This is a genomic window from Mesorhizobium qingshengii (assembly GCF_900103325.1).
Taxonomy (GTDB): Bacteria; Pseudomonadota; Alphaproteobacteria; order Rhizobiales; family Rhizobiaceae; genus Mesorhizobium; species Mesorhizobium qingshengii.
Genome location: NZ_FMXM01000010.1, coordinates 56958 through 114628 on the forward strand (window position 1 = coordinate 56958; position 57671 = coordinate 114628).

Below are 57671 nucleotides of genomic sequence, written 5' to 3' on the forward strand. Positions count from 1 at the left end.
CCCGCGCCCGTTTCAATCTCTGCTGGCCGGCGCCACCGATTTCGGGCAGCACGATGTGGCGGGCATAGCGTTCGATCTCGTCGGCAGTCAGGGCGGAGCTGGTCATTGCAGGACCATATAGTGGCTGAAAAATCTTGTCAGGCCTTCATGCATGTCGCGAAAAAGTGCGGAGCGGTCTTGGGACAACGACATGCATGCAGCAAAAATCTAGAAGGTTGGCCCAACCGTACCGTGGTCGACGGTGAGGAACTGCGCGCGTCCCTTGAGACTGGAAAACAGCGCCGCGTCGGTGCCGGTCATGAACGCCTGACAATTCAGCTCTTCCAGAATGGAAAACAGCGCCGCGCGCCGGCCGCCATCGAGATGCGCTGCGATTTCGTCAAGCAGCAGGATCGGCGTCATGCCCGACATTTCGCCGGTCAGCCGGGCGTGCGACAGGACAATGCCGACCAGCAGCGCCTTCTGTTCGCCTGTCGAACAGAGTTCAGCCGGCATCGCCTTGGGACGGTGTCGAACCACGAGATCCGAACGGTGCGGGCCCTCGAGCGTGCGCCCGGCGGCGCGGTCGCGGTCGCGGCCCTCGACGAGCGTCCGGCGGAATCGCTCCTCGACATCGACCGCCGGCGCGGTGGTAACCGCGGCTTCCAGTTCGCCCGAAAGGCCGATGTCGGCCTGCGGAAACGGCCCTGTGTCGGGCAGCTTGTCGATCATCGCGGCCAGCAGGCGCACCATCTCGGCACGTGCGGCGGCGATCGCCACACCGGTCTCTGCCATCTGTGTCTCGATCGCGTCGAACCAGCGGTCGTCCCGGGAGCCTTCAGTAAGCAGACGGTTACGGCCGCGCATCGCTTTTTCGTAGTCGAGTGCACGCTGCCCGTGGCCGGGATCGATCGCCAGCACCAGCCGGTCGAGAAAGCGCCGGCGATCCGCGGCCGGTCCGGTAAACAACGCATCCATGGCCGGTGTCAGCCACACCACGCGCAGCCATTCCAGCATGTCCTCGGTCGAACGCGCCGCAGCCCCGTTGATACGCACCCGTCTGCCGCCCTCGCCGGCACTGTCCCCGCCTGAAATGCCCGTCCCGATCTCGATCTGGCCGTCGGGTCCATCGAGCCGGGCATGGAGGGCAAAGCCGCCGTCGCCGCCCTCGCGCGCGACGTCCGCGTAAGGAGCGCGGCGCAAGCCACGTCCCGGCGTCAGAAAGGAAATCGCTTCGAGAAGATTGGTCTTGCCGGCGCCGTTATCGCCGGAAAAAACCACGGCGCCGGGAGCGAGGTCGATTGCCAGCGCAGCGTAGTTGCGAAAATTAGTAAGTGTAAGCTTACTTATGTGAGTTTGTACCGGCAACCGCTATCCGCCTATAGAGCGGCTCATCGTTTCACGGAAACGCGGAACCGCCCTATCTCTTTGTCTTCACGCAATTCCCAAGGGAACGCACGCGCTTTTCCCGGGAAAACCGTTTCACACTTTTCCTGGAATTGCTCCAGAAGTCGCCGCAGCCATCGTTCGCGCTGCCGGTCTCATGACAGACCCGGAATTGATGACGCAGCGCCGGCTACACCCGCATCGGCATCAGCACATAAAGCGCGCTTTCGTCGGCCATGTCGTGGATCAGCGTCGGCGAACCGGCGTCGGCCAGCATGAACTTGGCCTCCGTGCCGGTCAACTGCGCGGCAACGTCAAGCAGGTACTTGGCGTTGAAGCCGATTTCGATCGGGTCGGATGAGTAGTCGGCGGCCAGTTCCTCGGTGGCGCTGCCGGAATCCGGATTGTTGACCGCCAGCGTCACTTGACCCTCGCTGATCGAAAGCTTCACCGCGCGGCCGCGTTCGGAGGAAATGGTCGAGACGCGATCGACCGCGGCAGCGAAACTCTGGCGGTCGATGATCAGTTTCTTGTCGTTGCCGGTCGGAATGACCCGCTGATAGTCCGGGAAGGTGCCGTCGATCAGCTTCGAGGTCAAAACGACGCTGCCGATGGTGAAGCGGATCTTGGTGTCCGACAGTTCCGTGGTCACGGCAACGTCCGGGTCATCGACCAGCTTTTGCAACTCGCTCACCGTCTTGCGCGGAATGATGATGCCCGGCATGCCCTCGGAGCCCGCCGGCGCGTCGATCTCGGCGCGCGCCAGACGGTGGCCGTCGGTCGCCACCGAGCGCAGCTTCAGCTTGCCGCCGACCTCATGCGTGTGCAGGTAGATGCCGTTCAAATAGTAGCGCGTCTCTTCGGTGGAGATGGCGAACTGGGTCTTCTCGATCAAGCCCTTCAGGGCAACCGAGTCGAGACGGAAGATATGCGAGAAGGATCCGGCCGAAAGCTCGGGGAAGTCGGATTGCGGCAGGCACTGGAGACGGAAGCTCGAGCGGCCGGACGTCACCGTCATGGCGTTGCCGTCCTCGTCTGTCTTGAGCATCACTTCGGCGCCGTCGGCGAGCTTGCGCACGATATCGTACAGCAGATGCGCCGGAACCGTCGTCGCCCCGCCGCGCTCAACCTTGGCGGGCGTTGCTTCCGTCACCTCCAGGTCGAGATCGGTCGCCTTCATTTCCAGGCTGGCGCCCTCGGCGCTGAGCAGCACGTTGGACAGGATCGGAATGGTGTTGCGCCGTTCGACCACGCGGTGGACGTGGTTGAGCGACTTCAGGAGATTTGACCGTTCCAGGATAACACGCATGAAGAAACAGGCTCGCTTGAATGAATGACGGGCTCCGGCAAGCGGCGTCCCGCGAAAGGTCTGAACAGGCTCAGAATCTCCGTAAACTGACAGGAAAAAACCGGCAAACGCAAGTCCGCGCCACCGGTTCGGGCCGGCTGCGCGGGCTTTCTGGGGATAAACGGCACGAAGTCCGTGAGCCGGTGTCGAAAATCCAGAATCCGGATCGCTTCCGGGCTGGCCAATGAGCCCATTTCGGGTTCAAGGCTGCACGGGTAAGCCATTGAATTCCGGTGCTGTTCCGCTTCGCGCTTCCCGGGCCAGTCAGGCCTGGTCGTTGATCAGCCTTCTCAACAGCTCGAGTTCCTGCGCCAGCGTGTTGTCGTTGCCAGAAAGGTCCTCGATCTTGCGCACGGCGTGCAGCACGGTGGTGTGATCGCGGCCGCCGAAGCGCCTTCCGATCTCGGGCAGCGAGCGCGGCGTCATCACCTTCGACAGGTACATGGCGACCTGCCGCGGCTTGACGATGGTGCGCGTGCGCCGGTTGGACAGCAATTCGGTTTTCGACACGTTGTAGTGGCGCGCGACGATGCGCTGGATATCCTCGATACGGACCCGCTTCGGCTCGCCCGTGCGATAGATATGGCCGAGTATCTCGTCGATACGGTCGATGGTGATCTGCGGTTCGAAGGATTGGCGGAACAGCAGCTGATTGAATGCGCCTTCCAACTCGCGTCCGCTGCCGGTCACGGTGCGGGCGACGTGATTGAGGATTTCCTCCGAGATGTCGAGCGACGCATCATCGATCCTGGCGGTCGCAAGGCGCAATTTGAGCATGCCAATGCGCATGGCGAAATCGGGCGCCGACATTTCAAGCGCGACGCCGCCATTGAGACGCGACCGGACCCGCGGTTCGAGCGATTCCAGTTCCGACGGCGGCCGGTCGGCGGCAACAACGACTTGCTTGGCGCTGTCCAGCAACATGTTGATCAGGTGGCAGAATTCATGCTGGATCGACTTGCCCTGCAAGAACTGCATGTCGTCGATGATGAGCAGGTCGATATCGCGCAGCTGCTCCTTGAGCGTCAGCGCATTGTTGTCGCGGATCGCGGTGGCGAAGCGCCACATGAAATACTCGGCCGTCAGATAGACGACCCGCGATTTTGGGTTCTGCTTCAACGATTCCGCGGCGATTGCCTGCAAAAGGTGGGTCTTGCCGAGCCCGACGGTTGCGTGAAGGAAAAGCGGATTGAAGCGCACCGCGCTTGACTGCGATTCCGCCACTGCCTTGGCCGCGGCGAAGGCCACCCGGTTCGACGGTCCCTCGATGAAAGAGCCGAATGTGTAGCGCGGATCAAGCGGCGAGCCGAGCACGTTGTGCCGGAACTCGCTCTCGACCGGTGTGCCCGGACGCGGAGCCGGTGCACGATCTGCCCTGCCGGGGCTGACAGTGCCGGCGGCGAGCGCCGTCTGCGTCTGCCGTGTCATCTTGCGTGCCGGGATCACCTCGGGCTCGGCCTGGCTGCGCCCCTGGCGAGTGGCCGTGCGCACCACGATTTCGATCTTGAGGATATCGGGATCCTCATGCTTCCACAGTTCGGAAATGAGGTCGAGATAGTGACCGTTGATCCACGAGCGCAGGAAGGCGGTTGGCACCGAGATGCGGACGATGCCCTTGGAAGCCTCCGCGACCTTCATGCGTCCGAACCAGCTCGAATAGACTTCGGTTCCCAGGCGCGCCTTCAACTGGGCCTTGACCCGGTCGAACTTCTGCTCCGCGTCGCTGGAAACAGCCATGTCGCTTGCTCCGATCAAAGTTCCTGGAAATGGGAGGTCGCCCGTAAGCTCCCTTTCGATGCCGCTCTGCATGATCCTTGCCTTTCTGTACCTGTTTTCCGCTGGGGATGCGCCTCCTGCATCCTTGTTCCAGCGACCTGCGTCTTCGCTACGATGCCCGTTGCCGCCGCCGGCAATGAACGTCGCCCACTATCCAGGGAAACCGGCGCCGGCCCATGGAAGCCAGTCCGCGTTTTGGGTATGTCAGGGCAATACAACACCGTCCGGCGAAATCGCGCCGGCGCGCTGTCTACCTGCCATGTCTCGTTACGCCAGTCCCCTTACCCACATCAAAAAAGACAAACCAACCCATCCACGGACTTGATCCGCGTTGCAAATCCCGCCAATTTAAGCTGGCCAGTTCAGGCTGGGTTGAGGGCCAAGGGCCCGTCCCTTTCGATATGTCGACATTACCGAAATCGCTGTGGATAGGGCAAGGCCACCACTAACCGATTTTTAAGGAATCTGGTTACCGCAGAGAGGTTCGAACGCGGTGCCGCAGCGGCATATTTTGACAAAGCCATTGTGATTCAAACCCTTTTCCGGCGAATATGAAAAAGCCGGCGCGATACGAAATTTTCTGAAATAATTTGCTTGACAGCCACTTGTCCCCCATCGCTCCGGCTCGATGTGAACAAGCTGTGGATGACCATCGGTAACTATCTGAATAATAAAGATTATTTCTGAGTGCCGACTTTATCTTAGCAGTCGCTTTTCAGGGATATCGGCCATTGACTTGCACGGCTGTGCCGGCAAAGCATTTCGAATGGCGGAATCCGCACCGGACGCCATTTTCGAGTATTCTTTTTAAGTGCTTGCCGGCAAACGAAAAAAACCCGGCACAATCGGCCGGGTTCGAAGAACGTCAGTCTAGGAAAGTAATGTCAGGCCGACAGTACTTTAACCCGCTGGGCCAGCCGCGAAACTTTGCGGGATGCCGTATTCTTGTGGATCACGCCCTTGGTTGCGGCGCGCATCAATTCGGGCTCCGCGATCTTGAAGGCCGCCTGTGCGGCGGCCTTGTCGCCGGAGGCAAGTGCCTCCTCGACCTGGCGCACATAGGTGCGGACGCGCGAACGGCGGTTCTTGTTGATCGCTGCGCGGCGTACGATCTTGCGCGTTGCTTTTTTGGCCGAGGATGTGTTGGCCATGATGCCTCTCTTCTGATCTGGTCGGCGCATGCGGCATGCCGCAGGGCGCAAAAAACAAACGGGCAGCCACGGGGCCGCCTCGGTTGGTGCGGCTTATAGTTCAGCTTTTCCGGCGCGTCAACGCTGCCCGGCCTTCTTTTTGGCGGCCATCGGGCAGGCGTCAGCGGTTGGTGAAATTCGGCTTCCGCTTCTCCGCAAAAGCCGCCATGCCTTCCTTCTGGTCTTCGAGCGCGAACAGCGAGTGAAACAGCCGTCGTTCGAACCGCAATCCCTCGGCAAGCGTCGTCTCGAAGGCGCGGTTGACGGCCTCCTTTGCCATCATCACCGATGGCAGCGAGAAATCGGCGATCCTGGCTGCCGCCTTGAGCGCCTCCTCGACGAGTTCGCCCGCGGGCACGACCCGCGACACCAGGCCCGAGCGTTCGGCTTCGGCTGCGTCCATCATCCGCCCGGTCAGGCACATGTCCATTGCCTTCGACTTGCCGACGAAGCGGGTCAGCCGCTGCGATCCGCCCATGCCTGGAATAACGCCGAGCGTTATCTCCGGCTGGCCAAACTTGGCGTTGTCGGCGGCAATGATGAAATCGCACATCATTGCCAGCTCGCAGCCGCCGCCGAGCGCATAGCCGGCCACCGCCGCGATGATCGGCTTTCGCGCCCGCGTAAATTCTTCCCAGCCGACGAAGAAGTCCTGGCTGTAGGCGTCCGCGTAGGAGATCGACTGCATCTCCTTGATGTCGGCGCCGGCGGCGAAGGCCTTTTCGGAACCGGTGATGACCATGGCGCCGATACCGGCATCGGCGCTGAACTCGTTCACGGCTGCCACCAGTTCGGCGAGGATCTGGGAATTCAGCGCGTTGAGCGCCTTGGGCCTGTTCAAGGTGATCAGCCCGACCTTGCCGCGCGTCTCGGTGATGATTGTCTCATAGGTCATGGCTGCATCTCCTCGCTCGACCCATCGTCTAACTCACCGCTGACACGTCCGGCAATAGAAGGTCGAGCGGCCGCTCTGCACGACGCGCTCGATGTGACCACCGCAGCCGGGCTTGGCGCAGGGTTCGCCTTCGCGGTCATAGACGGCGAAGGAATGCTGGAAGTATCCCAGCGATCCGTCGGTCCGCATGTAATCCCTGAGCGAGGATCCGCCGGCCGCGATCGCATCTGATATGACCGAGCGGATGGCTTCGGCAAGACGTTCGCTTTGAGCCTGGGCCTTCTTTCCCGGCTTGGCTATCGTGCCAGCCTCGCGCAGCGGCGACAGGCCGGCGCGCCACAGGGCCTCGGAGACATAGATATTGCCCAGCCCGGCGATCAATCTCTGATCGAGAAGTGCTGCCTTCAGTGGCGATCGTCGCCCTGTCATCAAAGATGCAAGCAGCGCACCGTCCAATGTATTGCCCGTAGGCTCGACACCCAGCCCGCTCAGCATCGGATGCGTGCCGGGCGGCCCTTCCGAAAACAGCATGAAGCCGAAGCGGCGCGGATCGTTGAAGATCACGCGGGACCTGGCGCCGGCCGGGGACGCCACATCGAACACCACATGGTCGTGTGCCGTGCTCTTCGAGCGCTCATGATGGAACACGCCAGGCATTTCACTGTCATTCGCTGTCTCGATGCGGAATGAGCCCGACATGCCGAGATGGCAGATCAGCGCCGGGCCGCCTTCGATATCCATCGTCAGATACTTGGCTCTGCGGCCAAGCGCGGTGATCGTCCTGCCGGTCAGCCGCTGCGAGAATTTTTCCGGAAATGGAAAGCGCAGATCCGGTCGGCGCGCCTCGATGCGGGTAATGGTGGCACCTTCCAGGACCGGCTGTAGCCCACGGCGGACCGTTTCAACCTCGGGCAATTCAGGCATGACCGCCAATCGCTTTATAGAAGGAATTGCCGTAGCGGCCGCGCGCCAGCCCAAGATGCTCGGCCACGGTTTCACCGATGTCGGCAAATGTTGTTCTCAGCCCGATGTCGCCGCCTTTGAAGCCTGGTCCCGTGCCAATCACCGGGATACGTTCACGCGTATGATCGGTGCCGCGCCAGGTCGGATCGTTGCCGTGATCGGCCGTCAGGATGAGAAGATCGCCCTGCTTCAGTCTTGCCAACGCCTCCGGCAGCCGCCGGTCGAAGGCCTCGAGCGCTGCGGCATAGCCGGCGACATCGCGGCGATGTCCGAATTCGGTGTCGAAGTCGACGAAATTGGCGAAGACCAGGTCGCCGTCGCCGGCGTCGTCCATTGCCCCCAGCGCCTCATCGAACATGGCCATGTTGCCGGCCGCCTTGCGCACTTCCGAGATTCCGCGATGGGCGAAGATGTCGCCGATCTTGCCGACGGCGATGACGCGGCTTCCACGCGCCGTCAGCCGGTCGAGCAGGGTCGGCTCCGGTGGCGGCACGGCGTAGTCATGGCGGTTGTAGGTTCGCTCGAAGGTGGCGGCGGTTTCCCCGATGAACGGCCGCGCGATCACCCGTCCGATCCTCAACGGGTCAACCAGCTTGCGCACCACCTTGCAGAATTCATAAAGCCGCTCCAGGCCGAAATGAACTTCATGCGCCGCGATTTGCAGGACGGAGTCGACCGACGTGTAGCAGATCGGCTTGCCGGTACGGATGTGCTCCTCGCCGAACCGCTCGATAATCTCGGTGCCCGGCGCGTGACAATTGCCGAGAATGCCCGGCACCTTGCCCGTGCGGATCATGGCCTCGGTCAGATCAGCCGGAAAGGCGGGAACCGTATCCGGGAAATAGCCCCAGTCGAAGCGCACCGGCAGGGCGGCGATCTCCCAGTGGCCCGACGGCGTGTCCTTGCCGCTCGAAACCTCCTGCGCCGCGCCGTGGAAGGCAGTCGCGAGCAGATCCGTCCCACCGGTATCGAAGCCTAGCCCCGTCGCGGTTTCGGCAGCCTTGCCAAGCCCGAGCGAGGCCATGTGCGGGACGAACAAAGGCCCGTTGCGGAGTCCCTCGCGATCGGCGCGGCCTTCCGCGCAGGCTTCCGCGATGTGCCCCAATGTGTTGGCGCCGGCGTCACCGTAGCGCTCGGCGTCGGCCGCGCCGCCGATGCCGAAGGAGTCCAGAACGAAGAGGAAAGCACGCGCCATTGGAGCCATTGTTGCCAGTTTGGACGACCAGACATAGGGTTCCCCGGCCGCATTGGCAATTCGGAAACCAAACGGCAACGGCTTGGCGCGATAGTCCAGTACATGTCGCCCAAAAGTGCCCAGCGGTTTTGGGACAACGACATGGACAAACTAAGAGTACATGTCGCCCAAAAGTGCCCAGCGGTCTTGGGACAACGACATGCACAATACAGAAGACTACAGTGTCGCGACTCGCCGGGCATGAGGCGACATGGATCGAAGAAGACAGAGGACCGTCTTGTCATGACAGACCACCGTCTTGTCATGACGGACGCCGTTTTGTCATGAAAGCAGTGCTGAAGGCGTGTGCTGCCCTCATCGTCGCGCACGGCGTGGTCTGGTCTGATCCGGCGCGGGCCGACTGGCGCGATGATATCGGCACGTTTCGCATAGGCATCGTCGCCGAACCCGGCGCTGGCAACACCGTTCCGGGGCTGGCGCTGTTGACCGATGCCTACACCAAGGCCTTGGGCATGAAGGTCGAGTTTGTCGTCGCCCGCGACTATGGCGCTCTGATCGAGGCGCAGGCCAATGCCCGCATCGATTATGCGATCTATTCGGCGACTGCCTACGCGACGGCCTCGCAGCGCTGCGGATGTGTCGAGCCACTTGTGGCTCCGGTTGATTCCGACGGCGCGATCGGCATCCGTTCCGTTCTGCTGACGCGGGACGGCAAGCTTCCTGATCTGGCGGCAATGGAGAACCATCGCATCGCCATGGCGCCTTCGAGCAGCGTCGGCGGTTCTCTCCTGCCACTGGCGGCGTTGGCCGCGGAAGGCCGCAAGGTTGCGGAAGATGCCCCCTTTCTGGTCCATGCCGATTCGGCCGCGGCAGCGGAAACGATGCTGGTCGACGGCAAGGCCGATGCCTTGTTCGGCTGGGTGACGGCCGCTGCCGACGGCCAGCCGGAAGCATCGGGCACACAGGCGAGGCTCGCAGCGGCGGGGCTTTCAGCAACGGCACTTCAGGTCTTATGGACGTCGGGCCTGTTGAGATACGGTCCCCATGCCGTCCGCAGCGATCTCGATCCGGAAGCGAAGCGCCGGCTTACCGTGTTCCTCACCAACCTCAAGTCGATGACGCCGGACGTCTACGATCTTCTGGAACCGGAGCATTCCGGTGGCTTCACCGTCGCGGCCGACAAGGACTACGAGATGGCGCAAGCTATCGTGCGTCTGGTCTCGGATAGCGGCTCGCGGCGATAAAGGCGGTCAGCAGTTGCCGCAAGGGATCGTCACGCTTCTGCGGGGACGCAGATAGTAGGTTTCGCGCATCGATATGGCATTGAAAGCCGAGGTCAACCCAAGCTGCTGTTGACCGCCCGCCGACCAGGTGATGACCGGCTTGTAGTCGAGATTGCTTTCAACGCGGATGAGGAAGGTGCCGGCGACCCTGAGCGTTGCCGGGACCGTCGTGGCCGAGTTCGCGGCAGCGCCAGCGCTGGCGACGCCATTGACCAGCTTGCGTGACCATACCACCAGCACCTTCGGCGTCGCATCGGTCGTAACTTGTATTGCTGTGATCGTGATGCTCGGCGTCGAGCGGTTGTAGGGCTGAAGGGTGACGGTGCCGATCCTCATGATGGCGTCGAGATCCGCCTTGACGATGGTCGTCTGCTGCGTGACGAGATCAGCCACCATGCTGCCGACACGACTGACCTTCTTGCTGGTCTCGATAGCTTGTGACGCCTCCATCGTAATGAAATACATGATCAGCAGGATAGGCATGATCAAGGCGAATTCGACCGCCGCGATGCCGCGGCGATCGGACCAGAACCGGATCGCTTTCCGCCAACTTCCCGTAGTCCCCGGATGTGCCCCCGCACGCATCATGCCCATCCCCCTTTTTCTTTTGCCGTACGTGCTTCCGCCGTGACCTTAGCTGCCGAACGGTTCATTCTGCCAAGTCACCGATGCGAAATGCAGCGTCTTGTTACCGCCCATCGACTGGGCCAACAGATCGGTCATGATCGGCCATTTGTAGAAGACCCGCAGCATGTTCCTCGATTCCGCCGGACCCGGTGCAACAGTAAAGGACTGTTCGGCGGCGCCATTCGTCAGGATGATTTTGTCTCCCTGGATCTTGAAGCCGGCCAAGGCCGCGTCGGCGAACGTCGTATATTGGCGAAGATCCACCAGCAGCTGGTTGGGACAATCCTGGGAGACGATGATCTCCAGTTTTGCGCAGATCTTGTCCCTCAAATTGTTTCCGGCAACGTCGGCCGCCCTTAACTGGCCGGTGCGCAACTGGCGCGCGATATCGTCGGTGATGTTGGCCATCACTTCCTGGCCGGCAAATGAAATGCAGCTTTCCAGAATCGCAAAGACAAGCAGCGCGAAGGGGATTGCAAGGATTGCGAATTCCAACGCCGTGCTGCCGCGCCGGTCGCGAGGGAAGCGAGCGAAAACCCCTGGGTGTCTCGCCTCGCGTTCGCCTGTGGACTCGATTTCCTTGCTCATGTCCCGGTCCTGCCGATCTCTAATGGGTCTCGGAAGGAGTATTAGCGGAAACCAATTGAAGTCCGGTTTGAATGATCGTTAAAGTCGGCGTTGGCGTCTTAACCAGCCGATAACCGGAACGGCTTTTGGCCGCGCTATCCTATCGGCTGACGCTCATCTCGGCTTCGGAGGATTTCTCCGCCTCGCTCTTGTAGGAGCTTTCGCAATAGGGCGTGCAGGACATGGTCTGGATTTCGGCACGCCGATAGATACGCACGGACGAGGCGGCCTGCCGCACGACGGTAACCTGCTCGTCGACGATCGGGATGCCTTCCGGATCGAGTACGACCAGATTGGTAACGCCGAAGCCCTTGCCGGTCAGCACGATCGTCGAGGCGTCCTGTACGGAAGCGTCGGCGATTGCCGGGTTGCCAACCACGATCGTGTCGGCGGGACGCGACAATTTGACGATCTTGGCCTGGTTCATCGTGACCTCGATGCCGGCGCCGGCCATGGCGGGCATGGCGAAGGTCGTGGCGGCAAGAAGCACTGCAATCAGAATTGATGATCTCGGCTCGGCCATTGAGGCGCTCCACGCGTGCAAACTGTTCAACGGAACATGAACGAGATTGGTGAACCAACGGTTAAGCGGGCGCTCTTGCCGATGGTGCCTTGGCTGACATGAGTACTCGCGTGACGTGGTCGGGTCCGGATCGCAAGCACCACCGACGCGGGAAATAGAACGGTCGGCCGGCACTTAGCTCGGGATTAACCACGCAATAGGTTCGAACCGGGAAAGGAATCGGTAAGGCTGTTTATTAAGCCGATCGAAAGAGCTTCTCCCTAGATTGGCAGCATCCGATCAACCATCACAGAAGTTGACGGAAGTGCTGTAACAGGTGGAGTAGGAGCTCTCTAATGTCTAATCTCGTTGCACGTTTTGTGAAGGACGAATCCGGCGCGACCGCTATCGAATATGGTCTGATCGCCGCTCTCATCGCGCTTGCCATCATCGTTGGCGCCGGCGCGCTCGGCAATGCAATCAACGACAAGTTCATGAAAATCGGAAATAGCTTGAACGCCGCCGGCTGATCCGTCGTATTGCCGAGCGCTCAGGCCGAGCGCTCGGACAATGTTCTGGACAAGGGCCGCCACGTGGCGGCCCTTGTTCTATATCGCAGCCAATACCAGTCGTCTTTTTGGTCCGGGCCTCATCAATCGTTAATTGAAGATGCCTAGATTGGACCCCGTGGAATCGGACAATAGGTATAGCGCCGATGCTTGAAGCCCTGATCTTCGTCGTCTTTCCGTTCTGCATGCTGTTTGCCGCGATCTCCGACATGCTGTCGATGACGATCGCCAATCGGGTGTCGGTGCTGCTCGTCGTCGTCTTTGCATTGGTTGCCCCCCTGACCGATATGGGGTGGGCTGCCTATGGCGGGCACTTCGCCGCCGGCGCCCTTGTCCTGGCCGTGACGTTCGGCCTGTTCGCGATGGGTGGCATGGGTGGCGGCGACGCCAAACTGCTAGCCGCCACCTCGGTGTGGATGGGGCTCAACGTGCACCTTATCGAGTATCTCGTGGTCTCGACATTCATCGGCGGCCTGCTGACGCTCGCCGTCCTCCTTTACCGGAAATCGCCGCTTTCGACCGTTACCGGCCGAAACCCGTTTCTGCGCCATTTCGCCGACGAGACGACCGGTGTTCCCTATGGCATCGCGCTTGGCCTTGGCGGGTTGCTGACCTATCCGGATTCGCCTTTGATGGTGTGGGCGCTGACAAAGCTGGCGACCTGAACGCGCCTGATTTCCATTGACTGCCTGCGTTACCGCAGCCGGCCTTCAACAAGGTCGGCCCGCGATCCTGTCCGGTCCGCACACATTTCAGCTAATTTATGTAAACCTTAAATTAATCACGATCGTAAGCATTACATTAACCTTGTTTTGACGATTGCCGCTGCAAAGTCCCGCTTGGCTACGTGGTTTGCCAGGGCGAGGGTTCGGACAGATGCCAGCATCGCGATTGATTATTCTGAGCGTGGCGGTTGCCGCGGCGGGTGGCGCTGGTTATGTCGCGAAAAACATGGTGGCGCCGCCGCCGCAGGTCACCGTCGAATCCGGCCCCAAGGCCCCGGCCGTGGCTCTGCAGGATGTGCTTGTGCTTTCGGGCGATGTTCCGATGGGCAACCAGCTCAACAACAACATTGCCTGGCAATCCTGGCCGGCCGACGGCATCAACGCGAACTTCATCACCCGCGCCGCCGAACCCGAAGCGTTGGATAAGCTGAAGGGTTCCGTTGCCCGGATGACGATGTATACCGGGGAGCCGCTGCGCCGCTCCAAGCTGATCGGCGAGGGGCAGAGCTTCATGTCGTCGATCCTTCCTTCCGGCATGCGGGCGGTCGCCACGGCCATCTCGGCCGACACGTCGGCCGGCGGCTTCATTCTGCCCAACGATTTTGTCGATGTCATCATGACCCGCAAGGCCGATGCCGGCAATGGCGGCACCAACTTCAACACCGAAACCATCCTCAAGAATATCCGCGTCCTGGCGATCGACCAGACCATCCAGGAGGATGAGGAAGGCAAGAAGACCAGAGTGGGGCAGACCGCCACGCTGGAACTGACACCGCGGCAGGCGGAGATCATCACGGTTGCCCAGCAGATGGCGGATCGTCTGACCCTGGCACTGCGGGCGATCTCGGACACCCAGGAAAAGAATCTGGACGAGGCCGACTATCTCGTTTCCGGCAATGGCCGCAGGGGAACGGTGAGGCTGATCAAGTCGGGCGAAGTTTCCGAAGTAGGGGCAAGGAAATGAGGCTAAGTGGTAAACTGCCGGCGATTGTAGCCGCGGCATTCGGCCTGCTGCTGGTCGGAACGAATGTGCAGGGCGTTGTCGAGGCAAAGAACGCGCAGGTCACTGCATCGACAGCCACCCAGCGCGTCAAGCTCGGCCTCAACAAATCCGTGGTCATCGACCTGCCAAGCGATGCCTACGACATTCTTGTCGCCAACCCGACCGTCGCCGACGCGGTGACCCGTACCGCAAGGCGCATCTATCTGTTCGGCAAGGCTGTCGGCGAGACGAACATCTTCGTCTTCGGTCCGAACGGCGAACAGATCGTCAGCCTGGATCTGGCCGTCGAACGCGACGTCGCCGGCCTTGAGGATTATATCAAGCGCTTCATTCCGACGTCGACCATCAAGGTGGAGCTGCTGAACGACAACGTCGTCCTGACCGGAACGGTCGACACGCCTCTGGACGCGAAACGGGCAGTCGACCTGGCGACGATCTTCGTCTCGGGTGGTGAAGCGACGACGGGACAATATTCGCAGACGGCTGCCGGCGGCTCGGCCCAGAGCGGTGTCGACATCAACAATCCGGACCAGGAGCGCCGCACCAGCAAGATCGTCAACCTGCTGCAGATCATCGGCGACGATCAGGTCACGCTGAAGGTGACGGTCGCCGAAGTCAGCCGCTCCGTGATGAAGCAGCTCGGCGTCAACATGGTCGGCAGCGGCGGCAGCAACGGCATCAGCTACGGCGCGCTCAGCGACAATTTCACCGGCCTCGGCAAGACGCTGTCGAATTCGGGCTTCAACATCGGCGCCTCGGGGCTGCAGGCCTATATCAACGCCATGGAGCAGTCCGGGGTCATGAAGACCTTGGCCGAGCCGACCTTGACCGCCGTATCCGGCGAGAAGGCGACCTTCAAGGTTGGTGGTGAGTACAACATGGTGAGCGGCGTCTCCCAGAACGTATCCACCGACAATCAGACTGGCTTGAAGACCTACACCATCGACAAGATCGAGTACGGCATAGGCTTGGAATTCCAGCCGGTGGTGTTGTCCCCCGGCCGCATAAGCCTGAAAGTCAGAACCTCGGTTTCCGAGCCGACGACCGAAGGGTCCGTGTCGCTGTCCTCGGGCGTGACGAGCCCCGGCATGAATGCCCTGTCGCTGCGCAAGCGTCTCGCCGATACGACGGTCGAACTGCCCTCGGGCGGCTCCATGATGATCGCCGGCCTGGTTCGCGACGATGTCAGGCAAGCGGTCAACGGGTTGCCCGGATTGACAAAAATTCCAGTGCTCGGCGCGCTCTTCCGCAGCAGGGATTTCGTGCGCAACGAGACCGAGCTGGTCATCATCATCACGCCTTATCTGGTGAAGCCGGTAGCGCGCAACGACCTTGCCAAGCCGGACGACAATTTCAATCCTCCGAGCGACGGCGCCGGCATGTTCCTTGGCCGCGTCAATCGTGTCTACGGCACCATGCAAACCGACAAGCCCAACGGCCGCTACCATGGCGTTGTCGGCTTCATCTACAAGTGAGCGGGGAAGCGGATATGTTCCAGTCAGCATTGAAGGCAAGGGCCATCGCCACAACGATGCGGCTCGCTCGTTTGCACCACCGAACCGTTCCAGTCCTGGCGGTTGCGGTCGCGGCGTTGCTGGCCGGCTGCGCCCAAAGGGACAGCATCACTGTCGGCGCCATTCCGGACGACTATCGCACGAACCATCCAATCGTGATCGCGGAGAAGAATCAGAAGATCGACCTGCCGGTCGGCGCCGGCGACCGTGGCATGACCGGCTCCCAGCGCGATACGCTCCTGGGTTTCCTCGACGGCTACGACAAGAGTGCCGCTCCGACATTGACGATCCAGGTCCCGAGCGGGTCGGCCAACGAGGTTGCCGCGACAGCGGCAGGCCGCGATTTCGCCCGGCTGGCGGTCGCCGCCGGTGTCAAGCGCAACCGGATCGTCGTGACCTCCTATCAGGCCGGCTCAAGCGAAACATCCGCCCCGGTTCGCGTCTCCTACATCGCGGTGAGGGCCCAGACCGACAAATGCGGCCGCTGGCCCGCTGACCTGGTCGATACGTCGGAAAACAAGCACTACGCCGACTTCGGCTGCTCCTATCAGAACAATCTTGCCGCCCAGATGGCCAATCCGGCCGATCTGCTCGGCCCGCGGAAGCCTTCCACCATCGATGCTGAAAATCGCGGCGCGGTGATCGATATCTACCGCAAGAGAGGCATTTCGGACGAGTTCCTCGGCAATTCTGAAGTGACGTACTGAGCCACGCCAGTCTCGGATAGAACAGGCCACGGGAAAGAGCATGACCATGAGCAACCTTGCCTACGACGCTTCGGTGGATGGCGGCGACACCTCGCAGCAGGACATCGCCGCGATGCAGGCATTGCGGCCGATTCCGCGCATCTCGATCCAGGCATTCTGCGAGACCGAGGGGGTTGCAAATCCCGTCGAGCGTGCCGGCGAGGACCGACGCATGGCGAAGGCGCACCTCAAGGTTCATATGGGGGGCGTCCCCACGGCCATCGAATTCTACCAGTCGGCGCCGACACCCAACCTGATCCTGCTGGAATCGCGCAGCGAACCGAAGCAACTGCTGGAGCAGCTCGCCCAGCTCTCGGAATATTGCGATCCGACCTCGAAAGTGGTGGTGATCGGCCATTACAACGACGTCGGCCTCTATCGCGAGCTCATCCGTAACGGCATTTCCGAATACGTGATCGCGCCGGTTTCGATGGCCGACATCGTCAGCGTGGTGTCGTCGATTTTCGTCGATCCGGAAGCCGAACCACTCGGCCGCGCGATCGCTTTTGTCGGCGCCAAGGGCGGCGTCGGCTCCTCGACGATTGCCCACAATGTGGCCTGGGCGATGTCCTCGCTGTTCAAATCCGAAGTGGTCGTCGCCGACCTCGATCTCGCTTTCGGCACGGCCAACATCAATTTCGATCAGGACCCGGCTCAGGGCATCGCCGAGGCGGTGTTTTCACCCGAACGCATCGATGAGGTCTATCTCGACCGGCTGCTGACCCAGTGCGCCGAGCACCTGTCGCTGCTGGCCGCACCTTCGACCCTGGAACGGGTCTACGACTTCGATCCCGAGGCCTTCGCCCAGCTCATCGACACCGCCCAGCGCAGCGTGCCGCTCCTGGTGCTCGATATTCCCCATGTCTGGACGGGCTGGGCCAAGAACACCCTGATCAAGGCCGACGAGATCGTCATCACCGCGACGCCGGAACTGGCCAATCTGCGCAACACCAAGAACCTGGTCGACATGCTCAAGCGGCTTCGTCCCAACGACCGGCCGCCGAAGCTGATCATCAACCAGGCTGGCGTCCCCAAACGCCCGGAGATTTCGCCATCCGACTTCGCCGAGCCGCTTGGCTTGTCGCCGATGTCGGTGATCGGTTTCGATCCGCTGCTGTTCGGCAATGCCGCCAACAACGGACGCATGCTCGGTGAAATGGATGCCAAGAACCCGGTCGTCGCAATGATCAACGAAATTGCGCATGTGCTGACCGGGCGCAGTGAGATCAAGCCGAAGAAAAAAGCGGGGCTTGGCACCCTGCTCGGCAAACTCTCGCGCAACAAGAAGTGACCCTTCAGCGGTGGAATCGGTAGCCGATCATGTTTGGTAAAAGAGGCAGCGACGACGGAAACCGGTTCAAGCCGGAATTTCGCCAGCCAGCACCGGCGCCTGTCGCGCCGGCGGCTGCAGGGTCTGTGGATACGGCGGTTCTAGCCCGCCCCACGGCTCCAGCGCCAAGCGCACCTGTCGCGCCGCCGGCTCGCCGCGCCGTCGAGGCGCCGCCATTGGCGCCGGAGCCGAAGCGGGCACAGCGCGAAAAGAGCGAGACCTACTACGACACCAAGAGCCAGGTTTTCTCCGCGCTCATCGATACGATCGATCTGTCGCAGCTCGCCAAGCTTGATCCCGAAAGCGCCCGCGAGGAAATCCGCGACATCGTCAACGACATCATCGCGATCAAGAATTTCGCGATGACCATCGCTGAGCAGGAAGAACTGCTCGAGGACATCTGCAACGATGTGCTCGGCTATGGGCCGCTCGAGCCGTTGCTTGCACGCGACGACATCGCCGACATCATGGTCAACGGATCCAAGAACGTCTACATCGAAGTCAACGGCAAGGTCGAGCAGACCGGCATCCGCTTCCGTGACAACCAGCAGCTCCTCAACATCTGCCAACGCATCGTCAGCCAGGTTGGCCGCCGTGTCGACGAATCCAGCCCGATCTGCGACGCGCGTCTTCCCGACGGCTCCCGTGTCAACGTCATCGCGCCGCCGCTCTCCATCGACGGTGCCGCGCTCACCATCCGCAAGTTCAAGAAGGACAAGCTGACGCTCGATCAGCTGGTCAAGTTCGGCGCCATTTCGCCGCAGGGAGCCGAGGTTCTCAAGATCATCAGTCGTGTTCGCTGCAACATCGTTATCTCGGGCGGTACCGGCTCCGGCAAGACGACGCTGCTCAACTGCCTGACCAACTACATCGATCGCGACGAACGCGTCATCACCTGCGAGGACTCGGCCGAGTTGCAATTGCAACAGCCGCATGTCGTGCGCCTTGAAACCCGTCCACCCAATCTCGAGGGCGAGGGCGAGGTGACGATGCGCGACCTCGTGAAAAACTGCCTGCGCATGCGGCCCGAGCGCATCATCGTCGGCGAAGTGCGCGGACCCGAAGTGTTCGACCTTCTGCAGGCGATGAATACCGGCCATGACGGCTCGATGGGAACGATCCACTCGAACAGTCCGCGCGAATGTCTGAACCGTATGGAATCCATGATCGCAATGGGCGGCTATTCGCTGCCGCAGAAGACCGTGCGCGAAATCGTTGTCGGCTCTATCGACGTGATCATCCAGGCGGCGCGCCTGCGCGACGGATCGCGTCGCATCACCCACATCACCGAGGTGATCGGAATGGAGGGCGACGTCATCATCACGCAGGATATCATCCTCTACAACATCAAGGGCGAGGACGCCAATGGCAGGCTGCTGGGAGAGCATGTATCGACCGGCATCGGCCGCCCGCATTTCTGGGAGCGGGCTCGCTATTATGGTGAGGAGCAGCGCCTCGCCATCGCGCTCGAGGCGATGGAGAAACGCGCTGACTGACGCATCTGGAGGCGTGAAGGTTCTGGCCAATGTTCGGAATTGACGGCACGGTACTGGCGTTTGTCGTGCTCGCCGGCCTCAGCGCCGGCGCGGTCGCCTATGCATTCCTGTTCACCCGGATCAGCAACGAGAAACAGGTCGGCAAGCGGCTTGAAACGATCAAGACCGCCGAGACGGATCGTTCCGTCGTCAAGGCCTCACGTGACCGCGTTGCGGAAGCCGCCAAGCGGCGCAAATCGGTTCAGGATTCGCTGAACGAGCTCGACGCGAAGCAGAAGTCCAAGGACAGCGCCGTCAAGAAACCGCCGCTGAAAGCCCAACTCCGTCAGGCCGGCCTGAAAATCACCGTCGAGCGCTTCTATATCTACTCCGCCATATGCGGCCTCGCATTGACGATTGTCGCCTTTGTGGCCGGAGCTCCCTTGTTCCTCTTGCCAGGTGTTCTGCTGGTCGGCGCCCTCGGCCTGCCGCGCTGGTTCGTCTCGTTTCGTCGCGCCCGACGGGTCAAGGCGTTCCTCAACGAATTTCCAAACGCGCTCGATATCATCGTGCGCGCGGTCAAATCCGGCCTGCCGCTGAACGATGCCGTGCGCCTGATCGCCAATGAATCTCCAGAGCCCGTGAAGACCGAGTTTCGCCGCATCGTCGATTCGCAACAGATGGGCCTGTCGATCCCCGATGCGACATTGCGCATGCCCGAAACCATGCCTTGCACGGAGGCAAGCTTCTTCGGCATCGTCATCCAGATTCAATCCCAGGCTGGCGGCAATCTCTCCGAGGCGCTGGGCAATCTTTCGCGTGTGCTGCGCGATCGCAAGAAAATGAAAGCCAAGGTCCAGGCACTGTCGATGGAGGCGAAGGCCTCCGCCGCCATCATCGGCGCGCTGCCTTTCATCGTCGCGTTCCTGGTCTACCTGTCGAGCCCGACCTACCTGATGCCGCTGTTCAACACCAGCGTTGGAAACCTGATCCTTGGTTGCGCGGCGGTCTGGATGTCGATCGGCATCCTCGTGATGCGCAAGATGATGAACTTCGATATCTAGGATGTCAGTATGACCGACCAAGTCGTCAAATCCCTGACGGATCCGAGCTTCCTGATAGCGCTGCTGGTCGGCATAGCGGTATTTGCCACTGTCTTCACCTTGCTGCCGGCGTTTGGCGGAAACCAGCTCAAGTCACGCATGAAATCGGTTGCGCTGGAACGCGACGAACTGCGTGCCAAGCAGCGCGCCCGGCTTGCCGTCGAGGCGGATCGCCGTCGCAAGGGCCTGCGCGAGGAACAGTCGGTTGGCATGCGCAACATTGTCGACCGGCTGGACCTGCGGCGTGCACTGGCCGACGAGGGCACCTTGCAGAAGCTCAAGGTGGCGGGGTTTCGCGGGCAGAATCCGCTGACGCGTTTTCTTTTCTTCCGCCTCGTGCTTCCTTTTGTCGGCTTCGGGTTGGCGCTGGTCTACCTGTTCGTGCTCGGCGGCTTGCCCGACAAGCCGCTCGTCATCAAGCTTTTCGTTTGTATCCTCGTTGCCTATGGCGGCTTCTACGCACCGGTCGTCTATGTCAACAACCGTGCCACCAAGCGCAAGCAGTCGATCCAGATGGCATGGCCGGACGCGCTCGACCTGATGCTGATCTGCGTCGAATCGGGCATGTCGGTGGAAGCGGCCCTGCGCAAGGTCGCCGACGAGATCGGCGCGCAATCGGTGCCGCTGGCGGAAGAATTCATCCTCACCAACGCCGAGCTTTCGTATCTGCAGGAGCGCAAGCAGGCTTACGAGAACCTGGCAAGCCGCACTGGCCTGGAATCGGTCAAGTCGGTCTCGCAGGCGCTCGTTCAGGCAGAACGTTACGGCACGCCGGTGGCGCTCGCATTGCGCGTGCTTGCCGCCGAAAGCCGCGACATGCGCATGAATGCGGCCGAGAAGAAGGCCGCTGCCTTGCCGCCAAAGCTCACCGTACCGATGATCCTGTTCTTCCTGCCGGTGCTTTTCGCCATCATCCTGGGTCCTGCCGGTATCCAGGTCAGCCAGCGCGGCATCTTCGGCGATCATTCGGGATCGGCATCATCTGCCAAGTAGCGGCGAGGCATGTCCCTCCACGAAAGACGAAGAAGCCGCGCTGAACGCAGCGCGGCTTCTTCGTTCAGGGTCGTTGCAGATCGTCGCCTCAGTTGGTCGCGGACTTGGGCTTATCCTGATCCTTGAGTTGGCTCCAGGCATTTTGCTGAGCCAGCATCTGGCGCAGATAGGCGACGTTTGCCTGCGCCTGTTCGGGCGACAGTTCCTGCGAGGCGATCTTCTCGGCTTCGTCGAAACGGCCTTGCAGGCCAACGACCAGCGCCAGGTTCTGACGGACCCGGCTGTCCGCGTTAGGCTGCTGCGCGGCGGAGCGCATATAGGTTTCAGCCGTGCGCAGGTCGCCTTCCAGCACATAGGACATGCCGAGATTGGAGAGCACGGAAGGCTCGTTCGGCTTGAGTTCGAGCGCCTTGCGGTAAAGCTGGCGGGCGTCAGCCTTCTGGCCGATCTGGTCGAGAATGGCCGCTTCGGCCGACACCAGTCTCCAATCGGGATATTCCGGCGTCTGAGCGCGGCGTACGGCGTCCAGCGCGGCTTCGAACTGGCCATTGGCGGCCAGCGCCTTGCCATAGGCGGCGAGCACGTCACGATCCTTCGGCAAGGCGATCGCCAGCTTGCGCATGACGGCAAGCGACTGGTCGGCGTCGCCGTCCATTTGCAGCGCGGCGGCGAAGTTTGTCGCGATTCGCTTGTCGTTGGGGTTCCTGGCGTAAGACTGGCCAAGCGACGCGGTGGCGGTGTGCAGTTCTCCCGCTGACATGGTTTCCAGCGGCTTGCCGCTGGTACGTCCGATCGAGCCGGTGGTGAGCTTGCTGGTTCCGCAGCCGGCAACGCCAGCCGCGAGCGCCAGCATGAGGGCCGTGGTGATGAGCCGCTTTCCCGTGGCGTTGATCGTGCGGTTGGTAGGCATCGGCACCGGGCCTCCATTCATGCGCGGCCATTGCGTGGCCGTCTTTCCTCCCGCAGAAATATTCTGTTAACCCTAACGGATGGTTAAGAACGCCGACTCAGGAACCCGTCGGACGGAGAACATTGAATGCCTGTCGAACTCGTCGAAAAGAAAATGCAGGGTGCGCTGCCGGTCCACCTTGTCGCCAGGGACGGTCTGGAGACCGCCGGTCTAGCGCCATCCGCTGTCGCCTGGGCCAAGGCGAATGGCTTTTCAAGCGAGGTGGGCAAGACGTTGGTCGTACCCGCTGAGAACGGTGCGGTCGGCGGTGCGTTGTTCGGTGTCGGTGAGAGCGAGGGTGCGCTCGCTCTCGGCGCGCTGTCGAAAGCCCTGCCGGAAGGCGACTGGCATTTCGCTTCGGTACCGGCCGAACCGGAACTCGCGGCAATCGCGTTGGCGCTCGGCGGCTATGTCTTTACCCGATACGGCAAGAAGCCTGGCAAGGCGCTGCGTTTCGAGCTGCCGACCGGGGTCGATGCGGGGCGTGTTCGCCGCATCGCCGACGGCGTCTTCCTGACGCGCGATCTGGTCAATACGCCGACCAGCGACATGGGCCCGGAAGAGTTGGAGAAGGCGGCGCGGACCCTGGCCGGGGCGCACAAGGCTGATGTCTTCGTGATCGAGGGCGACGATCTGCTCAAGCAGAATTTCCCGATGATCCATGCCGTCGGCCGTGCGTCTGCCGGCGCGCCGCGCCTGATCGACATGAGATGGGGGCCGCCAAGCGCGCCGAAGGTGACGCTGGTCGGCAAGGGCGTTTGTTTCGACACAGGCGGTCTCGACATCAAGCCGTCGACCGGGATGCTGTTGATGAAGAAGGACATGGGCGGTGCCGCCAATGTGCTTGGTCTGGCTTCGATGATCATGGCCGCCAGGCTCCAGGTGCGGCTGCGCGTGCTCATTCCCGCCGTCGAGAATTCGATCGCCGGCAACGCCTTCCGGCCCGGCGACGTGCTGACGAGCCGCAAGGGCATCACCGTCGAGATCGGCAATACGGACGCCGAAGGGCGGCTGGTGCTGGCGGACGCCCTGGCGCTTGCCGACGAGGAGGAACCGCAGCTGCTGGTCGACATGGCGACGCTGACCGGAGCTGCCCGTGTCGCGCTCGGCCCTGACCTGCCGCCGTTCTACACCGGTGACGAGGCGCTGGCCTCGGAACTGGCCGCGGCATCGCTGACGGTCGAGGATCCACTGTGGCGCATGCCGTTGTGGCGGCCTTACGACGCGAAACTGTCGTCGAGGATCGCCGACATCAACAATGTCACCACGGACGGTTTCGCCGGCTCTATCACCGCGGCGCTGTTCCTCAAGCGCTTTGTCGAGAAGACCGCGAGTTGGGCGCATTTCGACATCTTCGCCTGGAACCCCGCCGATCGTGCGCATGGGCCTGCCGGTGGCGAGGCGCAAGGTATTCGGGCATTGGAGCGGATCATCTCGACACGCTACGGCTAACGATAATTCCGAACCGAAGGGCAGCGAAGCAAAAAAGTGGGAACCGGCCTTCGGGTAAGATTTTGTTTCAACAAGAAGGGTTCGCGACTGAAACGGAACCGAAACAATTTGTCGTCATGCTGGCCGGATGTCGATTGTGATGCGCCCGAGCCAGGCCTTGCGACTGTGGCAGCAAGTGATGCTGTCGCAGGTGCGCGAGGACGCGCCCGATCTGACCATGCGCCAGACGGCGATCCTGTTCACCATCTATCTCGATCCGCCGCCACACACGGTGCGCGGCCTCGCCGCTCGCCTCAATGTCACCAAGCCGGTGATCACCCGCGCGCTTGATACGATGGGTGCATTGAAACTGGTGTCGCGCCATCGCGACGAGCTCGACAAGCGTAATGTTCTGATCAAGCGCACGGTCGAGGGCGCGCTCTTTGTCGAGCGCTTCGGCGATGGTATCATCGCCAAAGCCCACGAACTGCCGATTTAAAGCATGATCCCAAAAAGTGGGAACCGGTTTTCGGACAAGATCATGCGCAAACAAAGTAAAGCAGAGTTGCCGATTTGACCGCCAGGGATGCACGCCTTCACGCTTTCCGTTCCGATCTTGCCGATGCACGGCTGAAGGGCGAAGTTGTCGCCGACCGCTTCGTCGCCGGTCGCCCGGCGCGGATCACCGCATCCGTGGCAGATTTGCGCAAGGCGCCGCGACCGGATGCCGGCGTCAACACGCAACTCCTGTTCGGCGACGATGTCCTCGTCTTCGAGGTCTCCGAGGGCTGGGCCTGGGTTCAGGCCGAGCGCGATGACTATGTCGGCTACGTCGCCGACACCATGCTGGGCGGGCGGGACGATGCACCCACTCACATCGTGTCGGTGCCGCGCACCTTCCTCTATCCAGGTCCGGATCTGCGCTTCCCGATCGCGGGACAGCTGTCGATGGGATCGACTGTAACGGTGACGGGGTCTGCCGAAACACGCGGCACGCATTATGCCGTTCTGCCTTCCGGCGAGGCGATGATCGCAGGCCATTTGAGGCCGCTCAGTGATGTGGCCGTCGACTATGTTTCGGTGGCCGAGATGTTTGTCGGCACACCCTATCTCTGGGGCGGCACTTCCGGCTTCGGCATCGATTGCTCGGGCCTGGTGCAACTGGCGATGCGGATGGCCGGCAAAAACGTGCTGCGTGATTCCGACATGCAGGCGGCGACACTCGGTGAGCCGCTTGAACCGGGCCCTGATTTCTCGGGGCTGCGCCGCGGCGACCTGGTGTTCTGGAAAGGCCATGTCGCTGTCATGATCGACGCCGACACCATGATCCATGCCAATGGCCACACCATGCTGGTGTCACGCGAGGGGCTGAAGGACGCCGTCGCCCGCATCGGCTACCTCTATGGCGGCCCGACCGGCTTTCGGCGGCCTTGAATGCCTGTCGCCCAAAAGTGAGCACCGCTTTTGGGGTAACGACATGCATCAGCGAAAAAGCCCTTCGATCCCCTTTTGTTCCGATTTTTCTTGGCGATTGCCTGTCGTCGCGCTACCTCTGGCACGTGACAGAGCAGCCGCGCCTTGCCCAACAGAATGCCACTGTGACCCTGCCCGAACCATTCATCAAATGGTTCGGCGAAAAGGGCTGGTCGCCGCGCGCCCACCAGCTCGAGTTGCTGGCGAGGGCTCAAGGTGGGCAATCGGTGTTGCTGATCGCGCCGACCGGAGCCGGCAAGACGTTGGCCGGCTTCCTGCCTTCGCTGACCGAACTGGCCAATCGGCCAAGGCGAAAACCGGGCCAGGCGCATCGCGGCATCCACACGCTCTATATCTCACCGCTCAAGGCACTGGCCGTAGACATCGAGCGCAATCTCGGCAAGCCGGTGGAAGAGATCGGGCTGCCCGTCATCATTGAGACGCGCACCGGTGACACGCCCGCGCATAAGCGCCAGCGCCAGAAGCTGGTGCCGCCCGATATTCTGCTCACCACGCCCGAGCAACTGGCGTTGCTGATTGCGGCAGGCGATGCCGGGCGCTTCTTCGAGGACTTGCGCTACGTCGTGCTCGACGAACTGCATTCGCTGGTGACGTCGAAACGCGGACATCTGCTGGCGCTTGGGCTGGCGCGGCTTCGCAGCTTTGTCCCCGGCCTGCAGACAATCGGGCTGTCGGCGACGGTGGCAGAACCGGACGAGTTGCGGCGCTGGCTGGTCAGCCAGAATCCACCGGGCGACATGGCCGAAATGATTGTCGTCACGGGCGGTGCGAAACCCGAAATCTCCATCCTCGATTCGGAAGAGCGCGTGCCGTGGGCAGGGCATTCGGCCCGCTACGCCACGCCGGAAATCTACCGCGAGATCAAGCGCCACAAGACGACCCTGCTGTTCGTCAACACCCGCAGCCAGGCGGAGTTGCTGTTCCAGGAATTGTGGCGGGTCAACGAGGACACTTTGCCGATCGCGCTGCATCACGGCTCGCTCGACGTCGCTCAGCGCCGGCGGGTCGAAAAGGCGATGGGCGAGAACGCGCTGCGCGCCATCGTCGCCACCTCGACGCTCGACCTCGGCATCGACTGGGGGGATGTTGATCTCGTCGTCCATGTAGGCGCACCTAAGGGGGCGAGCCGGCTGGCGCAGCGTATCGGCCGCGCCAACCACCGTATGGACGAACCGTCCAAGGCGATCCTCATCCCGGCTAATCGTTTCGAGGTGCTGGAATGCCGGGCAGCGCTCGATGCCAATTATCTGGGCGCGCAGGATACGCCGCCGCTCGTCAATGGCGGCCTCGATGTGCTGGCGCAACATATCCTGGGCTGCGCCTGTGGCGCGCCGTTCCGCGCCGATGATCTGTTCGAGGAAGTGCGAACGGCGGCACCCTATGCCAGTCTTGATCGGCCGACCTTCGACCGCGTCATCGATTTCGTCGCCACCGGGGGCTATGCGCTGAAGAACTACGAGCGCTATGCCCGTATCCGGTTGAATAAGGACGGGTTGTGGCGGGTGTCCAATCCGCGTGTTGCCCAGCAATACAGACTGAATGTCGGCACCATCATCGAAGTGCCGGCGCTCAATGTGCGTTACGTCCAGGCCGGCAGCAAGGGCGCGGCTTCACGCGGCGGCCGGGTCCTCGGCAAGATCGAGGAGGCCTTCCTCGAAACCTTGACGCATGGCGACACTTTCATGTTCGCCGGCAAGATCCTGCGTTTCGAGGGCATCCGCGAGAATGAGTGCTTCGTGTCGAACGCACCCGGCAGCGACGCCAAGGTGCCTTACTACGGTGGTGGCAAATTCCCGCTTTCGACCTACCTCGCCGAGCAGGTCCGTATCATGCTGGACGACCCGCAGCGCTGGAAGAAGCTGCCGGAACAGGTGGCCGATTGGCTGCGGTTTCAGGCCGACAAATCGGTGCTGCCCAAACGCGATGACCTGCTGATCGAGACCTTTCCACGCGGCAACCGCCATTATCTGGTGGCCTATCCGTTCGAGGGAAGACTGGCCCACCAGACGCTAGGCATGTTGCTCACACGCCGTCTCGACCGGGCGGGAGCCAGGCCGCTCGGCTTTGTCGCCACCGACTATGCACTGGCCATATGGTCACTAGGCGACATGGGCGCGATGTTCAAAGCCGGGAAACCTTCGCTCAGTGCGCTTTTCGACCAGGATATGCTGGGCGATGACCTCGAAGCCTGGCTGGCGGACAGTTGGCTTCTCAAGCGCACCTTCCGCAATTGCGCGCTGATCTCGGGCCTGATCGAAAAACGTCACCCGGGCCAGGAGAAAAGCGGCCGTCAGGTCACTGTGTCGACCGACCTGATCTACGATGTGCTGCGCAGCCATGAGCCGGACCACATCCTGCTTCAGGCGACACGCGCCGATGCGGCGACCGGTCTGCTCGATGTCAGCAGACTCGGCGACATGCTCTCGCGCATCCAGGGTCGAATCATGCATAAGAATCTCGAACAGATATCGCCACTTGCCGTGCCGATCATGCTCGAGATCGGCAAGATGCCGGTGAACGGCGAAGCCGATGAAACGCTGCTGATGGATGCGGCGACGCTGGTCGAGGAAGCCATGGGACCGGGGATGATCGAGGAATGAATTTTTCGCTGGCGCGCGCATCGCTGATTGCCGAGGCCGACCTTGTCGGCATCGCCGGCGAACGCGCGGTCTGCGACCCGCGCGGCGTGCTCTATTTTCCCGAGTTCAGGCTGCTGGCGGTATCGGACCTGCATCTGGAAAAAGGCTCGTCGCTGGCACGACGCGGTGCGCTGATCCCGCCCTACGACACCGGCGCGACCTTGCTCAGATTGCAGGCCGTTATCGCCGACTACCAGCCGTCGATCGTCATCAGCCTGGGCGACAGTTTTCACGATGGCGGTGGCGCCGAGCGCATGCATGCCAGCTTCCGCGAGCGGCTGGAAGCGCTGATATCAGGCCGTGACTGGTTCTGGGTCGCCGGCAATCATGATCCGGAAGCGCCTGCAGACCTGCCTGGTGAGACAGTGAGCGAACTCGCCATTGGCTCGCTGCTGTTCCGGCACGAGCCATCGAAGGTGCGCATCGAAGGCGAAATATCGGGCCACCTGCACCCCTGCGCCCGCATCGTGCAGCGCGGCCGCTCGGTGCGGCGGCGCTGCTTTGCCGGCGACGGTGGCCGCATGATCATGCCGGCCTTCGGCGCCTATACCGGCTCGCTCAACGTGCTCGACCGCGCCTATGCCGGGCTGTTCCGGCTGGAAACGCTGATGGCCTACATGCTTGGCGCCGACCGCATCTTTGCCATCTCGCGGTCGATGCTGCGACCCGGCTGAAACAGCGCTACCTTCCGTAATAGAGCATGACGGTGTGCTTCGCCTCGGCGAAGAACAGCCAGCGTTCGACCAGCATGCCGGAGAGCTGAGCGATCGCGGCAAGAACCGAAAGCACCGCCGCGAAGGACCACGGCAAGGCGAATGTGGCGGAGAGCAGCAGGACGGGCAAGGCGAAGGCCAGAACCTGCGTAATCTGGCGCAGCCGCGCGCTGTGCTTGCGCGCGATGCGAAACCCCATTTCCTTGAGCAGGTAGTTTTCCTCGGTATGCGGCCATTCCAGCGAGCGCACCGTGCCGCCCACCAGTCCTGTCGCGGTGTTGGCGGTGGTTGGGATCTCTAGCGCGTCGTTGTATCGCCATGTCGCCAGCTTCCAGCCCCAGCCGAGCAAGGTCAGCAGTAAGCAAGCCACCAGAAGCATTTTCGAACCGACGGCAAAACCCTGCAGCAGCGCATTCAAGAGCACGCTGCCGGTCATTGCCGAGAAGATGAGATAGCCGGGCAGGGTGAAGCGGCTGTGCCACTGGGCGATCGGCTTCAGCGACGCATAGATCATGCCCGTGGTGCAGACGGTGATGACCGCACCACAGGCCGCCACCAACCCGGCGATGCCGACCCAGTCACCGGTCTTGCCGAGCGCGACCCAGCCAATGCCGAACAGTCCTGCCGGCACGAAGGTGGCGACCGAGGCGACACCTTCGCGCGACAGCCATGAACTGCGCCACTGCGAGAACGCCCGCCAGGCGCGCTCTGGCCGGCCGAGATGGCCGGTCGAGGACAACAGTCCCGCCGCGATCAGCCCAAGAGCCAGCCCCATGCCGATGAAGCCCAGCCAGAAATCGGGCGGGATGATCTGGAACCCTCCGAGCATACCCAGTAGCGCCAACAGGCCGTAGCCGGCGCCCGTGGCGGTGGTGAAGAAGACGACGGAGAAGGCTGGATGCATGGATGTCAGTTCGAAAGCATGCGGTCGACCCAGCCGAGGAAGCCGCCTTCGGTCCGCACCGGCTCCAGCGCCGGGGCGGGCACCGATGCGGCGCGTTGCGTATGAGCGCGCGGCGGCAGGTATTTGTTGGTCGGCTGATAGCCGAGCTCCGGCATCAGGTCGACGCCGCCACGCTCCGCCACCAGTTGCGAGACCGCCGACAGGGGATCGCCGAGATCGCCGAAATGTCGGGCACTGGTCGGGCAAGCGGCGACGCAGGCCGGCACGCGGTCTTCCTCGGCCAGATTGTCATTGTAGATCCGGTCGACGCACAGCGTGCATTTCTTCATAACCCCGACATCGGTGTCGAATTCGCGCGCCCCATAGGGGCAGGCCCAGCTGCACAATTTACAGCCGATGCACTTGTCCTCGTCGATCAGCACGATGCCGTCCGAGGCCCGCTTGTAGGAGGCGCCGGTCGGGCAGACGGTGACGCAGGCCGGCGTCTCGCAATGCAGGCAGGAACGCGGGAAATTGACCGTGCGCCCGCCCATCTCGGTGGTGTGCTCATAAGCGTGTACGCGGTTGAACCAGACGCCGTCGACAGTGCCGCCATAGGGATCAATGTCGGTCAGCGGCGCCATGTGGCCGCCGGTGTTCCACTCCTTGCAAGCGGTGACGCAGGCCTGGCAGCCAACGCAGGTGTCGAGGTCGATGACGAGGCCGAGCTTCTTGCCGCCTTGACTGGGCAGACAGGTCATTCGGCCGCCTCCCTTGCCCCGCGGAATTCTGCGCCGAAAGTCAGCTTGTCCGGCGAGGGCTCGAAATGCGGCGGCCGCCGGAAGCGCTCGAATTGCGGCTCGGTAAAGCCAGCCTCTTCCGCCGGGCATTTGACGATGCGCACGCGCAGATCAAACCATGCCGCCTGGCCGGTGACAGGATCGGAATTCGAATAGCGCTTGCCGTTGGCGTCGGCCGTGGTCTGGTCGCCGATGATGTGGTTGAGCAGGAAGCCGCGGTTGGATTCGGCCGCATCGTCCTTCAGCCCCCAGCTGCCGCGTCTTTTGCCGATCGCATTCCAGGTCCAGACCGTGCTTTCGTTCACCCCGTCGACCAGCTTGATCTGCCCCTTCACTCTGCCGTTGATACTTTCGATCCACACCCAGTCGTCATCGACCAGGCCGAGACCGGCAGCCGTCCGGTGATGCACGAACAGCCGGTTTTGGCTGGTGATCTGCCGCAGCCACGCATTCTGCGAGCCCCAGGAGTGATACATGTGCATCGGCCGCTGCGTCAGCGCGTGCAGGGGATATTTCTCAAGATCGATGACCGCCTCCTCGAATGGCATGTACCAGAACGGCAACGGGTCCATGTAGGTCTCGATACGCGGGCGATCGCCCTGTGGTGGCAGCACGCGGCCATGGCCGCGTGCTGCCAGGCGGAAGCGCTGCAACGGCTCGGAATAGAGCTGGAAGATGATCGGCTCCGCCTTGGGGATGAAGCCCATGCTCTCGGCGAAGTCGAGATAGGAGCGGTTGGCCATCTTGTAGTAGCGCTGGTCGTCCGCGAAATCGTGATGCCAGAAGCCGCCATTGTCGATGTAGCGCTGCAACTGTTCAGGATTGGCCTCGCCCTTGCCGATCGCGGCGCCGTCCTTGCCGCGCCAGCCGGCAAGCGGCCCGATGCCGGGCGTCCGCTCATGATTGACGATGTAGTCGGCATAGTCGCGATATTTGGCCGAGCCGTCCTCATCGACCAAACCGGGCAGGCCGAGCCGTGCGCCGAGCTCGATCAGCACCGACTGGAACGGCCGGACGTCGCGGTCCGGCTCGACGACGGGATGGCGGATGGCGTCGCCCGGTCCGTCGGCGTGGCTGATCGGCCGGTCGAGCAGGCTGATGCAGTCGTGGCGCTCGAGATAGGTTGTGTCCGGCAGCACCAGGTCGGCAAATGGCACGGTCTCGGAATAGTAGGCGTCGGAATAGATGATGAAGGGGATCTTGTAGTTGCCGGCGTCATCGCTGTCGGTCAGCATCGCGATGGTCTCGACGGTGTTCATCGAGGAATTCCACGCCATGTTCGACATGTACATCATCAGCGTGTCGATCCTGTAGGGATCGCCGGCCCAGGCATTGCGGATGACGGTGTGCATTAGCCCGTGTGCTGCCAGCGGCGCATCCCACGAATAGGCCTTGTCGATACGGGTTGGCGTGCCGGCCTCATCGACCAGCAGGTCTTCCGGCCCGCAGACGAAACCGAGCGGCATGCCGTCGAGCGGAGTCATCGGCTTGACGGTCTTGCCCGAAGGCTTCGGACCCGGCGGCGCCGATCTGGGGTAGGGCGGCTTGAAGCGGAAGCCGCCGGGGACATCCACCGTGCCGAGAAGCACCTGAAGCAGATGGATGGCGCGGCACGTATGAAAACCGTTCGAATGGGCGGAGATGCCGCGCATGGCGTGCATCGAAACAGGCCGGCCCTTGATCGTCTCATGCCGGCGCCCGGCCCAGTCGGTCCACGCCACCGGCAGTTCGATCGTCTGTTCGAAGGCGACATGGGCAAGTTCGGCTGCGATCCTGCGGATCGTATCGGCGGGGATACCGCAACGCTTGGCGACCGCATCGGGTGCATAGCTCCCGTCGAGGTAACGGTCGGCAATGAGCTGGAACACTGGCGTGCAACGGCGGCCATCGACGGTGAAACTACCGGTCAGCGCCGGCTTGGCGCTGGCATCGGTGGCGCTGACCGGCGTCTTCGCCACCCTGTCCCAGGTCAGCGGATTGCCATCGGCGTCTCGCACGAACAGCCCGTCATCGGCTGCACCCGCCTCCTGCACCACGAGCACATGAGCATTGGTATATCGGAGCAAATAATCGAGATCGACGCGCCCGGCCTTCAGCAGTTCATGGATGAGCGCGAACACGAACAGGCCGTCTGTGCCGGGGCGGATGCCGATCCAGTCATCGGCAATCGCATTGTAGCCGGTGCGGCACGGGTTGATCGACACCACCTTGGCGCCGCGCGCCTTGAGCTTGCCCAAGCCGATCTTGATCGGGTTGGAATCATGATCCTCGGCGACGCCGAACAGCATGAAATATCTGGTGTTGTCCCAGTCGGGCTCACCGAACTCCCAGAACGAACCGCCGATCGTATAGAGGCCCCCGGCCGCCATGTTCACCGAGCAGAAGCCGCCATGGGCGGCGAAATTTGGCGTACCGAACTGGCTCGCCCACCAGCCGGTCAAGGACTGCGACTGGTCGCGCCCGGTGAAGAAGGCGAGCTTTTTCGGGTCGGTCTGTCGGATGGCGGAGAGTCGTTCCGTCGCGATCGAAAACGCTTCCTCCCACTCGATCTCGCGGAACTCACCCGAGCCGCGCGGCCCGGTGCGTAGCAGCGGCTTCTTCAGCCTGGCCGGGCTGTAATGCTGCATGATTCCGGAACTGCCCTTGCCGCAGATCACGCCACGATTGACCGGATGGTCCTTGTTGCCGTTGATGTAGCGGACCTTGCCGTCCTTGATGTGCACATCGATGCCGCAGCGGCAGGCGCACATGTAGCAGGTCGTCTTGGCGATGCTGTCGGAAATACTTGGTGATGTGTCGACGCCGTCGCCCTCGTCGGGCGCGCGCGTGTCGGCAAGCGGGCGCTGCGATGGGGACGAATTCGCGCCGCGCGGCGGTCCTTGCATCATGATCCGGTGGTGCCCGCGCGGCCGGCGGACTTGGCTCGCGTCTTCGGCCCGGGGCCACGCATGTAATGCTCTTCCGGGTGATAGCGATCGCCGGCCAGCCGTCGCCGGATGCCCCGGGTCCAATGCGCAAACAAGGATCTGAACCGCCCGATCATTTAATTCTCTGCGATCCGCTGGCGAATTTTTTCTAACTTCACTCGAAAACGTAGAATAAAGCTATCGATCCGTCTAATCAGTTGTTCTTGTAAATTCAATCGAAATTGGTTCTTAATGCGCGCATGACCCTGGACCAGTTGCGCATTTTCGTCGCCGTCGCCGAGCGCGGCCACATGACCAAGGCGGCGGAGCTGCTGGGCATTTCCCAGTCGGCGGCGTCGGCGGCCATACGCGCGCTTGAGGAACAACACGGCGTCCACCTGTTCAACCGTGTCGGCCGCAACATCGAGCTTGCCCAGACCGGACACCGGTTCCTGCCAGAAGCCAAGGCTGTACTGGAACGAGCCGCCGCCGCGCGCAACGTGCTGGAACATGTTTCGCAGACGGTCACCGGCAGCCTCTCGATCGCCGCCAGCCAGACCATCGCCAGCTATTGGCTGCCGCGCCGGCTGGCTTCCTTCCACGAGGCCTATCCCGCCGTCAGGCTGAGCGTCACCATCGGCAATACCAGACAGGTCGAGGCGAATGTCCTCGACGGCGCCGCGGATCTCGGCCTGGTCGAGGGGCGCACGGAATCCGACATCCTGCGCCGCACCAAGGTCGATGTCGACAGGCTGATGCTGGTCGTCGCCAGCTCGCATCCGGAGATCGCCGAACTGTCGCCCGGTCGTCCTGACATCAGGGGGCTGCGCTGGATCATCCGCGAGGGTGGTTCAGGCACGCGCGAGGTGCTGGAGGATCAGGCGCGCCGCGAGGGGATTTCGCTCGCCGACCTGCAAATATTCCTGGTGCTGCCGAGCAACGAGGCGGTTCGCCAGGCGGTGGAGGCGGGCGCCGGCGCCACCATCATTTCGGAGCTTGTCGTCGCGCGCGCCGTCGCCGAGGGCAGTCTCAGAGCCGTGCCGCTCGAATTGCCGAAACGCGACTTCGCCATGATCACCCACCGCGATCGCCAGGCAAGCCTGGCGCAGATGGCGCTCAAGGCACATCTCGGCGCCGAAACCGTCGGAACAACCTGACGAACGGGGTCAGCCGAACTTCCGCTGGGCATCCAAGGCCAGGCCAAGCCCGACCGAGCCGAACATGTCGCCTTCGATGACGGAAGCCCGCGGCACCAGCGACAGGATTTCCCGTCTCGCCAGCGGGATCGCGGTCGATCCGCCGGTCAGGAACACCGCGGTGATGTCGGATGGCTTGACCTGGGCATCGCGGATGGTCTGCCCGACCGTCGCGGTGACCCGCTCAATGTCCCTGGCAATCGTGGCTTCCAGCCCGGCGCGCGTGATGTCGGCGGCGAACTCCACGCCCGGCAGCTTCACCGCGACCTCGGCGGATGGCCTGTCGGTCAGCTCTATCTTGGCCTTTTCGACCAGTGCCGCCAGCGCGTGTCCGTAGCGGTGCTCGACGATGTGGATAAAGCGGTCGACCAGGTCGGCGCGCTCGGCCTCATAGCGGATCTGGCGCAGATGCGTCATCGCCTTGGCGGTGTAGACCAGGTTGATGCGCTGCCAGGTCGCGAGATCGATGAAGTAGCTGGCCGGCAGATTGCGCTTGCCGTCCTTGGTCGGGGTCAGGTGGCCGAGCTGCGGCATCACATGGGCGATGCTCAGCAGCCGGTCGAAATCGGTGCCGCCGATATGGATGCCCCGGCTGGCCAGGATGTCGTCCTTGCGGTCAAGCGAGCGGGAGCGCTCGGGTGAGACGCGCACGATCGAGAAGTCAGACGTCCCGCCGCCCATGTCGATGATCAGCGCCAGTTCCTCGCGCGTCACCTTCTGCTCATAGTCGAGCGCCGCCGCGATCGGCTCGAACTGGAAAGCGATATGCTTGAAGCCCTGGGCGTGCGCTGCCTTTTCGAGTTCGCGCTGGGCATTCGCATCGGCTTCGGCATCGTCGTCGACGAACTGGACCGGGCGCCCGAGCACCACGGTCTCGACGGCATCGCCGGCGTCTTCCTCCAGCTTCTTCCTGAGATGGCCGAGGAACAGGCCGATGATCTCCATGAAACCGATCGAGCGCGCCTTGATGCGCGTCTTTTCGTGCGCGAGCGAACTGCCGAGCACGCTCTTCAGCGAGCGCATCAAGCGGCCTTCGACGCTGTCGGTATAGTTGGCGATGGCGTGGCGGCCAAAACAGGTGCGGTTGTCCTCGAAGTTGAAGAAGACGGCACTTGGCAGCGTGACCTGGCCATCTTCCAGCGCGACAAGGCGAGGCTGCCCGTTGCGGACCACGCCCACGGTGGAATTCGAAGTGCCGAAGTCGATACCGCCGAATGCTGGTCGCATCGCAACGTCCTGTCATTGTCCTTGGGGCAGCGGATCGGCGTCTTCGCATGCGCCGTTGTCCGGGGTGACCGAACCGTCCTGCCGAACTGAAATGTCGTGCGCGCTCGCCGCGCCGGGAGGCGGCGGTCTATCGCATGGCCCGGGAAAGGGAAACCCCTTTCGGCGGGGATCTAGTCTTTTCGGAAGACCAGCCTTCCGAGCCAGCCCGTTATCATGGCCAGCGAGATCGCGAAGACGCCATAGAGGAAGGAATAGTCGTGGGCGACGCGGAAGATCGATTGTTCGAAGCCGGATTTGCGGATTTCGAGCTGAGCCGAGCTTTCCTTGATGAACAGGCCGCTCTTGAACAGGAAGGCACGCGCCTTGTGGGTGCCGACCGGAACATTCGGCGCCAGCCTGACGGTGGCGCGAAACAGGTTCTGCGACAGGAATTGCACGCCGCCGACATTCTCGCTGTAGAGGCCGGTCGCCGATTTGCGGTCGCGCAGGGCCGCCGTGAATTCCTCGATGGTCGCCGGGCTGTCGCCGGCATCGGCGGGCTGCATGTAGAGGTTGGAGGCGCCGAGCGACAGCTGCTTGTAGCTGTTCGGTTCGGTAATGTCCTGCAGCGGCCGCGTCGTCGCCACCGAATAGGACATCGGCACGTTCTCGAAAGTCTCGGAGTCCAGATTGACCCAGACGCCGAGCACCCGGTCCTTGCGGCGCACCACCACCGGACGCGGCGGGCCTTCGAGCACGACGATGACATCGTAGCGGCCCTGGCGGGCAACGAGCGGGTCGGGGTTTTCCAGTGAACCGAAGATTGTGAGGTCGGCCCCGGAAAAGCCGGCGGTGATCGACACATTGTCGGTGGAGAGCCCGATCTGGATGCCTTCCGGTGGCAAAGGCGTCTGCGCCTTCGCCGGCACGGCGGCGGCAAGCAACGACAGGAGTATGGCGGTTGCGAACGCTTTCGGTGCCGGCATCAGTTGAGGTCCGCACCGGACAGCGAATAGAGATTGGGCGGGGTGACGAAGAGATCGATGGCAAGCCGGATCGCCACCGCCAGCACAAGCAGCGCCAGCAACGCCCTGAGCTGCTCGCCGCGCAGCCTCTGGCCGGCCTTGGCGCCATATTGCGCGCCGGCCACGCCGCCCGCCATCAACAGGAAAGCCAGCACGACATCGACCGTCTGGTTGGTGGTGGCGTGGACCAGCGTCGTGTAGGCGGAGGTGAAGATGATCTGGAATAGCGAGGTGCCGATGACGACGTTGGTCGGCACTTTCAGCAGATAGATCAGCGCCGGCACCATGATGAAGCCGCCGCCGACGCCCATGATCGACGACAGGAAGCCGATGCCGGCTCCCAGACCAAGCACCGGAATGACGCTGACGAACAGTTTCGAGGCCCTGAATCGCATCTTCAGCGGCAAGCGGTGGATCCAGTTGTGCTGGCCGGATTTCTTCAGCGCCGGTGCCGCGCCACTGCGCGTGGCGCGCAGCGCGTTGACACTTTCGACCAGCATCAGCCCGCCGACGGTGCCGAGCAGCACGACGTACAGCAGCGAGATGAACAGGTCGAGCTGGCCGAGCCTGCGCAGGAAGGCGAAGACGTAGATACCACCGGTTGAGCCGACGATGCCGCCGGCCAGCAACACGCCGCCGAGCTTGAAGTCGAGCGTCCCTCGCTTCATGTGCGAAAGCACGCCGGAGAAGGAGGAGGCGATGACCTGGTTGGCGCCGGTGGCGACCGCGATCGCCGGGGGTATGTTGTAGAAGATCAGCAGCGGCGTGATGAGGAAGCCGCCGCCGACGCCGAACATGCCCGACAGGAAACCCACTGCCGCACCCATGGCCAGCAGCACGAAGACGTTGACGGAAATTTCCGCGATCGGGAGATAGATGCCCACCCGTCTGTCTCGATCAGTTCTGCCTGCCGGCGAATGCAACCGTTGCGGGCATCTTGCTCCGACAAGCCAATTTGTTCTTGCGCCGGAGGTGCTACGAAGTCAAACCACGCCGCACCGCCGAAACAAAAAACATCTCAATCAGTTAACAGGCAAATGTGTGGCAAGGGCGTCGTGGAAGCGACGCATCCGCCGTTATTTGCGCGCCAGCAGGGCCTTGACCAGTTTTTCATCGATCGTGCCGGTCGCCGGCATCTTGTTGTCGGTCTGGAAAGCCATGATCGCGGTCTTCGTCTTCTGGCCCATCTTGCCGTCGGCGCCGCCGGCATCGTAGCCATTCTTGTTGAGAATGCGCTGGATGTTCTGGATGGCCTTCGTCATGTCGATGCTGGCGGTCGTCTGCGGCGTGTCGTTCTGCCAGGATTCGGGAATGTCCGCCGAATTGGACGCCGGATCCAGCGGCTTGGCCTTCCACAGTTCGGCCGCGGCGCGGGCGCGTTCGAGCTGCTCTGGCCGCAGCGCATTGGCGATCTCGTCGCGCTTGGCCGCCGCATCCTTGTCGCCTGTCTTGGCGACGAGAGCGAACCATTTGTAGGATTCCTCGAGGTTCTGCTTCATGCCGACCCCCTTGGCGGCGAGGATGCCGAGATTGAACTGGCTGTCCTTGACGCCAACGTCGGCGGCCGCCTGGAACCAGTGCGCGGCCGACTCATTGTCGGTCACCCCGTCCGCCGCCATGGCGAACAGCACGGCCAGATTGTGCATGGCGCTGGCGTTGCCCTGCTCGGCGGCGAGTTGGTACCAGGTCTTGGCTTTCTTGATGTCGCGGGCGACGCCGATGCCCTTTTCGTAGAAATTGCCGATGCGGTATTCGGCCGGCGCGAAGCCGAGTTCCGCCGCCTTCTCATACCACTTGGCGGCCGCCGCCATGTCTTCCTTGACGCCACGCGACTCGGCATAGCGCGAGCCGATCTCGAACAGCGCCTTGGCATCGCCATTGGCGGCTGCGTCACGCAAGGCGGCCGGGCCGGCGTTGGCGGGAATGTCGATCTTGGCCGCAGCCGCCGGGGAAGCGTCCGCCGGCGGGACCGCGCCTGTGGTGTCCGTGGCTGGCGCAGCCGCGATCGGCTGGGTGCCGGTGTCGGCATCGGTTGCTTCCGCGGCCGGGGCGATCGGCGCCGAAGCAGCCGAGGCTGTCGTGCCGGACGCCGCCGCGCCAGCATCGGCGGGCATAGCCGAAGCAACAGGCGCGGGAGCGGGCTCGGCTGTCGGTGCCGCATCCATCGACGGCTCGACGCCTGGTGGCGTTGCCATCGTGGCTTGCGTCGCCATGTCGTCCTTGGTTGCCGGTTCGGACGGCGCGGCCTGTCTGACGACACGGGCCGGCGCCGTTTCCTGTGCTGGGGGCTGCGCATCCGCCTTCGGCTGGCTTGCGGTGTCGAGTGAGGCGGTCTGCACCGGTTGGGAAGCCACGATCGGTGCGGCGTCGTTGCTCGCCACTTGCGCGGAATCGGCGAAGAAAGCCTTGCCCAGTTGCAAGCCGGCAAGTGCCAGCAAGATCGCGGTCGACCCCATCAGGATCGGCTTGCGCCGCGTCTTGAGCAGGTCCCCGATCCGCAGTGCCTTGACCGGTCCGGTCATCGTCGACTGACGTTTCAGGGCATCGGCCTCGGCGGCGGCGGCCTGCGCCGCGCGCCGCGCCGCGGCGATGAAGTCCGATTTGGCGGCATCGGTGTCGCTGGGCTTGGCCGGTTGGCCGCGCTCGTCACGCACGCGCTTCATGATGGCATTGAGGTCCGGTGCGCCAGAGCCGGGCTCCAGCGGCCGGTTGGCCATTTTCGGATCGAGTGGCTCGTCGAGGTCGACACTCGGGATCGGAGCGCTCGGCGCCGAGCCGGCCAGCGGCGGAATGTCCGCCTCTTTCTTGCCCCTGAATGCTCGGGCCAGCCCGCCGAACATCGATTTGCGGCGACCAGCCGGCTCGCCACTGTCAGCGATCGTGTCGGAACCAAGGGCTGCCATGGCCGCGGCAGCGGCGGCCTCGGCCGGCGTGCGCGTGCTCAGGTCGCTACGCGTACCCAAGTCGCCGCGCGTACCCAGGTCGCTACGCGTACCCAGGTCGCTGCCCGAACCCGGTTCGTTGCGCATGATGGCGGCGACGCGGTCATCGAGATCGGCCATGTCTCCGGTCAACGGCATTGGCTCGTCGATGTCCATCGACGGTGCGTTTACGGCGATCTTGGACTGCCGCGCGCGGCGCCTACCGGCCGCCTCGTCGGGTCGCGCGTCCAGGAGTTCGCTCACCGCCTCGACTGGCTCGCCGGGCTCCAGCGAGCCAAGCCGGTCGACAATCTTGAGCAGCGTGTCGTGGATGGCCTCGAACGTTCTCGAATTGCGCTCGTCCGAGCGCCGCGTCAGCGCTTCGAGCGTCTTCAGGTCCTGAGCAAGGCCGGAAACGGCCGTCGTGTTGGCGCTCGAACCGGCCAGCGATCGCACCGCGTTCTCAGCCGCTTCGCGCGCCGCGCCCAGGATGGAATCGCGGGTTCCGGCCAGCGACTTTTCGATTTCGTCGAGGCGCGGGCTGATGTCCTCGAATTCCGGCAGCGGCGTGCTGGGCTTGGAAAGATGGGCGGACAGGCCGGCGACCTGCGCCTCCAGGCTTCGGATCAGCGCTGGATCGATGCCGGCCACTTGCGCGGCGGAGGCGTCCAGCCGGCTTGAAATGTCTTCGAGCCGGCTTTCCAGGCCGCGGATCGCTGCTTCGCCGGCGGGATCGGGAACACGCGTTTCGATGCGCTGGGCCAGAGCGGTGAAGCGGGCGTCGATGGCGTCCATGATGCCGGCGCTGTCGACTTGCGGCATGCGCTCGTCCAGCCTGTCGGCAACTTCGTCCAGCCGGCGCTCGAGATCGCGGAACAGCATGTTGCCCTGTTCGATGGCGTCACCCTGGCGGCGTTCCATCATGCCGGACAGCACGTCGAAGCGCTGCTCCAGCCCATGGAAGATATAGTCGGCGTCCGGCATGGCAGGCGCCTGGTCGATCTTGTCGGCGATGAGTGCGATCTGCTTGGCCAGGCGCTCCATCGCCTGCTCGGGCAGATTGGCGCGACCAGCGAGCTCGTCGACCCGGCTCGACAGCGTGTTCAGGCGGTCCATGACCGCGTTGCCGGGGCGATCCTGCGCCACTTCCTCGATCTGTACGGCAAGCGAGTCGATCCGCTTCTCGATGCGCTCGAAAGCCTCATGGTCGAATGAATTGGCTTGCGCCGCGACGGTCGATGCGACGATGGCGCGGGAAATCTCGTCCAGCCGCTCATCGATCATGCCAAGCGTGTCGCTGCCGCGATTGTCCTGCTGGCTGGCGAAGTGGTCGACGGCGCCGGCAAGCGTGCGTACCTTGTCCTCGAGCGAGCGCAGCGACAGCGATTCCGGCAGATTGTTGACGGCGTTACTGATCTGCTCCAGCCGGTCGGTCAGCATCGACAGGCCGGGGCCGTCCGAGCGTTTGCGCTGGTCGGCATCGACGCGATCCTCGAAGGCCGTCCAGCGGCGGTCGAAATCATCCCAGCGGCGATCGACCTTCTGCACACTCTCCTCGCGCGCCAGCGTGTCGAGCGCCGCCTTGACCTGCTCGAGTTCGAGCCGCAGCATGTTGACGCTTCTGTCGTCGCTCTTCTCGGCCAGCGTCTGGATGGCGCCGGAAAGCCTCTCGAACTCAAGGCCGAGTTCGGCGCTGCCCTTGGCCAGGACACCCGACGGGCCGCCTGGCGTCGCGTTCGACTGGAAGGCCCGCTCTATGTCCTTGCGCAGCGCTTCGAATTCACGCTGCAGCCCGGCGGTCATCTGGTGGCGCAGTTCCTCGCGCATGCCGCGCAATTCGCTGGCGATCTTGCCGACCATGGCAACGCCGTCCTCCTGTCCGCGCACGCGATCGATGTCGCGCGCGATGGCCTGGTAATTCTGCTCGAAAGCGGCGGCGGGCTGCATCGGGCTCTGCGGGCGCGGCGCCTGCTGCGGGTCCTCGTACCAGCGCTGCTGGCCGGCGGGCCGGGTGGCGGGATAGCGGGCGTCGGCGCCATACTGGCGCGGATCGGGACGACCCATCGGGTCCTCGCGGGTTCGCTCCAGTCGCTGTTCCAGCGTCTCCAGCGAGCGGTTCAACTGCTCGAGCGTGGTCTGCGGCCTGCGCTGCCTGCCGGCGTTGAGTGTATCGAGATAGGACCGCTTGCTGTTCATCTGTGCGTCCGTCTTTCAGAATGGCTGGCTTGGTGGCCAACTCCCCAAGTCCCTGCCGGAACGAGGCGACCGGGCGGCTTTGCCGCGGTGGAAGACAAGCTTCCCGGGTTCTCACCCGCGCTCCGAAAAACCGTGAAAAATTCGATACAGGATAAACACGGGTAGCCGACGCGCCCACATTTCGCCCAACGTGGTAAACAACGCGTTAACCAAGCTTAAGAAGTTGCAAGGATGTTGGCTGCCGGCCTGACGGTGCGGCATAAAGCTCCGCCCGCAGAACGCCCTTGCGTCATGAGGCGGCTATCGGTATAGAATTGACGTAAACGTAAAAGGCGCATTAAGCGTGCTGTTTGCGATTTGTTTGTTGAAACCACGACCGGAAGCACGCCCCCGCTTCCAGTCAGGCGACGCACGGTCCAGGGCCGCGACGCCACCAGACGGGGAAAGCCAGTGACCATGAAGCTTATCTCGGCCGGCGAGACCGCGGCCAATACCAATAATGTATCTGTCGAAGCCGGTGAGGACCTCGTCCGCATCGGCGAGATGGCCAAGAAATATGGCGTGACGCTGCGCACGCTGCGTTTCTACGAAGACAAGGGCCTGCTCAACCCGCAGCGTGACGGTTCGACCCGTCTTTACACGCGTCGCGACAAGGCTCGGCTGAAGCTGATCCTGCTTGGCCGCAAGGTCGGGTTCTCGCTGCGCGACGTCAAGCAGATGATGGACCTTTACGATCCGACCGGTTCCAACACCAAGCAACTGCGGCTTGCGCTGGACAAGTCGGAAAAGCAGCTTGCCCGCCTGCAGAAGCAGCGGGCGCTGATCGACGACGCCATCAACGAGCTGAGCGGCTCGATGTCGGCGGTACGCCAGATGCTGGCCGAGCGTTCGGTGCCACAGGCGAGCGCGGCAAGCTAAGCCATTTGCTGAGTCCGACGCTGTCGGACTCCTGACCATCAAAGCCGCGTGGCTCCGCCGCGCGGCTTTTCGTCGTCTGCGCCCGCCCTTCGAGTTGTTCCGCGCTGGCTTGCGCGATGCTGCGCCGCTAGGCTCCCTACGCTCAGGGGGCGGGAAATCTTGTCGCATCGAAAAAATTGACGTTTACGCAAACGTCAATTTTTGCTATCCCGGCCCCAACAAAGGTCCGCATGCCGCCCTGGCTTGATTTCGGGGCTTTCGGATCAGGTTTGCAGGGTGGAGAAAAAGCATGCCGACATACAGGGCTCCGATCCAGGATACGCTGTTCGTGCTCAACGAGGTATTGGGCTATCAGCGCTATTCGAACCTTCCCGGATTTTCCGACGCCACGCCCGATGTACTGGAGGCGATCCTTGCCGAAGGCGCCAAGCTCGCCGAAAACGTCATGCATCCCCTCAACCGTGTCGGCGACATGGAAGGCTGCGTCCGTCACGACGATGGTTCGGTGACGACGCCGAAAGGCTTCAAGGAGGCCTTCGACCAGTATCGCGAAGGTGGCTGGATGGGGCTGGCGGCGCCTGTCGAGTTCGGTGGCCAGGGCCTGCCCTATGCCGTGCATACGGCGGTTGCCGAATACATGGTCTCGGCCAACATGTCGCTGATGATGTATCCGGGCCTGACTCAGGGCGCGATCGCGGCGATCATCACCCACGGCACCGACGAGCAGAAGGCCAAATGGTTGCCGAGGATGGTCGAGGGTGCCTGGACCGGCACCATGAACCTGACCGAGCCGCATTGCGGCACCGATCTCGGCCTGCTGCGCACCAAGGCGGTGCCGAACGGCGACGGCACCTACAAGATTTCAGGCCAGAAGATCTTCATCTCGGCCGGCGAGCACGACATGTCCGACAACATCGTCCATCTGGTGCTGGCCCGCATCGAGGGCGCGCCGGAAGGCGTCAAGGGCATTTCGCTGTTCATCGTGCCGAAGCTCAAGCTCGACGCATCGGGCAATCCGGGCAAGAGGAACACCGTCTCTTGCGGCTCGATCGAGGAGAAGATGGGCATCCACGGCAATTCGACCTGCGTCATGAACTATGACGAGGCCGAAGGTACGCTGCTCGGCGAGGCCAATGGTGGCCTCAAGGCGATGTTCACGATGATGAACGAGGCGCGGCTCGGTGTCGGCCTGCAGGGGCTGTCGCTGTCGGAGGTCGCCTACCAGAATGCTGTCGCCTACGCCAAGGACCGTTTGCAGGGTCGATCGCTGTCGGGGGCCAAGGCGCCGGACAAGAAGGCCGACCCGATTATCGTCCACCCCGATATCCGCCGCAGCCTGATGACCATGAAGGCCTTCAACGAGGCCGGCCGCGCGCTGGCGCTGTGGACCGCGATCAAGTCCGACATCGCCCATCGCTCCGGCGACGACAAGGACCGCCAGGCCGCCGACGACTACACCGGCCTGATGACGCCGGTGGTCAAGGGCGTGCTCACCGACAAGGGTTTCGACCACGCCGTGATGGCGCAGCAGGTGTTCGGCGGTCACGGTTACATCGAAGAGCATGGCATGAGCCAGTTCGTGCGCGATGCCCGCATCGCCATGATCTATGAAGGCGCCAATGGCATCCAGGCGCTCGACCTTGTAGGCCGCAAGCTCGGTTTGAATGGCGGTCGCGCCGTGCAGGCCTTCTTCAAGGAGGTCGGTGAGTTCTGCGAGGAAAACCGCTCTGACGAGAAGATGGCGTCCTTCACCAAGGCACTCAAGAAGGGCCTCAACGACCTGCAGGCGGCGACCATGTGGCTGGTGCAGAACGGCATGGCCAAGCCCGACAATGCAGGCGCCGCCTCGACCGACTACATGCATCTCTTCGGCCTTGTCGCGCTGGGTTACATGTGGGCGCAGATGGCCAAGGCGGCGCTTGGCAGGAGGGTCGCCAACGGTTCCCAGGCCTTCTACGACAACAAGGTCGTGACGGCCCGCTTCTTCATGGAGCGGATCATGCCGGAGACCTCGGCGCACCTCGCCCGCATTTCGAGCGGCGCCGATACGTTGATGGCTCTGCCGGCGGAAGCGTTCTAAGCTCGACCGCCGGCGCCGCCGGCCCTGTCAGTCGATACGCGGAGGAAATCGTGGCGACAAATCCCGCCGAAGTGCTCTCGTTGCCGAAGCCCGCCTGGGCAGCGGATGAAGTCGGTATGCTCTACGACATGGCGCACCGCTTCATGTCGGAAGAGATCGCGCCGCGTTACGACGAATTCGAGAAGAACGAGATGGTCGACCGCGAGAGCTGGTTGAAGGCCGGAGCGGCCGGTCTGCTCTGCGCTTCGATGCCGGAGGAATATGGCGGCTCGGGCGGCACCTTCGCCCATGAGAGCGCCATCATCGAGGCCATCGGCCATGTCGGTGTCGATGGTTTCGGTATCGGCCTGCACAACTCGATCGTTGCGCCCTACGTTCTTCATTATGGTTCGGAAGAGCAGAAGAAGAAGTGGTTGCCGAAGCTGGCCACCGGCGAACTGATCGGCGCCATCGCCATGACCGAGCCCGGCGCCGGTTCCGACCTGCAGGGCGTCAAGACGCGGGCGCAGAAGGATGGCAACCAGTACAAGATCAATGGCTCCAAGACCTTCATCACCAACGGCCAGTTGGCCAACTTCATCATCGTCGTCACCAAGACCGATCCGGAGAAGGGCGCCAAGGGCACCTCGCTGATCGTCGTCGAGACCGATGAGGTGGAGGGCTTCGAGCGCGGCCGCAACCTCGACAAGATCGGGCTGAAGGCCAACGACACATCGGAGCTGTTCTTCAATGATGTGCGTGTGCCAACCTCCAACCTGCTCGGCCACGATGAGGGGCAAGGCTTCGTCCAACTGATGCAGCAATTGCCGCAGGAGCGGCTGCAGATCGGCACCGGTGCGATCGCCATGATCGAGCGGGCGCTGGCGCTGACCATCGACTACGTCAAGGACCGCAAGGCGTTCGGCAAGGCGATCATCGATTTCCAGAACACCCAGTTCAAGCTGGCCGAGTTGAAGACCGAGGCGACCATCGGCCGTGTCTTCTACAATGACTGCGTCACCCGCCACATTGCCGGCGGCCTCGATCCGGTGACGGCCTCGATGGCCAAGTACTGGCTCAGCGACCTGCAGGGAAAGGTCGTCGACGAATGCCTTCAATTGCATGGCGGCTATGGCTACATGAATGAATATCCGATCGCCCGCATGTTCCGCGACGCTCGCGTCCAGCGCATCTACGGCGGCACCAACGAGATCATGAAATTGCTGATCGGACGCTCGCTCTGAGCTGCGTCCGATAAACCCAAGGAGCAAGAAAATGACTGACGCTTTTGTCTATGATGCCGTGCGCACGCCGCGCGGCAAGGGCAGGAAGGACGGATCGCTGCACGAGGTGCCGGCGGTGCGGCTTGCCGCCAAGACGCTCGAGGCTTTGCGCGATCGCAATGGACTCGACACCGGCAATGTCGACGACATCATCTTCGGCTGCGTCGATCCGGTCGGCGAGGCGGGCTCGGTCATACCACGCGCCGCCGCTTTCGAGGCCGGCTACGACACCAAGGCGCCCGGCATGCAGATCTCGCGCTTCTGCGCTTCCGGTCTCGACGCCATCAATTTCGGCGCCGCCAAGATCGCCCAGGGCGCTGACGAGATCGTCATTGCCGGCGGCGTCGAATCGATGTCGCGCGTCGGCATGGGCGCCTCCGGCGGTGCCTGGTTCATGGATCCCTCGGTCGGCCTGCCCGGCTGGTTCGTGCCGCAAGGCATCTCGGCCGACCTGATCGCCACCAAATACGGCTTCTCCCGCGACGACGTCGACGCCTATGCGGTCGAGAGCCAGAAGCGCGCCGCCAAATCCTGGGCCGATGGTCGTTTCAAGAAGTCGGTCATCCCGATCAAGGACCAGAACGGCCTGACCATCCTCGACCATGACGAGCATATGCGGCCCTCGACCGATATGCAGTCGCTGGCCGCGCTCAACCCGTCCTTCGTCATGCCTGGCGAGATGGGCGGCTTCGATGCCGTTGCGGTGCAGAAGCACCCCGAGGTTGAAGAGGTCAACCACGTCCACCACGCCGGCAACTCGTCCGGCATCGTCGATGGCGCCGCCGCCGTGCTGCTCGGCTCGAAGAGGGCCGGCAAGACCATGGGCCTGAAGCCGCGCGCCCGCATCCGCACCTTCGCCAACATCGGCTCCGAACCGGTGCTGATGCTGACCGGTCCGGTCGACGTCACCGAGAAACTGTTGAAGCGCGCCAAGATGAAGCTGTCCGACATCGATCTGTTCGAGCTCAACGAGGCCTTCGCCTCGGTGGTGCTGCGCTACATGCAGGCGTTCGACATTCCGCACGACAAGATCAACGTCAACGGCGGCGCCATCGCCATGGGCCATCCGCTCGGCGCCACTGGTGCGATGATCCTGGGCACGGTGCTGGACGAGCTCGAACGCCGGGACCTGAACACCGCGCTGGTGACGCTGTGCATCGGCGCCGGCATGGGCACCGCAACGATCATCGAACGGGTCTAGAGACGTGCTCGCGAAACCCGCCCTGATCCTGATCGACGCGCAGATGGCGTTCGTCGAATGGGAGCGTGCCGGTCAGCGTCGAAACAATTCCGACGCGGTCGACAACATGGCTCGTCTGTTGGATGCGTTTCGGCGTGGAGGCCTTGCGATTTTCCATATCCGCCACGCCTCGACCGAGAAGGACTCCGCGCTTCGACCGGAGCGCAGCGGATATCAACCGATACTGCAGACAAGGGAACGTGCTGGCGAACCGGTGCTGGTCAAACATGTGAACTCCGCGTTCATCGGCACTGATTTGGAAATGCGGCTGCGTGAGGCTGGCCATCAGGCACTGGTGATTGCCGGCATCACCACCAATCACTGCGTCGAGACGACGACACGCATGGCCGGAAATCTGGGCTTCGAAGCGCAACTGGTTCGTGACGCCTGCTACACCTTCGATCGTGTGGGTTTCGACGGCCGCTCGGAAAGCGCCGAGGCGATTCACAACATGACCTTATCCAATCTCAACGGTGAATTCGCTGCCATCGTAACAACCGATACCGTGATCGCGGCCGTCGCTGACAATATTGCCGCCTAAGGAGGTTTACATGACCTACACCAATTTCACCCTCGAGACCGATGCCGACGGCATTGCGCTGGTCACCTGGGACATGCCGGGCCGCTCGATGAATGTCTTCACCGAAGAGGCGATGCGGGAACTGAACGCCATCGTCGACAAGGTGGCTGGCGATGCGGCCATCAAGGGCGCGGTGATCACCTCCGGCAAGGATACGTTCTCCGGCGGTGCCGACATCACCCTGCTGCAGAAGATGCTGACGACCTTCGCCGCGGAAAAGGCCAAGGACGTCGAAAAGGCGACCAAGGCACTGTTCGACAATGCCGGCACCATGACCGGCCTGTTCCGCAAGCTGGAGACTTGCGGAAAGCCATGGGTTTCGGCGATCAACGGCACCTGCATGGGCGGCGCCTTCGAATTGTCGCTTGCATGCCACGGCCGTGTCGCAGCCGACTCGGACAAGGTCAGGATGGCGCTTCCCGAAGTGAAGATCGGCATCTTCCCGGGCGCCGGCGGCACCCAGCGCGTGCCGCGGCTGACCGATCAGCAGCAGGCGCTGCAGATGCTTACCTCCGGCCAGGCGCTGTCGCCGCAGAAGGCCAAGTCGATGGGTCTGATCCATGAGATCGCCGAGCCGGCCAAGCTGGTCGAAGCCGCCAAGGCGATGATCAAGAACGGCTTGAAGCCGGTGGCGCCGTGGGACGAGAAGGGCTTCAAGCTGCCCGGCGGCCCGATCTATTCGGCGGCGGGCGCCAATCTGTGGCCACCAGCCATCGCCATCCTGCGTCGCGAGACCTATGGCAATTATCCGGCCGCCGCCGCGATCCTCAAATGCGTCTATGAAGGCCTGTTGGTGCCGTTCGACACCGGCCTGCGCATCGAGCAGCGCTATTTCACCGAGATCATGCAGACCAGGGAAGCGGCGGCGATGATCCGCTCGCTGTTCGTCTCGCTGCAGGAGTTGAACAAGGGCGCCCGCCGTCCGGCCGGCGTGCCGGAAACCAGGTTCAAGAAGATCGGCGTGCTTGGCGCCGGCTTCATGGGCGCCGGCATCGCCTATGTCACGGCCAAGGCCGGCATTCCGGTGGTGCTGCTTGACCGCGACATGGAATCCGCCGCCAAGGGCAAGGCACATTCCGATAGCCTGGTCTCGGATCAGGTGAAGAAGGGCCGCGCCAAGCCAGAGGAGAAGGACAAGCTTCTGTCGCTGATCACGCCGACGGCCGACTATGCCGACCTCGCCGGGTGCGATCTTGTTGTCGAGGCGGTGTTTGAGGATTCGGCCGTCAAGAAAAGCGCCACCGAACAGGCGGAAGCCGTGCTGAAATCGTCGGCGGTCTTCGCCTCCAACACCTCGACCATTCCGATCACCGGTCTGGCGAAGAATTCGGCGCGGCCGAAGAACTTCATCGGCATCCACTTCTTCTCGCCGGTCGACAAGATGATGCTGGTCGAGATCATTCTGGGCAAGAAGACCGGCGACAAGGCACTGGCCACGGCAATCGACTTCGTGCGCGCCATCAAGAAGACGCCGATCGTCGTCAACGACACGCGCGGCTTCTACGTCAACCGCTGCGTGCTGCGCTATATGTCGGAAGCCTACAAGATGCTGATCGAAGGTGTGCCTGCCCCGATGATCGAAAATGCCGCCAAGGCTGCCGGCATGCCGGTCGGCCCGCTGGCGCTGACCGACGAGACGGCCGTCGACCTTGCCCAGAAGATCATGAAGCAGACCATCAGGGATCTCGGCGACAAGGCCGTGGACCCCAAGCAGATGGCGCTGATCAACACCATGGTCGACATGCATGGCCGCTTCGGCCGCAAGAACGGCAAGGGTTTCTACGACTATCCCGCCAAGCCGGCCAAGAAGAAGCTGTGGCCGGGCCTGAAAGATCTCTATCCGCAGCTGAAGCCCGAGAAGGTCGACTACGAGGAACTGCAGCAGCGGCTGTTGGTCACCATCGCGCTGGAAGCAGCGCGGGTGATGGAAGAGGGCATCGTCACCGATCCACGCGAGGCCGATGTCGGCTCGATCCTGGCTTTTGGCTTCGCCCCCTACACCGGCGGCGCGCTGTCCTATATCGACGGCATCGGCGCCAAGGCGTTCGTCAAGATCGCCAAGGGCCTGCAGAAGAAATACGGCGCCGAGTTTAAGGCGCCCAAGCTGCTGCTCGACCTGGCCGAAAAGGGTGAGACCTTCTACCAGCGCTTCGATCCCTACGCCAAGGGCGACGTGAAGCAGGCAGCCTGACGCATGGATAACATCGAGAGTCTTACAGCGTCCTTTGCGTGGCCAAGAGGACGCGCGGCGCTGTAATGTATGTCTGGGTGCGCATGGCGCGCATGATGGCCACGGCACGAAGCCGTGGCCCTTATGTGATGGGCGGCGAGAGCCGGCTGGCCTTTCGTTGCCTGCCGACCGACATCGATTTCAACATCCATCTCAACAACGCGCGCTACATGATGCTGGCCGACCTCGGCCGTATCGACCTGTTTATGCGCGCCGGCCTCATCAGGCTGACGAGGAAGAATGGCTGGGCGCCGATGATGGGCGGGCTGCAGTCGGTCTACGTACGCGAGATCAAACTGTGGCGTCGGTTCGAACTGGTGTCTTCGATCGAGACCTGGGAAGGCACCCAGGTTATCGGCATGCACCGCTTCGTCCTCGACAATGGCGAAACGGCTGCATTGATCATGACGACGGCCGGCGTCTACGACCGCGCGGCTCGCCGCTTTCTCGACATTGACGAGGTCGTCGCAGCGCTTGGCCGCGCCGTTCAGCCCCGCCCGCTTACAGAAACCGAGCGGGCGTTCATGATCTCCCACCAGGGGCTGCGCGGCCTGGCCAAGTCATCCGGCTGATCAAGCTTTCGGGAGCAGGCCTCCACCGGCGCGCGCTGTCAGGACTGAAGACGGAGGCGGCCTATTCACCCCCGAGAAGGGCCAGCGAACGGCCTACTGTTCGTGGAATATGAACGAAAATTCCGACATGCCTTAGCTCGGCGGGCGGTTCTTCTTCGCCTTCAACGCCTCTATCGACTTCGTCCCGGTGATGAATGCCGAAGAGCTCCAGAAGGGGCCGCCCAAGGCGATGGCAGGAATGGCCGCACAGGCTCGCGCCCGGCCCGGGAGGGCCACAGCTTTGTTCGCGATCCGCCGGCCGTCCCGGTGGACATCGAGATGTCTGCGCGGTAGAAAGGAAAGGTATTTTTTCCTGTCCTGAAGGAGAGCGAGATTGCTCTCGCATGATCGCGTCTGGGCTGCCATCGATGCTCTTGCCGAGCGCTACTCGCTTTCGGCCTCGGGTCTGGCAAGGCGCGCGGGCCTCGATTCGACTGCCTTCAACAAGTCGAAACGCCTGTCGTCGGATGGCCGGCCGCGCTGGCCCTCGACCGAATCGCTGGCCAAGATCATCGAGGCGACCGGCGCTTCGCTCGACGAATTCACCGGGCTGATCGAAGGCCGGGCCGGATCCTCCCATGGCGCATCGGTCGCGCACAGGCGCTCCGTGCCATTGCTCGGCTTTGCCCAGGCCGGTGCCGGTGGCTTCTTCGACGATGCCGGCTTTCCGGTCGGGCAGGGCTGGGATCTGGTCGAGTTGCCGGCGCAATCGACCGAAAGTTCCTACGCCTTGCAGGTGCAGGGCGATTCCATGCTGCCGCTCTACCGCAACGGCGATGTCCTCATCGTCGAGCCCGGCGCCGTCACCCGCAAGGGCGATCGCGTCGTCGTCAAGACAACCGCCGGCGAGGTGATGGCCAAGGTGCTGGACCGCCAGACTGTCAAGTCGATTGCGCTGGTCTCGCTCAATCCCGATCATCCCGACCGCGACATTCCCATGCGCGATGTCGAATGGGTGGCGCGGATTGTCTGGGCAAGCCAGTAGGCCCGGCTGGTGCGGCTTCCCCATCTTGCCCTTGCGGTTCTGATGATCCCGGTGATGGCGGCCCTGGTCGCCGCTGGCGGTCGCACGCTGAAAGGGAGTGACAGCGTCGTCGCGGTGGATCAGGTCGATCCGGGCACCGATGCCATCGCGCAGCAAGGCGAGCACACAGTCCCCGAAGAACCGGCCACCTCTGCCATATCAGCTCCACAGCCGCCCAAACCGACGTCGCATTCGAGAGCGATCGATCCCGAGATCGTCGCGCCGCCTCAGCTTCCCACCGAGGGGCTCGAGCGAGTCGAGCCGCGCGCGCCGCTGAGCAAGCTGGCGCTGGCCGTGCCGCCCAAGCCGAAAATGCCCGACGACTGGAACGGGACGAAACTGTTCCAGCCGGTCGCGCCGGCCGCCGGGCTGATCGAAGCGAAGGGTTATTCGGTCGCGGTTTCCGGCATCGACGTCGTCGGGCAGGATGAGACCTGTAGCGATGACGGCAAATCCTGGCCGTGCGGCGTCCGGGCGCGAACGGCGTTCCGCGCGTTTCTGCGCGGTCGCGCGGTGGCCTGCACCGTGCCGCCCGAGGGTGGCCGCGACCTGATCGCCGCCGAATGCCGGATCGGCAAGCAGGATGTCGGTCGATGGTTGGTCGAAAACGGCTGGGCGCGCGCCGCCAAGGGCGGGCCCTATGTCGAAGCCGGCGAAAAGGCACGCACCGAAAAGAAAGGCATTTTCGGATCGGCGCCGGACCTTTCCGGTATGCCGTCGATGCCGGCGGCACCGAGCCCGGCACCTCAGGCGCCGAGCTCGATCCTGGAAGAGGTCGACGGCGTTCTCAAGCCAGCTGACCAGCCAGTGCCCGCTCAATGAGCGCCCGCGTCTCGGCAATGCCGTAGAGCGCGGCGAACGAGCCGAAGCGCGGGCCGCGCTCCTGGCCGATCAGCACCTGATAGATCATCTGGAAGAAAGCACCCGAAACGCCAGGGCCGCCCTCGGGGCTTTGCTTGGAATGGTCCTGATAGCGCTCAATCTTGCGTGCGACGTTCAGCGAAGCGTTCTGGATCGCTTCGCCGTTGGCGCCTGCCGGCAGGGCGCCAAGCGCCCTGTCGAGGTCTTCCAGCGCCGCGCGCTCGACGTCGTCGGCTGGGCGGAAGGTCTTCGTCGGCTTCACGAAGTCGTCGAAATAGCGGATCGCATGGCCGACCAGCTGATCGAGTTCGGGATGCGTCTGCGGCGTCACGCCCTGCGTATGGCGCGAAATGAAGCCCCACAGCACATCCTTGTTTTGCGCGTTGGAGGCGCTGACCAGGTTAAGCAGCAGCGAGAACGGCACCGGCATGTCGATGACCGGCGGATTGCCATCATGCATATGCCAGACCGGGTTGCCCAGCCGCTCCTTCCAATCCTGCCGGGGATAGGCGGCGAGGAATGCGTAGTATTCGTCCACCGCTCTCGGGATGACGTCGAAATACAGCTTCTTGGCCTGCCGCGGCCGCTGATACATGTAGAGCCCGAGGCTCTCGGTCGGCGCATAGGTCAGCCACTCGTCGATGGTCAGGCCGTTGCCCTTGGATTTCGAGATTTTCTGGCCGTTCTCGTCGAGGAACAGTTCATAGACGAAATGCTCCGGCGCCCGCCCGCCCAGAATGTTGCAGATGCGGTCATAGACCACCGCATTGGTCTGGTGGTCCTTGCCGAACATTTCGAAATCGACGCCAAGTGCCGCCCAGCGCATGCCGAAATCCGGCTTCCACTGCAGCTTCACCTTGCCGCCGGTGATCAAAAGCGTCGTCTCGGTCCCCTCGTCGTCGAAGGTGATGGTACCGGCCTTGGCGTCGACATGCTTCATGGGAACGTAAAGCACGCGGCCGCTCTTCGGTGAAATCGGCAGGAACGGGCTGTAGGTCGCCTGCCGCTCGGAGCCGAGCGTCGGCAGCATCACCGCCATGATCTGGTCATAGCGTTCGGCGGCACGCAACAGCATCGCGTCGAAACGGCCCGACTTGTAATACTGCGTCGCGCTGGCGAACTCGTAGTCGAAGCCAAACGTGTCCAGGAAGCGGCAAAGCATCGCGTTGTTGTGATCGGCAAAGCTCGCATAGTCGCCGCCGAAGGGATTGGGAACCGACGACAGCGGCTTGTGCAGGTGCGGCTCCAGTGCCGAGCGATCCGGCACGCTGTCGGGTATCTTGCGCATACCGTCCATGTCGTCGGAAAAGCAGAGCAGCTTGGTCCCGACCTTGTCCTGCGTCAGGACGCGAAAGGCATGGCGCACCATCGACGTGCGCGCCACTTCGCCGAACGTACCGATATGCGGCAGGCCGGACGGTCCGTAGCCGGTCTCGAACAGGATCGTGTCGGGAAAGTCGGCGCTTTTGTAGCGCTCGACGATCTTTTTGGCTTCCTCGAACGGCCATGCCTTGCTCTCGGCCGCGGCCGCCAGCAGCTCGGGATTGAGATCGACGATGTTTGATCCCGCCATGGTACTGTTTTCCAAATCATTCGCCGGCATCGCCGGGGCTGGTTTTTTCAACCGGTCTCTAGGCGCGCGTGGCCGGAGCGTCAACGAGTGCGGCGCTTTTTCCTTGCGGCACGGGAACCGCGCTCCTACCTTCGGGGCCTGTTCAAGGAGTAAGAAATGCCTCTGCCGACGCCGCACGAAGCCCTGATCTACCTGATGGTCATCACCTCGGCGTCCGATCGCGACATGACCGACGTCGAACTGGCGCGGATCGGCGACGTCGTCCGCTCCTGGCCGGTGTTCGAGGATTTCAATCACAGCCGGCTGGTTTCGGTCGCCCAGTCCTGCCAGAAGATGCTGCACGAAAAGGACGGGTTGGAGGGCGTACTGGCGCGCGTCGCCGAGGCCCTGCCGGAGCGCTTGCGCGACACTGCCTACGCCGCCGCCTTCGAAGTGGCCGCCGTCGATCTCGAAATGCGGCTGGAAGAGGTGCGGGTGCTGCAGTTGATCCGCCGCCAGCTCGATCTCGACACGCTGACCGTCGCGGCAATCGCGCGCGCGGCCAAGGCGAGGCTGCGAACCTTGACCTGATCGCCTCCGAGTTCCGGTTGGCCATGTCTTTCCGAAAACCGGTTCACCCTTTTCGGAATCGTGGCCTAGAAAAAGCTGACCGGGCCGGATCAGTAAAAACTGACCGGGAAATAGCGCAGGTAGAATTCCGCAAACGTCCCTTTCATCGAAATTTCCTGCAGCGCGTAGTCGAGCGCGGCGGCCAGCGCCGGATTGTCCGCCTTGGTGGCGATGGCCATGCCCGAGCCCAGATATTCGGGCGCCAGGTAGGGACCGCCGGCAAAGCGGCAGCATCCCGCTGCATCCGAGCCGCCCAGCCAGAAGGCCAGGCGCATGCCGTCGCCGAAGGCGGCGTCGATCTTGCCAGTCTTGAGATCGTTGTAGAGGTCTTCCTGCCTGTCGAAGGGGACGACCTGAACGGTGTTGAAATAGTCGCGCAGCATGCGCTCATGCGCCGAGCCGGCGATCACGCCGACACGCTTGCCGCGCAATTTGTCGAAGACCGGATCGGTCAGCGCCGTACCCTTCGCCATGACGAAGCGCGCCGGAAACTGCAGGTAAGAGCGCGAGAAGGCGTATGTCGAGCGCGATTGCGGCGTTGCGGCGATGCCGGCGATGATTGCCTCGCCTTCGCCTTTCTGCAGCGCGCCTTCCAACTCGACCCAGGGCAATGCCTGGATCTGGCATTTTTCGACGATGCTGAGCTCGGCGCATATGGCGCGCGCCAGATCAATGTGGAACCCGGACAGTTTTCCCGCGCCGTCGAGGAAATTGAAGGGCGGGAAGTCCGTGGTCGTCAGGAATCTCAGTCGCGGCAACGCCGAAAGGTCGGGCTTCGGCAATCGTTCCTTGGTATCCCACAGCACCGGAACCTGCGGCTCCGCGGCGCGCGCGCCATTGGCGACCAACAGCGCCGCGACCAGCATCGACGCAACAACGAAGGACCTCCACTGGAACGCCACGATAAAACTCCGCCGCAGTCGTATACGCAGGGTTTTGGTACGAAAATAGTACAGGTACAATGGTTTTTGATTTCAACCCGTCGATTTCAGGATATGATTCAGCGAGTTTGCAAACAGCGGTGATTGCCTTGGTGGAGGATCAGGGTCGAGAACCACAACCGGGAGCGAGTGCTTTGCAATCAATGGTCAGTGGCGAAGTGCAAATCAGGCACGGACCATTGGTCGAAATGCATGAGGCAACATGGGATTGATGTTGCGATGAGTCAGTTCGATCGCACGCTGGAATTCATAGATCAACTGCAGCACGCCGGAACGGCGGCCGCGGTCTGCGAAAAGCTTCTGGGCATAACGTCGGATTTCGGTCTCACCGCGCTGATGGCCGGAACCGTGCCGCAGCCAGGCACGCCGGCCGGCCTGCAAAAACAGCACGTGCTTCTCTGCGACTGGCCCGTTGAATGGCTGGAGCGCTATGTCGCGCGCAACTATGTCGATCACGACCCGGTCGTCAGCCATATGAAACAGCTGCAGGCGCCCTTCCAGTGGCGCGAAGCCGCGCAGGGCATCAGCATCGACAAGAGCAGCGGCGAAGTGATGGGCGATGCCGGCGTCTTCAAGTTGCGCGACGGGCTGGCCTTCCCGCTGGTCACGCTCGACGGCCAGATCGTCATGGTATCGCTGGGCGGCGAGGCTGTGGAGTTGTCGGCGGCAGAGTTCGGCCAGGTGTCGCTGGTGTCGACCTATGCGGTTGGTCGCGCCATGCAGCTCCACACCATGGCGAACAAGACCATCGATCATATCGAACTGACGCCGCGCGAGCGCGAATGCCTGCAATGGGCCGCCGTCGGCAAGTCCGAATGGGAGATTTCGCAAATCCTGGGCATCTCCGAACACACCTCGGAGAAACATCTTCTTAACGCCAAAGGTAAACTCGGTGCCGTCAACCGGGTGCAAGCCGTCGCGGAGGCGATAAGGCGCGGCTACATTAGTTAGGTCGGCCGTGCCGGCCTAGAAATTCTTGCCTACGTGATCACGCAATTTTCTCGTCAAAGCACGGCCGTATCTTCCTCTGAACCCAGGAGACGGCAGAATGCTTTTTTCCCTTACAACCCAAGAATTGATGGAACGTCCTGACCTTTGGGAGGCCGTCCATCGGCTACGCTACAAGATATTTGTCGAGGAGATGGGATGGGAGGATCTCAGGCGCCCCGACGGGTTCGAACGCGACCAGTTCGATCATGACGAGGCCATCCACCAGATCGTCATCAGGGGCGACGAAGTCGCAGGCTACCAGAGGCTGTTGCCGACGACGCGCGGGCATCTCCTGACCGAGGTGCTGACCGACCTCTTCGAGGGAACGCCACCCTCCGGTCCGAACATCTACGAGTTGACCCGCTATGCGGTTGCTCCCGGCTTTCGAGACGGTCGTCGCGGCGTATCGACTGTCGGTACCGAACTGATTGCCGGCTTCGTCGAGTGGGGGCTGAAGCGCAATGTCAACCAGATGATCATCGAGTTCGAGCCGATGTGGGTCCTGCGCGCATTGCAGCTGCATTTCTTGGCGACACCGCTTGGCTATCAGCGCACCTATGGCAACCAGCAGGTCGTTGCAACCTTGCTTTCCTTCAATGAGCACACGCTCGATGTGGTGCGTTCGCGCCGCAATCATTTCGCCCCCGTTCTGGCCAGGGGATACCCCGACATGCTCGGACAAAGGCGTGCGTCGTGAGATCGGAGACAGTCATGAACACACATCCACAACCCGAACTCCGCAACCACACGCTGGTCGTTACCGTATCGTCGAATGACGGCCGACCGGTGCTGGACAGAAGAGCCTATGAAAGCCTGGCCAAGACTTTCCATGAAGCTGCCGACAATGAGGAGGTTCGCGTCGTCGTGCTGCGCGGCCTGGCAGGCTGCTTCTGTCTCGGCGGTGACTTCTCCGAATTCCTCGACGCCACCAAGCATCAGAAGCTGATCGCCGCCGTCACCGATCTGTTTCGCACGTTGGCGACGTTTCCAAAGCCCATCCTTGCCTGCGTTGATGGCGATGCCGTCGGCGTCGGCTGCACCATCCTGTTCCATTGCGACATGGTGATTGCGTCGAGCCAAAGCACTTTCAGGGTGCCGTTCGTCGATTTCGGCCTGGTCCCGGATGCGGCGACCAGTATCCTGGCGCCGCAGAAGCTAGGCTAT

At 62.7% G+C, this 57671-nt stretch carries 50 protein-coding genes (2 of these 50 cut by a window edge); 29 read left to right on the plus strand and 21 right to left on the minus strand.

Annotated features, from left to right (window positions below):
- From BLS48_RS17240 to BLS48_RS17275, 8 genes are all read right to left on the minus strand, one after another.
- On the minus strand, positions 1-106 hold the 5' portion of the coding sequence (locus BLS48_RS17240) for a molybdopterin-synthase adenylyltransferase MoeB (protein ID WP_091579624.1). The gene continues 650 nt to the left of window position 1, outside the view; the window shows 106 of its 756 coding nt (coding positions 1-106); its start codon is at positions 104-106; the stop codon falls past the left edge of the window.
- A gap of 101 nt (positions 107-207) precedes the next feature.
- Positions 208-1347 carry a DNA replication/repair protein RecF gene (gene recF, locus BLS48_RS17245; protein WP_091579626.1) on the minus strand — a complete coding sequence of 380 codons (1140 nt, stop codon included), beginning with the start codon at positions 1345-1347 and terminating at the stop codon, positions 208-210.
- A 208-nt stretch (positions 1348-1555) separates the two neighbouring features.
- Positions 1556-2674, minus strand: coding sequence for a DNA polymerase III subunit beta (gene dnaN / locus BLS48_RS17250; RefSeq protein WP_091579629.1), 1119 nt, complete (start codon positions 2672-2674; stop codon positions 1556-1558).
- A 303-nt stretch (positions 2675-2977) separates the two neighbouring features.
- Entirely contained in the window at positions 2978-4522 is a 1545-nt protein-coding gene (gene dnaA / locus BLS48_RS17255; RefSeq protein ID WP_091579631.1) for a chromosomal replication initiator protein DnaA, read from the minus strand.
- Between the two features lie 851 nt (positions 4523-5373).
- Complete coding sequence (gene rpsT / locus BLS48_RS17260) at positions 5374-5640, minus strand: 30S ribosomal protein S20 (RefSeq protein WP_091579634.1); 267 nt, start codon at positions 5638-5640, stop codon at positions 5374-5376.
- A 160-nt stretch (positions 5641-5800) separates the two neighbouring features.
- Positions 5801-6574 (minus strand): enoyl-CoA hydratase, encoded by a 774-nt coding sequence (locus tag BLS48_RS17265; RefSeq protein WP_091579636.1) that lies wholly within the window; start codon positions 6572-6574, stop codon positions 5801-5803.
- A gap of 33 nt (positions 6575-6607) precedes the next feature.
- Positions 6608-7498, minus strand: a complete 891-nt coding sequence (mutM, locus tag BLS48_RS17270) for a bifunctional DNA-formamidopyrimidine glycosylase/DNA-(apurinic or apyrimidinic site) lyase (RefSeq protein WP_091580052.1) — start codon at positions 7496-7498, stop codon at positions 6608-6610.
- Positions 7491-8732 carry a phosphopentomutase gene (locus BLS48_RS17275; RefSeq protein WP_091579639.1) on the minus strand — a complete coding sequence of 414 codons (1242 nt, stop codon included), beginning with the start codon at positions 8730-8732 and terminating at the stop codon, positions 7491-7493. The genes mutM and BLS48_RS17275 overlap by 8 nt, the downstream gene beginning before the upstream one ends.
- Before the next feature lie 323 nt (positions 8733-9055).
- Between BLS48_RS17275 and BLS48_RS17280 the strand changes: the two genes are divergently transcribed.
- On the plus strand, positions 9056-9976 hold the full coding sequence (locus tag BLS48_RS17280) for a phosphate/phosphite/phosphonate ABC transporter substrate-binding protein (protein WP_091579641.1): 921 nt from the start codon (positions 9056-9058) through the stop codon (positions 9974-9976).
- 6 nt (positions 9977-9982) lie between these two features.
- Here the strand turns inward: BLS48_RS17280 and BLS48_RS17285 are convergent, their stop codons facing one another.
- The 3 genes from BLS48_RS17285 to BLS48_RS17295 form a co-directional block, all read right to left on the minus strand.
- A complete protein-coding gene (locus tag BLS48_RS17285) occupies positions 9983-10603 on the minus strand; it encodes a TadE/TadG family type IV pilus assembly protein (protein WP_091579644.1) in 621 nt (206 codons plus the stop codon).
- Positions 10604-10648: 45 nt separating this feature from the next.
- Positions 10649-11230, minus strand: a complete 582-nt coding sequence (locus BLS48_RS17290) for a TadE/TadG family type IV pilus assembly protein (RefSeq protein WP_091579647.1) — start codon at positions 11228-11230, stop codon at positions 10649-10651.
- 139 nt (positions 11231-11369) lie between these two features.
- Positions 11370-11792 carry a pilus assembly protein N-terminal domain-containing protein gene (locus BLS48_RS17295; RefSeq protein WP_091579650.1) on the minus strand — a complete coding sequence of 141 codons (423 nt, stop codon included), beginning with the start codon at positions 11790-11792 and terminating at the stop codon, positions 11370-11372.
- A 335-nt stretch (positions 11793-12127) separates the two neighbouring features.
- Between BLS48_RS17295 and BLS48_RS17300 the strand changes: the two genes are divergently transcribed.
- The 9 genes from BLS48_RS17300 (at position 12128) to BLS48_RS17340 (ending at position 21229) form a co-directional block, all read left to right on the plus strand.
- Entirely contained in the window at positions 12128-12301 is a 174-nt protein-coding gene (locus BLS48_RS17300; RefSeq protein WP_091579653.1) for a Flp family type IVb pilin, read from the plus strand.
- 185 nt (positions 12302-12486) lie between these two features.
- Positions 12487-13005: an A24 family peptidase gene (locus tag BLS48_RS17305; protein ID WP_091579655.1), complete on the plus strand. Its 519-nt coding sequence runs from the start codon at positions 12487-12489 to the stop codon at positions 13003-13005.
- Between the two features lie 211 nt (positions 13006-13216).
- Entirely contained in the window at positions 13217-14029 is an 813-nt protein-coding gene (gene cpaB / locus BLS48_RS17310; RefSeq protein ID WP_091579658.1) for a Flp pilus assembly protein CpaB, read from the plus strand.
- Positions 14026-15543 (plus strand): type II and III secretion system protein family protein, encoded by a 1518-nt coding sequence (locus BLS48_RS17315; protein ID WP_091579662.1) that lies wholly within the window; start codon positions 14026-14028, stop codon positions 15541-15543. The genes cpaB and BLS48_RS17315 overlap by 4 nt, the downstream gene beginning before the upstream one ends.
- A 14-nt stretch (positions 15544-15557) precedes the next feature.
- Positions 15558-16289, plus strand: coding sequence for a CpaD family pilus assembly protein (locus tag BLS48_RS17320; RefSeq protein WP_091579665.1), 732 nt, complete (start codon positions 15558-15560; stop codon positions 16287-16289).
- 40 nt (positions 16290-16329) lie between these two features.
- Complete coding sequence (locus BLS48_RS17325) at positions 16330-17619, plus strand: CpaE/TadZ family protein (RefSeq protein WP_091579669.1); 1290 nt, start codon at positions 16330-16332, stop codon at positions 17617-17619.
- A gap of 29 nt (positions 17620-17648) precedes the next feature.
- Positions 17649-19154 (plus strand): TadA family conjugal transfer-associated ATPase, encoded by a 1506-nt coding sequence (locus BLS48_RS17330; RefSeq protein ID WP_091579671.1) that lies wholly within the window; start codon positions 17649-17651, stop codon positions 19152-19154.
- A gap of 29 nt (positions 19155-19183) precedes the next feature.
- Positions 19184-20197, plus strand: a complete 1014-nt coding sequence (locus tag BLS48_RS17335; protein ID WP_091579673.1) for a type II secretion system F family protein — start codon at positions 19184-19186, stop codon at positions 20195-20197.
- A 9-nt stretch (positions 20198-20206) separates the two neighbouring features.
- The gene (locus BLS48_RS17340; protein ID WP_091579676.1) at positions 20207-21229 is read left to right on the plus strand and encodes a type II secretion system F family protein; all 1023 of its coding nucleotides are present in this window, start codon (positions 20207-20209) and stop codon (positions 21227-21229) included.
- 88 nt (positions 21230-21317) lie between these two features.
- On the opposite strand, the gene BLS48_RS17345 is transcribed toward BLS48_RS17340, so the two are convergent.
- Positions 21318-22139, minus strand: coding sequence for a tetratricopeptide repeat protein (locus tag BLS48_RS17345; RefSeq protein WP_091580054.1), 822 nt, complete (start codon positions 22137-22139; stop codon positions 21318-21320).
- Positions 22140-22265: 126 nt separating this feature from the next.
- Here BLS48_RS17345 and BLS48_RS17350 point away from each other — a divergent pair, with 126 nt between their 5' ends.
- The 5 genes from BLS48_RS17350 to pdeM all read left to right on the plus strand — a co-directional run bounded on the left by BLS48_RS17350 (position 22266) and on the right by pdeM (position 28416).
- Positions 22266-23630, plus strand: coding sequence for a leucyl aminopeptidase family protein (locus BLS48_RS17350; protein ID WP_091579679.1), 1365 nt, complete (start codon positions 22266-22268; stop codon positions 23628-23630).
- A gap of 127 nt (positions 23631-23757) precedes the next feature.
- A complete protein-coding gene (locus BLS48_RS17355) occupies positions 23758-24108 on the plus strand; it encodes a MarR family winged helix-turn-helix transcriptional regulator (protein WP_091579683.1) in 351 nt (116 codons plus the stop codon).
- Positions 24109-24182: 74 nt separating this feature from the next.
- Positions 24183-25043, plus strand: coding sequence for a C40 family peptidase (locus BLS48_RS17360; protein ID WP_091579686.1), 861 nt, complete (start codon positions 24183-24185; stop codon positions 25041-25043).
- A gap of 125 nt (positions 25044-25168) precedes the next feature.
- Positions 25169-27703, plus strand: a complete 2535-nt coding sequence (locus BLS48_RS17365; protein ID WP_091579688.1) for a ligase-associated DNA damage response DEXH box helicase — start codon at positions 25169-25171, stop codon at positions 27701-27703.
- The gene (pdeM, locus tag BLS48_RS17370) at positions 27700-28416 is read left to right on the plus strand and encodes a ligase-associated DNA damage response endonuclease PdeM (protein WP_091579691.1); all 717 of its coding nucleotides are present in this window, start codon (positions 27700-27702) and stop codon (positions 28414-28416) included. The genes BLS48_RS17365 and pdeM overlap by 4 nt, the downstream gene beginning before the upstream one ends.
- A 7-nt stretch (positions 28417-28423) precedes the next feature.
- Here the strand turns inward: pdeM and BLS48_RS17375 are convergent, their stop codons facing one another.
- From BLS48_RS17375 to BLS48_RS17385, 3 genes are read right to left on the minus strand one after another with little or no spacing between them, the layout of a single operon-like run.
- Entirely contained in the window at positions 28424-29359 is a 936-nt protein-coding gene (locus tag BLS48_RS17375; protein ID WP_091579694.1) for a dimethyl sulfoxide reductase anchor subunit family protein, read from the minus strand.
- Between the two features lie 5 nt (positions 29360-29364).
- On the minus strand, positions 29365-30099 hold the full coding sequence (locus BLS48_RS17380) for a 4Fe-4S dicluster domain-containing protein (RefSeq protein ID WP_091579697.1): 735 nt from the start codon (positions 30097-30099) through the stop codon (positions 29365-29367).
- Complete coding sequence (locus BLS48_RS17385) at positions 30096-33026, minus strand: molybdopterin oxidoreductase family protein (protein ID WP_167365126.1); 2931 nt, start codon at positions 33024-33026, stop codon at positions 30096-30098. The genes BLS48_RS17380 and BLS48_RS17385 overlap by 4 nt, the downstream gene beginning before the upstream one ends.
- Positions 33027-33304: 278 nt before the next feature.
- Here BLS48_RS17385 and BLS48_RS17390 point away from each other — a divergent pair, with 278 nt between their 5' ends.
- Positions 33305-34201 carry a LysR family transcriptional regulator gene (locus BLS48_RS17390; protein WP_091579699.1) on the plus strand — a complete coding sequence of 299 codons (897 nt, stop codon included), beginning with the start codon at positions 33305-33307 and terminating at the stop codon, positions 34199-34201.
- Positions 34202-34210: 9 nt separating this feature from the next.
- On the opposite strand, the gene BLS48_RS17395 is transcribed toward BLS48_RS17390, so the two are convergent.
- The 4 genes from BLS48_RS17395 to BLS48_RS17410 all read right to left on the minus strand — a co-directional run bounded on the left by BLS48_RS17395 (position 34211) and on the right by BLS48_RS17410 (position 41588).
- Positions 34211-35467 carry an Hsp70 family protein gene (locus tag BLS48_RS17395; protein WP_091579702.1) on the minus strand — a complete coding sequence of 419 codons (1257 nt, stop codon included), beginning with the start codon at positions 35465-35467 and terminating at the stop codon, positions 34211-34213.
- Positions 35468-35637: 170 nt separating this feature from the next.
- A complete protein-coding gene (locus BLS48_RS17400) occupies positions 35638-36432 on the minus strand; it encodes a TIGR02186 family protein (protein WP_091579705.1) in 795 nt (264 codons plus the stop codon).
- On the minus strand, positions 36432-37355 hold the full coding sequence (locus BLS48_RS17405) for a sulfite exporter TauE/SafE family protein (protein ID WP_091579708.1): 924 nt from the start codon (positions 37353-37355) through the stop codon (positions 36432-36434). The genes BLS48_RS17400 and BLS48_RS17405 overlap by 1 nt, the downstream gene beginning before the upstream one ends.
- Before the next feature lie 192 nt (positions 37356-37547).
- Entirely contained in the window at positions 37548-41588 is a 4041-nt protein-coding gene (locus BLS48_RS17410; protein ID WP_091579710.1) for a peptidoglycan-binding protein, read from the minus strand.
- Positions 41589-42044: 456 nt separating this feature from the next.
- Here BLS48_RS17410 and BLS48_RS17415 point away from each other — a divergent pair, with 456 nt between their 5' ends.
- From BLS48_RS17415 to BLS48_RS17455, 9 genes are all read left to right on the plus strand, one after another.
- Entirely contained in the window at positions 42045-42506 is a 462-nt protein-coding gene (locus tag BLS48_RS17415; RefSeq protein WP_091579713.1) for a MerR family transcriptional regulator, read from the plus strand.
- A 289-nt stretch (positions 42507-42795) separates the two neighbouring features.
- Entirely contained in the window at positions 42796-44586 is a 1791-nt protein-coding gene (locus tag BLS48_RS17420) for an acyl-CoA dehydrogenase (protein WP_091579715.1), read from the plus strand.
- Between the two features lie 50 nt (positions 44587-44636).
- The gene (locus BLS48_RS17425) at positions 44637-45809 is read left to right on the plus strand and encodes an acyl-CoA dehydrogenase family protein (protein ID WP_091579718.1); all 1173 of its coding nucleotides are present in this window, start codon (positions 44637-44639) and stop codon (positions 45807-45809) included.
- A 31-nt stretch (positions 45810-45840) separates the two neighbouring features.
- A complete protein-coding gene (locus BLS48_RS17430; protein ID WP_091579721.1) occupies positions 45841-47049 on the plus strand; it encodes an acetyl-CoA C-acetyltransferase in 1209 nt (402 codons plus the stop codon).
- 4 nt (positions 47050-47053) lie between these two features.
- Entirely contained in the window at positions 47054-47629 is a 576-nt protein-coding gene (locus BLS48_RS17435) for a cysteine hydrolase family protein (protein WP_280142530.1), read from the plus strand.
- 10 nt (positions 47630-47639) lie between these two features.
- Entirely contained in the window at positions 47640-49859 is a 2220-nt protein-coding gene (locus BLS48_RS17440; protein ID WP_091579724.1) for a 3-hydroxyacyl-CoA dehydrogenase NAD-binding domain-containing protein, read from the plus strand.
- Between the two features lie 65 nt (positions 49860-49924).
- The gene (locus BLS48_RS17445; protein WP_091579726.1) at positions 49925-50470 is read left to right on the plus strand and encodes a thioesterase family protein; all 546 of its coding nucleotides are present in this window, start codon (positions 49925-49927) and stop codon (positions 50468-50470) included.
- Positions 50471-50843: 373 nt separating this feature from the next.
- Positions 50844-51494: a S24 family peptidase gene (locus tag BLS48_RS17450; RefSeq protein WP_091579729.1), complete on the plus strand. Its 651-nt coding sequence runs from the start codon at positions 50844-50846 to the stop codon at positions 51492-51494.
- A gap of 9 nt (positions 51495-51503) precedes the next feature.
- Positions 51504-52355 (plus strand): thermonuclease family protein, encoded by an 852-nt coding sequence (locus tag BLS48_RS17455; protein WP_425284704.1) that lies wholly within the window; start codon positions 51504-51506, stop codon positions 52353-52355.
- Here the strand turns inward: BLS48_RS17455 and BLS48_RS17460 are convergent.
- A complete protein-coding gene (locus tag BLS48_RS17460) occupies positions 52321-53967 on the minus strand; it encodes a lysine--tRNA ligase (protein WP_091579734.1) in 1647 nt (548 codons plus the stop codon). The two genes, BLS48_RS17455 and BLS48_RS17460, sit on opposite strands and share 35 nt — an antisense overlap.
- Before the next feature lie 156 nt (positions 53968-54123).
- On the opposite strand from BLS48_RS17460, the gene BLS48_RS17465 reads away from it, so the two are divergent.
- Positions 54124-54537 (plus strand): tellurite resistance TerB family protein, encoded by a 414-nt coding sequence (locus BLS48_RS17465; protein WP_167365128.1) that lies wholly within the window; start codon positions 54124-54126, stop codon positions 54535-54537.
- A gap of 89 nt (positions 54538-54626) precedes the next feature.
- Here the strand turns inward: BLS48_RS17465 and BLS48_RS17470 are convergent, their stop codons facing one another.
- The gene (locus tag BLS48_RS17470; protein ID WP_091579737.1) at positions 54627-55478 is read right to left on the minus strand and encodes an ABC transporter substrate-binding protein; all 852 of its coding nucleotides are present in this window, start codon (positions 55476-55478) and stop codon (positions 54627-54629) included.
- Positions 55479-55736: 258 nt separating this feature from the next.
- Between BLS48_RS17470 and BLS48_RS17475 the strand changes: the two genes are divergently transcribed.
- The 3 genes from BLS48_RS17475 to BLS48_RS17485 all read left to right on the plus strand — a co-directional run.
- On the plus strand, positions 55737-56468 hold the full coding sequence (locus tag BLS48_RS17475; protein WP_091579739.1) for a helix-turn-helix transcriptional regulator: 732 nt from the start codon (positions 55737-55739) through the stop codon (positions 56466-56468).
- Between the two features lie 97 nt (positions 56469-56565).
- Complete coding sequence (locus tag BLS48_RS17480; RefSeq protein WP_091579742.1) at positions 56566-57204, plus strand: acyl-homoserine-lactone synthase; 639 nt, start codon at positions 56566-56568, stop codon at positions 57202-57204.
- A 14-nt stretch (positions 57205-57218) separates the two neighbouring features.
- Positions 57219-57671 carry the 5' portion of an enoyl-CoA hydratase-related protein gene (locus BLS48_RS17485; protein WP_091579746.1) on the plus strand. It continues 297 nt past the right edge of the window, so only the first 453 of its 750 coding nucleotides appear in the window; the start codon lies at positions 57219-57221; its stop codon lies off the right edge, out of view.

Excerpts from the sequence above, each read along its gene's own strand:
- BLS48_RS17430 (WP_091579721.1), top strand. The coding sequence starts at position 45,841 with ATGACTGACGCTTTTGTCTATGATGCCGTGCGCACGCCGCGCGGCAAG.
- BLS48_RS17300 (WP_091579653.1), top strand. The coding sequence starts at position 12,128 with ATGTCTAATCTCGTTGCACGTTTTGTGAAGGACGAATCCGGCGCGACC.
- BLS48_RS17415 (WP_091579713.1), top strand. The coding sequence starts at position 42,045 with ATGAAGCTTATCTCGGCCGGCGAGACCGCGGCCAATACCAATAATGTA.
- BLS48_RS17375 (WP_091579694.1), bottom strand. The coding sequence starts at position 29,359 with ATGCATCCAGCCTTCTCCGTCGTCTTCTTCACCACCGCCACGGGCGCC.
- BLS48_RS17285 (WP_091579644.1), bottom strand. The coding sequence starts at position 10,603 with ATGATGCGTGCGGGGGCACATCCGGGGACTACGGGAAGTTGGCGGAAA.
- BLS48_RS17325 (WP_091579669.1), top strand. The coding sequence starts at position 16,330 with ATGACCATGAGCAACCTTGCCTACGACGCTTCGGTGGATGGCGGCGAC.
- BLS48_RS17295 (WP_091579650.1), bottom strand. The coding sequence starts at position 11,792 with ATGGCCGAGCCGAGATCATCAATTCTGATTGCAGTGCTTCTTGCCGCC.
- BLS48_RS17305 (WP_091579655.1), top strand. The coding sequence starts at position 12,487 with ATGCTTGAAGCCCTGATCTTCGTCGTCTTTCCGTTCTGCATGCTGTTT.
- BLS48_RS17445 (WP_091579726.1), top strand. The coding sequence starts at position 49,925 with ATGTATGTCTGGGTGCGCATGGCGCGCATGATGGCCACGGCACGAAGC.
- BLS48_RS17265 (WP_091579636.1), bottom strand. The coding sequence starts at position 6,574 with ATGACCTATGAGACAATCATCACCGAGACGCGCGGCAAGGTCGGGCTG.
- BLS48_RS17280 (WP_091579641.1), top strand. The coding sequence starts at position 9,056 with ATGAAAGCAGTGCTGAAGGCGTGTGCTGCCCTCATCGTCGCGCACGGC.
- BLS48_RS17315 (WP_091579662.1), top strand. The coding sequence starts at position 14,026 with ATGAGGCTAAGTGGTAAACTGCCGGCGATTGTAGCCGCGGCATTCGGC.
- BLS48_RS17440 (WP_091579724.1), top strand. The coding sequence starts at position 47,640 with ATGACCTACACCAATTTCACCCTCGAGACCGATGCCGACGGCATTGCG.
- mutM (WP_091580052.1), bottom strand. The coding sequence starts at position 7,498 with ATGCCTGAATTGCCCGAGGTTGAAACGGTCCGCCGTGGGCTACAGCCG.
- BLS48_RS17395 (WP_091579702.1), bottom strand. The coding sequence starts at position 35,467 with ATGCGACCAGCATTCGGCGGTATCGACTTCGGCACTTCGAATTCCACC.
- BLS48_RS17290 (WP_091579647.1), bottom strand. The coding sequence starts at position 11,230 with ATGAGCAAGGAAATCGAGTCCACAGGCGAACGCGAGGCGAGACACCCA.
- BLS48_RS17320 (WP_091579665.1), top strand. The coding sequence starts at position 15,558 with ATGTTCCAGTCAGCATTGAAGGCAAGGGCCATCGCCACAACGATGCGG.
- BLS48_RS17390 (WP_091579699.1), top strand. The coding sequence starts at position 33,305 with ATGACCCTGGACCAGTTGCGCATTTTCGTCGCCGTCGCCGAGCGCGGC.
- dnaN (WP_091579629.1), bottom strand. The coding sequence starts at position 2,674 with ATGCGTGTTATCCTGGAACGGTCAAATCTCCTGAAGTCGCTCAACCAC.
- cpaB (WP_091579658.1), top strand. The coding sequence starts at position 13,217 with ATGCCAGCATCGCGATTGATTATTCTGAGCGTGGCGGTTGCCGCGGCG.
- BLS48_RS17350 (WP_091579679.1), top strand. The coding sequence starts at position 22,266 with ATGCCTGTCGAACTCGTCGAAAAGAAAATGCAGGGTGCGCTGCCGGTC.
- BLS48_RS17275 (WP_091579639.1), bottom strand. The coding sequence starts at position 8,732 with ATGGCGCGTGCTTTCCTCTTCGTTCTGGACTCCTTCGGCATCGGCGGC.
- BLS48_RS17355 (WP_091579683.1), top strand. The coding sequence starts at position 23,758 with ATGTCGATTGTGATGCGCCCGAGCCAGGCCTTGCGACTGTGGCAGCAA.
- pdeM (WP_091579691.1), top strand. The coding sequence starts at position 27,700 with ATGAATTTTTCGCTGGCGCGCGCATCGCTGATTGCCGAGGCCGACCTT.
- BLS48_RS17400 (WP_091579705.1), bottom strand. The coding sequence starts at position 36,432 with ATGCCGGCACCGAAAGCGTTCGCAACCGCCATACTCCTGTCGTTGCTT.
- BLS48_RS17340 (WP_091579676.1), top strand. The coding sequence starts at position 20,207 with ATGACCGACCAAGTCGTCAAATCCCTGACGGATCCGAGCTTCCTGATA.
- BLS48_RS17465 (WP_167365128.1), top strand. The coding sequence starts at position 54,124 with ATGCCTCTGCCGACGCCGCACGAAGCCCTGATCTACCTGATGGTCATC.
- BLS48_RS17380 (WP_091579697.1), bottom strand. The coding sequence starts at position 30,099 with ATGACCTGTCTGCCCAGTCAAGGCGGCAAGAAGCTCGGCCTCGTCATC.
- BLS48_RS17330 (WP_091579671.1), top strand. The coding sequence starts at position 17,649 with ATGTTTGGTAAAAGAGGCAGCGACGACGGAAACCGGTTCAAGCCGGAA.
- BLS48_RS17460 (WP_091579734.1), bottom strand. The coding sequence starts at position 53,967 with ATGGCGGGATCAAACATCGTCGATCTCAATCCCGAGCTGCTGGCGGCC.
- dnaA (WP_091579631.1), bottom strand. The coding sequence starts at position 4,522 with ATGCAGAGCGGCATCGAAAGGGAGCTTACGGGCGACCTCCCATTTCCA.
- BLS48_RS17410 (WP_091579710.1), bottom strand. The coding sequence starts at position 41,588 with ATGAACAGCAAGCGGTCCTATCTCGATACACTCAACGCCGGCAGGCAG.
- BLS48_RS17385 (WP_167365126.1), bottom strand. The coding sequence starts at position 33,026 with ATGATGCAAGGACCGCCGCGCGGCGCGAATTCGTCCCCATCGCAGCGC.
- BLS48_RS17335 (WP_091579673.1), top strand. The coding sequence starts at position 19,184 with ATGTTCGGAATTGACGGCACGGTACTGGCGTTTGTCGTGCTCGCCGGC.
- BLS48_RS17480 (WP_091579742.1), top strand. The coding sequence starts at position 56,566 with ATGCTTTTTTCCCTTACAACCCAAGAATTGATGGAACGTCCTGACCTT.
- BLS48_RS17475 (WP_091579739.1), top strand. The coding sequence starts at position 55,737 with ATGAGTCAGTTCGATCGCACGCTGGAATTCATAGATCAACTGCAGCAC.
- BLS48_RS17420 (WP_091579715.1), top strand. The coding sequence starts at position 42,796 with ATGCCGACATACAGGGCTCCGATCCAGGATACGCTGTTCGTGCTCAAC.
- rpsT (WP_091579634.1), bottom strand. The coding sequence starts at position 5,640 with ATGGCCAACACATCCTCGGCCAAAAAAGCAACGCGCAAGATCGTACGC.
- BLS48_RS17345 (WP_091580054.1), bottom strand. The coding sequence starts at position 22,139 with ATGCCTACCAACCGCACGATCAACGCCACGGGAAAGCGGCTCATCACC.